This is a genomic window from Actinomycetota bacterium (genome assembly GCA_030650795.1).
GTDB lineage: Bacteria > Actinomycetota > Actinomycetes > S36-B12 > S36-B12 > UBA11398.
Map to the genome: position 1 here is coordinate 1 of JAUSDJ010000028.1, position 57,671 is coordinate 57,671.

55 protein-coding genes and 2 tRNA genes (1 of these 57 running past the window's edge) are annotated in these 57,671 nt (G+C 55.0%); 34 read left to right on the forward strand and 23 right to left on the reverse strand.

The window, feature by feature from the left end; genetic code table 11:
• Positions 1–156 (forward strand): ABC transporter substrate-binding protein (locus tag Q7L55_09015; protein ID MDO8732692.1); only part of this gene is annotated, 156 nt, incomplete at its 5' end.
• Positions 157–175: 19 nt separating this feature from the next.
• On the forward strand, positions 176–1,096 hold the full coding sequence (gene xerD / locus Q7L55_09020; protein ID MDO8732693.1) for a site-specific tyrosine recombinase XerD: 921 nt from the start codon (positions 176–178) through the stop codon (positions 1,094–1,096).
• A 12-nt stretch (positions 1,097–1,108) separates the two neighbouring features.
• Here the strand turns inward: xerD and Q7L55_09025 are convergent, their stop codons facing one another.
• From Q7L55_09025 to Q7L55_09050, 6 genes are all read right to left on the reverse strand, one after another.
• Positions 1,109–2,293 carry an acetyl-CoA C-acyltransferase family protein gene (locus Q7L55_09025; GenBank protein ID MDO8732694.1) on the reverse strand — a complete coding sequence of 395 codons (1,185 nt, stop codon included), beginning with the start codon at positions 2,291–2,293 and terminating at the stop codon, positions 1,109–1,111.
• 143 nt (positions 2,294–2,436) lie between these two features.
• Complete coding sequence (locus Q7L55_09030) at positions 2,437–3,105, reverse strand: RluA family pseudouridine synthase (protein MDO8732695.1); 669 nt, start codon at positions 3,103–3,105, stop codon at positions 2,437–2,439.
• Positions 3,092–3,886 (reverse strand): tRNA (guanosine(46)-N7)-methyltransferase TrmB, encoded by a 795-nt coding sequence (gene trmB, locus Q7L55_09035; protein ID MDO8732696.1) that lies wholly within the window; start codon positions 3,884–3,886, stop codon positions 3,092–3,094. The genes Q7L55_09030 and trmB overlap by 14 nt, the downstream gene beginning before the upstream one ends.
• A gap of 91 nt (positions 3,887–3,977) precedes the next feature.
• Positions 3,978–4,826: a tRNA glutamyl-Q(34) synthetase GluQRS gene (gluQRS, locus tag Q7L55_09040; GenBank protein ID MDO8732697.1), complete on the reverse strand. Its 849-nt coding sequence runs from the start codon at positions 4,824–4,826 to the stop codon at positions 3,978–3,980.
• Between the two features lie 84 nt (positions 4,827–4,910).
• Positions 4,911–6,035, reverse strand: a complete 1,125-nt coding sequence (locus Q7L55_09045) for an FAD-dependent oxidoreductase (GenBank protein ID MDO8732698.1) — start codon at positions 6,033–6,035, stop codon at positions 4,911–4,913.
• Positions 6,036–6,183: 148 nt separating this feature from the next.
• A complete protein-coding gene (locus Q7L55_09050) occupies positions 6,184–7,116 on the reverse strand; it encodes a LysR family transcriptional regulator (protein ID MDO8732699.1) in 933 nt (310 codons plus the stop codon).
• 121 nt (positions 7,117–7,237) lie between these two features.
• On the opposite strand from Q7L55_09050, the gene Q7L55_09055 reads away from it, so the two are divergent.
• The 20 genes from Q7L55_09055 to Q7L55_09150 all read left to right on the forward strand — a co-directional run bounded on the left by Q7L55_09055 (position 7,238) and on the right by Q7L55_09150 (position 23,885).
• Positions 7,238–7,936 carry a pirin family protein gene (locus tag Q7L55_09055; protein ID MDO8732700.1) on the forward strand — a complete coding sequence of 233 codons (699 nt, stop codon included), beginning with the start codon at positions 7,238–7,240 and terminating at the stop codon, positions 7,934–7,936.
• Between the two features lie 78 nt (positions 7,937–8,014).
• The gene (locus tag Q7L55_09060) at positions 8,015–8,425 is read left to right on the forward strand and encodes a DoxX family protein (GenBank protein ID MDO8732701.1); all 411 of its coding nucleotides are present in this window, start codon (positions 8,015–8,017) and stop codon (positions 8,423–8,425) included.
• A gap of 42 nt (positions 8,426–8,467) precedes the next feature.
• Positions 8,468–9,001, forward strand: a complete 534-nt coding sequence (locus Q7L55_09065; GenBank protein ID MDO8732702.1) for a flavodoxin family protein — start codon at positions 8,468–8,470, stop codon at positions 8,999–9,001.
• Positions 8,967–11,573, forward strand: coding sequence for a patatin-like protein (locus Q7L55_09070; protein ID MDO8732703.1), 2,607 nt, complete (start codon positions 8,967–8,969; stop codon positions 11,571–11,573). Before Q7L55_09065 ends, Q7L55_09070 begins: the two co-directional genes overlap by 35 nt.
• Positions 11,574–11,967: 394 nt before the next feature.
• On the forward strand, positions 11,968–13,353 hold the full coding sequence (locus Q7L55_09075; protein ID MDO8732704.1) for an integrase family protein: 1,386 nt from the start codon (positions 11,968–11,970) through the stop codon (positions 13,351–13,353).
• A 42-nt stretch (positions 13,354–13,395) separates the two neighbouring features.
• Positions 13,396–13,719 carry a type II toxin-antitoxin system RelE/ParE family toxin gene (locus Q7L55_09080; protein MDO8732705.1) on the forward strand — a complete coding sequence of 108 codons (324 nt, stop codon included), beginning with the start codon at positions 13,396–13,398 and terminating at the stop codon, positions 13,717–13,719.
• Complete coding sequence (locus tag Q7L55_09085; protein ID MDO8732706.1) at positions 13,716–14,018, forward strand: putative addiction module antidote protein; 303 nt, start codon at positions 13,716–13,718, stop codon at positions 14,016–14,018. The genes Q7L55_09080 and Q7L55_09085 overlap by 4 nt, the downstream gene beginning before the upstream one ends.
• Before the next feature lie 50 nt (positions 14,019–14,068).
• Positions 14,069–14,338 carry an XRE family transcriptional regulator gene (locus tag Q7L55_09090; GenBank protein MDO8732707.1) on the forward strand — a complete coding sequence of 90 codons (270 nt, stop codon included), beginning with the start codon at positions 14,069–14,071 and terminating at the stop codon, positions 14,336–14,338.
• Between the two features lie 86 nt (positions 14,339–14,424).
• Entirely contained in the window at positions 14,425–15,678 is a 1,254-nt protein-coding gene (locus Q7L55_09095) for a hypothetical protein (protein ID MDO8732708.1), read from the forward strand.
• Positions 15,679–15,764: 86 nt separating this feature from the next.
• Positions 15,765–16,091, forward strand: coding sequence for a hypothetical protein (locus tag Q7L55_09100; protein ID MDO8732709.1), 327 nt, complete (start codon positions 15,765–15,767; stop codon positions 16,089–16,091).
• Positions 16,091–16,300, forward strand: coding sequence for a hypothetical protein (locus tag Q7L55_09105; protein MDO8732710.1), 210 nt, complete (start codon positions 16,091–16,093; stop codon positions 16,298–16,300). The genes Q7L55_09100 and Q7L55_09105 overlap by 1 nt, the downstream gene beginning before the upstream one ends.
• A gap of 11 nt (positions 16,301–16,311) precedes the next feature.
• A complete protein-coding gene (locus Q7L55_09110) occupies positions 16,312–17,244 on the forward strand; it encodes a toprim domain-containing protein (GenBank protein MDO8732711.1) in 933 nt (310 codons plus the stop codon).
• Positions 17,237–18,808 (forward strand): DUF3987 domain-containing protein, encoded by a 1,572-nt coding sequence (locus Q7L55_09115; GenBank protein ID MDO8732712.1) that lies wholly within the window; start codon positions 17,237–17,239, stop codon positions 18,806–18,808. Before Q7L55_09110 ends, Q7L55_09115 begins: the two co-directional genes overlap by 8 nt.
• A complete protein-coding gene (locus Q7L55_09120) occupies positions 18,808–19,146 on the forward strand; it encodes a hypothetical protein (GenBank protein MDO8732713.1) in 339 nt (112 codons plus the stop codon). Before Q7L55_09115 ends, Q7L55_09120 begins: the two co-directional genes overlap by 1 nt.
• Before the next feature lie 129 nt (positions 19,147–19,275).
• The gene (locus tag Q7L55_09125) at positions 19,276–19,941 is read left to right on the forward strand and encodes a hypothetical protein (protein MDO8732714.1); all 666 of its coding nucleotides are present in this window, start codon (positions 19,276–19,278) and stop codon (positions 19,939–19,941) included.
• Positions 19,942–19,958: 17 nt separating this feature from the next.
• Entirely contained in the window at positions 19,959–20,198 is a 240-nt protein-coding gene (locus tag Q7L55_09130; protein ID MDO8732715.1) for an HGGxSTG domain-containing protein, read from the forward strand.
• Positions 20,199–20,477: 279 nt separating this feature from the next.
• A complete protein-coding gene (locus Q7L55_09135; GenBank protein ID MDO8732716.1) occupies positions 20,478–20,756 on the forward strand; it encodes a hypothetical protein in 279 nt (92 codons plus the stop codon).
• A gap of 20 nt (positions 20,757–20,776) precedes the next feature.
• Positions 20,777–22,171: a hypothetical protein gene (locus Q7L55_09140; GenBank protein MDO8732717.1), complete on the forward strand. Its 1,395-nt coding sequence runs from the start codon at positions 20,777–20,779 to the stop codon at positions 22,169–22,171.
• Positions 22,172–22,215: 44 nt separating this feature from the next.
• Positions 22,216–22,875: a GIY-YIG nuclease family protein gene (locus Q7L55_09145; protein ID MDO8732718.1), complete on the forward strand. Its 660-nt coding sequence runs from the start codon at positions 22,216–22,218 to the stop codon at positions 22,873–22,875.
• A gap of 380 nt (positions 22,876–23,255) precedes the next feature.
• Positions 23,256–23,885 (forward strand): hypothetical protein, encoded by a 630-nt coding sequence (locus tag Q7L55_09150; GenBank protein MDO8732719.1) that lies wholly within the window; start codon positions 23,256–23,258, stop codon positions 23,883–23,885.
• Here Q7L55_09150 and Q7L55_09155 read toward each other — a convergent pair.
• From Q7L55_09155 to Q7L55_09195, 9 genes are all read right to left on the reverse strand, one after another.
• A complete protein-coding gene (locus tag Q7L55_09155) occupies positions 23,871–26,645 on the reverse strand; it encodes a DEAD/DEAH box helicase family protein (protein MDO8732720.1) in 2,775 nt (924 codons plus the stop codon). The genes Q7L55_09150 and Q7L55_09155 overlap by 15 nt on opposite strands.
• Entirely contained in the window at positions 26,645–28,339 is a 1,695-nt protein-coding gene (locus Q7L55_09160) for a site-specific DNA-methyltransferase (protein MDO8732721.1), read from the reverse strand. The genes Q7L55_09155 and Q7L55_09160 overlap by 1 nt, the downstream gene beginning before the upstream one ends.
• A gap of 10 nt (positions 28,340–28,349) precedes the next feature.
• Positions 28,350–30,143, reverse strand: a complete 1,794-nt coding sequence (locus Q7L55_09165) for an AIPR family protein (GenBank protein MDO8732722.1) — start codon at positions 30,141–30,143, stop codon at positions 28,350–28,352.
• A 5-nt stretch (positions 30,144–30,148) separates the two neighbouring features.
• Positions 30,149–32,458: an AAA family ATPase gene (locus tag Q7L55_09170; GenBank protein MDO8732723.1), complete on the reverse strand. Its 2,310-nt coding sequence runs from the start codon at positions 32,456–32,458 to the stop codon at positions 30,149–30,151.
• A gap of 11 nt (positions 32,459–32,469) precedes the next feature.
• Positions 32,470–32,649, reverse strand: a complete 180-nt coding sequence (locus Q7L55_09175) for a hypothetical protein (GenBank protein ID MDO8732724.1) — start codon at positions 32,647–32,649, stop codon at positions 32,470–32,472.
• A gap of 52 nt (positions 32,650–32,701) precedes the next feature.
• Complete coding sequence (locus Q7L55_09180; protein ID MDO8732725.1) at positions 32,702–35,572, reverse strand: SNF2-related protein; 2,871 nt, start codon at positions 35,570–35,572, stop codon at positions 32,702–32,704.
• Positions 35,573–36,093: 521 nt separating this feature from the next.
• Positions 36,094–36,597, reverse strand: coding sequence for a hypothetical protein (locus Q7L55_09185; GenBank protein ID MDO8732726.1), 504 nt, complete (start codon positions 36,595–36,597; stop codon positions 36,094–36,096).
• A 291-nt stretch (positions 36,598–36,888) separates the two neighbouring features.
• Positions 36,889–36,964: transfer RNA gene (locus Q7L55_09190), tRNA-His, on the reverse strand.
• Positions 36,965–36,985: 21 nt separating this feature from the next.
• Positions 36,986–37,960: an NADPH:quinone oxidoreductase family protein gene (locus tag Q7L55_09195; GenBank protein MDO8732727.1), complete on the reverse strand. Its 975-nt coding sequence runs from the start codon at positions 37,958–37,960 to the stop codon at positions 36,986–36,988.
• A gap of 140 nt (positions 37,961–38,100) precedes the next feature.
• Between Q7L55_09195 and surE the strand changes: the two genes are divergently transcribed.
• The 3 genes from surE (at position 38,101) to Q7L55_09210 (ending at position 40,597) form a co-directional block, all read left to right on the forward strand.
• Positions 38,101–38,865 (forward strand): 5'/3'-nucleotidase SurE, encoded by a 765-nt coding sequence (gene surE / locus Q7L55_09200; protein MDO8732728.1) that lies wholly within the window; start codon positions 38,101–38,103, stop codon positions 38,863–38,865.
• A 2-nt stretch (positions 38,866–38,867) separates the two neighbouring features.
• On the forward strand, positions 38,868–39,623 hold the full coding sequence (locus Q7L55_09205) for a protein-L-isoaspartate(D-aspartate) O-methyltransferase (GenBank protein MDO8732729.1): 756 nt from the start codon (positions 38,868–38,870) through the stop codon (positions 39,621–39,623).
• Positions 39,624–39,775: 152 nt separating this feature from the next.
• Positions 39,776–40,597, forward strand: a complete 822-nt coding sequence (locus Q7L55_09210; GenBank protein MDO8732730.1) for a peptidoglycan DD-metalloendopeptidase family protein — start codon at positions 39,776–39,778, stop codon at positions 40,595–40,597.
• Positions 40,598–40,635: 38 nt separating this feature from the next.
• Here the strand turns inward: Q7L55_09210 and Q7L55_09215 are convergent, their stop codons facing one another.
• The gene (locus Q7L55_09215) at positions 40,636–41,190 is read right to left on the reverse strand and encodes a PAS and helix-turn-helix domain-containing protein (protein MDO8732731.1); all 555 of its coding nucleotides are present in this window, start codon (positions 41,188–41,190) and stop codon (positions 40,636–40,638) included.
• Positions 41,191–41,296: 106 nt separating this feature from the next.
• On the opposite strand from Q7L55_09215, the gene Q7L55_09220 reads away from it, so the two are divergent.
• Positions 41,297–42,028: a CoA transferase subunit A gene (locus Q7L55_09220; protein ID MDO8732732.1), complete on the forward strand. Its 732-nt coding sequence runs from the start codon at positions 41,297–41,299 to the stop codon at positions 42,026–42,028.
• A 2-nt stretch (positions 42,029–42,030) separates the two neighbouring features.
• Positions 42,031–42,669 (forward strand): 3-oxoacid CoA-transferase subunit B, encoded by a 639-nt coding sequence (locus tag Q7L55_09225; protein ID MDO8732733.1) that lies wholly within the window; start codon positions 42,031–42,033, stop codon positions 42,667–42,669.
• A gap of 91 nt (positions 42,670–42,760) precedes the next feature.
• Here the strand turns inward: Q7L55_09225 and Q7L55_09230 are convergent, their stop codons facing one another.
• Positions 42,761–43,567, reverse strand: coding sequence for a GntR family transcriptional regulator (locus Q7L55_09230; protein ID MDO8732734.1), 807 nt, complete (start codon positions 43,565–43,567; stop codon positions 42,761–42,763).
• Between the two features lie 337 nt (positions 43,568–43,904).
• Here Q7L55_09230 and Q7L55_09235 point away from each other — a divergent pair, with 337 nt between their 5' ends.
• The 7 genes from Q7L55_09235 (at position 43,905) to Q7L55_09265 (ending at position 52,553) form a co-directional block, all read left to right on the forward strand.
• Positions 43,905–44,672: an SDR family oxidoreductase gene (locus Q7L55_09235; protein ID MDO8732735.1), complete on the forward strand. Its 768-nt coding sequence runs from the start codon at positions 43,905–43,907 to the stop codon at positions 44,670–44,672.
• 30 nt (positions 44,673–44,702) lie between these two features.
• On the forward strand, positions 44,703–45,461 hold the full coding sequence (locus Q7L55_09240) for an SDR family oxidoreductase (GenBank protein MDO8732736.1): 759 nt from the start codon (positions 44,703–44,705) through the stop codon (positions 45,459–45,461).
• A gap of 5 nt (positions 45,462–45,466) precedes the next feature.
• Positions 45,467–46,357 (forward strand): 3-keto-5-aminohexanoate cleavage protein, encoded by an 891-nt coding sequence (locus tag Q7L55_09245; protein ID MDO8732737.1) that lies wholly within the window; start codon positions 45,467–45,469, stop codon positions 46,355–46,357.
• A 33-nt stretch (positions 46,358–46,390) separates the two neighbouring features.
• A complete protein-coding gene (locus Q7L55_09250) occupies positions 46,391–48,466 on the forward strand; it encodes a hydantoinase/oxoprolinase family protein (GenBank protein MDO8732738.1) in 2,076 nt (691 codons plus the stop codon).
• A 20-nt stretch (positions 48,467–48,486) separates the two neighbouring features.
• Complete coding sequence (locus tag Q7L55_09255; GenBank protein MDO8732739.1) at positions 48,487–50,259, forward strand: hydantoinase B/oxoprolinase family protein; 1,773 nt, start codon at positions 48,487–48,489, stop codon at positions 50,257–50,259.
• 143 nt (positions 50,260–50,402) lie between these two features.
• On the forward strand, positions 50,403–51,383 hold the full coding sequence (locus Q7L55_09260) for a tripartite tricarboxylate transporter substrate binding protein (protein ID MDO8732740.1): 981 nt from the start codon (positions 50,403–50,405) through the stop codon (positions 51,381–51,383).
• Between the two features lie 27 nt (positions 51,384–51,410).
• Positions 51,411–52,553 (forward strand): serine hydrolase domain-containing protein, encoded by a 1,143-nt coding sequence (locus Q7L55_09265; GenBank protein ID MDO8732741.1) that lies wholly within the window; start codon positions 51,411–51,413, stop codon positions 52,551–52,553.
• A gap of 122 nt (positions 52,554–52,675) precedes the next feature.
• Here Q7L55_09265 and Q7L55_09270 read toward each other — a convergent pair whose 3' ends face one another.
• The 6 genes from Q7L55_09270 to Q7L55_09295 form a co-directional block, all read right to left on the reverse strand.
• Positions 52,676–53,392, reverse strand: a complete 717-nt coding sequence (locus Q7L55_09270) for an SDR family NAD(P)-dependent oxidoreductase (GenBank protein MDO8732742.1) — start codon at positions 53,390–53,392, stop codon at positions 52,676–52,678.
• Position 53,393: 1 nt separating this feature from the next.
• Entirely contained in the window at positions 53,394–54,287 is an 894-nt protein-coding gene (gene phhA, locus Q7L55_09275; protein MDO8732743.1) for a phenylalanine 4-monooxygenase, read from the reverse strand.
• A gap of 16 nt (positions 54,288–54,303) precedes the next feature.
• Positions 54,304–55,383, reverse strand: coding sequence for a 4-hydroxyphenylpyruvate dioxygenase (hppD, locus tag Q7L55_09280; GenBank protein MDO8732744.1), 1,080 nt, complete (start codon positions 55,381–55,383; stop codon positions 54,304–54,306).
• Between the two features lie 299 nt (positions 55,384–55,682).
• Positions 55,683–55,756 (reverse strand) — tRNA-Gly (locus Q7L55_09285).
• Positions 55,757–55,847: 91 nt separating this feature from the next.
• Positions 55,848–56,945, reverse strand: coding sequence for an adenosine deaminase (locus tag Q7L55_09290; GenBank protein MDO8732745.1), 1,098 nt, complete (start codon positions 56,943–56,945; stop codon positions 55,848–55,850).
• 2 nt (positions 56,946–56,947) lie between these two features.
• On the reverse strand, positions 56,948–57,671 hold the 3' portion of the coding sequence (locus tag Q7L55_09295; protein MDO8732746.1) for a nucleoside hydrolase. The gene runs 218 nt beyond the window's last position; the window shows 724 of its 942 coding nt (coding positions 219–942); the start codon falls outside the window, past its right edge; the stop codon is at positions 56,948–56,950.

Consider the following 57,671-nt stretch of genomic DNA (forward strand, 5'->3'; position numbering starts at 1 on the left):
CGCAAAGCGCTGGAAGATCCCGCTGTGCGCAAACGCATCGAGGAAACCGGCTCTTTCATCGTTGCCAATACGCCTGAGCAGTTTGCCGAGCAGATCAAAGAGGAGTTTGCCGTCTACAAAAAAGTGGTGGATGTGGCCAAACTCAAACTCGATTAAGCAAATTTAAACAAACCAATTGAGCCTTGAGACGGATGTCCAGCATCCTGCGATTCACCCTCACAACCACATAGACAGCTTCATCGACGCGCTTTGGCTCGAAGATGGCTTGTCCAGGAACACGCTGGAAGCTTACCGGCGTGACCTGGAGCAGTACGCGCAGTGGCTGGGTGAACAAACGCAAGGTCTGGACGATTGCGCAGAATCTGACTTCAACGCCTATTTCTCAGCCAGACACAGCGCCACCAAAGCCACCTCGGCGAATCGGCGGCTGACGGTTTTTAAACGCTACTTTCGCTGGGCGCTGCGCGAGCGGTTCATCACTGCCGACCCCACCCTGAAGCTGCAAGCCGCCAAGCAGGCCCTGCGCGTTCCCAAAACAATGACCGAGGCTCAGGTGGAGACATTGCTGGAAGCTCCCGATACCGACACTTATCTGGGCCTGCGCGACCGCACCATGCTGGAGTTGATGTACGCCAGCGGGCTGCGGGTCAGCGAACTGGTGACCTTGAAGGTTTTCAATGTCAGCATGAACGAGGGTGTGCTGCGCGTATTGGGCAAAGGCAGCAAGGAGCGCCTGGTGCCCTTCGGCGAGGTGGCGCGGCAGTGGATAGAGCGCTATCTAGCCCATGCCAGAGGGCAGATTTTGGCAGGCCGGCAAACGCAGGATTTGTTTGTCACCCACCTGGGTGCAGGCATGACACGGGTGATGTTCTGGATGATCGTGAAAAAGCACGCGCTTGCGGCCCACATCACCACCCCGCTGTCGCCGCACACCCTGCGGCACGCCTTTGCAACGCATCTGCTCAACCATGGCGCAGATTTGCGCGCCGTCCAACTGCTGCTCGGGCATGCCGATATTTCAACCACCACCATTTACACCCATGTGGCACGGGAGCGCTTGAAGAAAATTCACGCCGTGCACCACCCGCGCGGGTGATGCCGCTTGAATTTAGAGGCGCTCAAAAATCGCCGCAATCCCTTGTCCACCCCCAATGCACATGGTCACCAGGGCGTAGCGGCCTTTGATGCGCTGGAGTTCGTACAAGGCTTTGACCGTGATCACCGCGCCGGTCGCACCAATCGGGTGACCCAGCGAAATGCCCGAACCATTCGGGTTGACCTTGGCGGGGTCGAGCCCCAGGTCTTTGGTCACCGCGCAGGCTTGCGCCGCAAAGGCTTCGTTGGCTTCAATCACGTCGAGGTCGTTGACGGTCAGGCCGGCCATTTTCAGGGCCTTTTGGGTCGCGGGCACCGGGCCGATACCCATGTACTTCGGGTCGACACCGGCGTGGGCATAGGCCACCAGGCGTGCCAGCGGCTGCAAACCGCGTGCCTGGGCGACGCTTTTTTCCATCAGCACCACCGCGGCTGCGGCATCGTTGATGCCGGAGGCATTGCCAGCAGTCACGGTGCCGTTTTCCTTGATAAACACAGGCTTCAGCCTGGCCATGTCGGCCATCGTGCAGTTGGAACGAAAATGCTCGTCAGTGGCGTAAGCCACGTCGCCTTTTTTGCTTTTCAGCATGATGGGGGTGATTTGCTCGGTGAAGTAACCGGCCTCGGTGGCGCGCTGGGCGCGGTTATGGCTCTCGACCGCCAGGGCGTCCTGCATCTCGCGGGTGATGCCCCACTTGGCGGCGATGTTTTCAGCCGTCACACCCATGTGGATGGTATGAAAGGGGTCATGCAGTGCGCCGACCACCATATCGATCATTTTGGTATCGCCCATGCGAGCACCCCAGCGGGAGGTGAGTGACGCATACGGACCGCGGCTCATGTTCTCCGCACCGCCGCCAATCGCCACGTCTGCGTCACCCAGCAAAATCGACTGACTGGCCGAAATGATGGCTTGCAGGCCCGAGCCGCAGAGGCGGTTGACGTTAAAGGCGGGCGTGCCCTCGGCACAACCACCGTTGATGGCCGCGACGCGCGACAAGTACATGTCTTTCGGTTCGGTGTTGACGACATGGCCGAACACCACATGGCCGACATCCGCACCGTCCACCTGGGCGCGTTTGAGGGACTCACGCACCACTTGCGCCGCTAACTCGGTGGGTGGGATGTCTTTCAGGCTGCCGCCAAAGGTTCCAATGGCAGTGCGCACACCGCTGACAACTACAACTTCACGGCTCATGACGGTCTCCTAAATATGATGGATGGATGATGGGGAAAGCAGGGCAGAAGCGTAAATTATCCACCTGTTTGCCATCAAACATCTTACAGCGTCCGCGATGTCGCAACAGTGTGTAAATGGTCTTAAATGGCGCCAACATCATCCTAAAACGGCACTTCACTGCTCATGGCCATGGCTTCATGCGTGACTGGATGAATAAAGGTCAGCACGCTGGCATGCAGCAGCAGGCGGTTTGATGTGGCTGCAACGGCTTCGCTCGCATACAGCGCATCGCCCAAAATCGGGTGCCCCAGTGCTTGCAGATGAACGCGGAGTTGGTGTGTCCGGCCCGTCAGGGGCGCGAGTTCCAGGCGCGTCGTGTCAGCGGCGGTGTCGTAACTAAGGACACGGTAGCGGGTTTGGCTGGGTTTGCCGTGTTCCAGATCAATTTGTTGAACAGGGCGGTTGGGCCAGTCGGGTGCGATGGGCAGGTCAATGAGCTGCCATTCTTGTTTCAGCGCTTGCGACGGCGTATCTTGCACACGCCCAGCTACGACGGCCACGTAGCGCTTTTGCACGGCACGGCTGGCAAACGCCATGCCCAGGCTGCGCTGCATGGCCACACTTCGCGCCATCAGCAGCAGACCGGACGTTGCCATGTCCAGCCGATGCACGATCAAGCCCTCAGGGTAGATGCGTTGCACCCGCGCGCTCAGGCAGTCTTGTTTGTCGGCACCTTTGCCGGGGACGGACAGCAAACCGCCGGGTTTGTTCAGCACCAGGAGGGTGCTGTCCTCGAAAACAAGGTCTACAGACAGGTCAGATCCGCTCAAACACCACATCCCACACACCATGGCCGAGCTTGATGCCCCGGTTTTCAAACTTGGTCAGTGGCCGGTAGAACGGTTTGGGCGAGTAGCCAGATAAAGCCGCATCGGCCAATGGGTTTGCCTTGTTTTTAAGCAAGGGCTCTGCGCTAAGCACCTGCAAAATCTGCTCCGCATACGGTTGCCAGTCGGTCGCACAGTGGATGTAACCGCCCACTTTCAGGCGCGTTGCCAGTTTGGCAATCAGGGGCGATTGGATCAAACGCCGTTTGTTGTGCCGTTTTTTATGCCAGGGATCGGGGAAAAAGATGTGCACACCGTCCAGGCTGCCCGGTGGCAGCATGTGGTCAATCACCTCCACGGCATCATGCGAGATGATGCGGATGTTGTTGATGGGCTGATCGGTAGCCTGGCTGTCACCTATGCGTTTGAGCAGCGCACCCACGCCCGGCTGATGCACTTCGCAGGCCAAAAAACGAGTATGGGGCATCAAAGTCGCAATATGCGCCGTCGCCTCACCCATGCCGAAACCGATCTCAAATATGACGGGAGGTGTTGTTTTGCCTGCACCTGAGGTGTCATTTTCAGTGGTAGCCGGCATATTTATTGGCCAGGATGCTGCAAAATCTATAGCTTTTGGCTGAAAGGGGAGAAGATACTGATCCCCCAAATCCACAAACGCCTTGGTCTGCCCCGTGGTGATGCGCCCCGCGCGGCGCACGAAGCTTTTGATGGTCTTGAGAAATTTGGGCGGGGAGGCGCTATCGAGCGCGACATCGGCTGCGATGGATGCAGTGGCGTTTGGCGCGACATCAGTGTGTGTGGGGTGGGGGGTAGATTCAATCACAGGGGATATTGTAGGGAACTGCATGAGCAGCTCAGCGCAGCCGCTGCCAACCAAGTGTCCAAGCCGACAGCGCAGACGCCACGCTGCCAATCTGCGGCGGCAGGCCCAGCACCGCCGCCGCCGCATTCAGCGCTTGCAACGGCTCATCTGTATCCAGTGCCAGCGCGCCATTTTGCTTGGACAGCTTCTCACCGTCTGCAGCCAGAACCAGCGGCGTGTGCAGGTACTGTGGGGTGGGCAGGCCAAGCGCGCGCTGCAGGGCGATTTGCCGCGGGGTGTTGTCAGCCAGGTCTGCACCGCGAACGACGTGGGTGATGTCTTGCAGCGCATCGTCCACCACTACAGCGAGCTGGTAAGCCCACAGGCCGTCAGCGCGCTTGAGGACGAAATCGCCGACCTGGGTATTGACATCTTCTGTCGTTAAAAATCGCCAAGCAGGTGGATTTGAGGTCTCTGACTTATGACGCATGCCATGGCGGCACGTCCCTGGGTAAATCAGTTCGCCATGACGCTCTTTGGGCTGTGGATCGGTTAGTGCAATCGCCTCTGCAATCTCTTTGCGGGAGCAGTTGCAGGGGTAGGCGAGGTGCTCGGCGATGAGCTGATCCAGCGCTTGCTGGTACAGATGACCACGCTGAGACTGGTAGACGGGAGGGGCATCGGGTACCAGCCCCAAACTGTTTAGCTGCTGCAGGATCACGCGGTCAGCGCCGGGGATACAGCGCGGCGTGTCAACGTCTTCAATCCGCACCAACCACCGGCCGCCGTGCGATTTGGCGTCCAGCCAGCTCGCCAGCGCAGCCACCAGCGAGCCCGCATGGAGCGGGCCTGTAGGGGAGGGGGCAAAGCGCCCGATATATGTCGTCGCCCCGCTTGCCACTGCGTGTGCAGCGCTGCTCCCCGAGGGGGCTAATTTCCCTTGAGGCGGCTCAGCGGGAAATTGCGCCCCCACGTGTGCTCCGTTTTAAGCAACGGCTAGTGCCAGCTCCAGCCCGGACACGAAGCCGTCTTCCACGCGATGACCCAGGCACCAGTCGCCGCAGACGCCAATGCCTGCCTTGGCGTCCCACAGGTGCGACTTGCCGACGGGCTTGGTGGTTTGGGCGTAGCGCCAGCGATGCACGTCTACGTGGGCGGGTTCGGCGCGGATGCCGGTGACTTCTGCAAAGGCTTTGAGCAGCTTGGCTTGTACACGCGGGGCATCGTCCTCGAGATGCTCGGTTGACCATGCGGGGTTGGCCTGTACGGTCCAGCGTTCCATCGTGCTGCGGCCTGGTTTGCTCGACTCGCGCGCTAGCCAGGCGATGCGGTGGTGCGAACTGCGCGCTGCGTTCCACTGCGGGCCAATGTGGGTCATGGTGGGCTGTACGGCCTGCGGGAAGGCGACCATCAGCGTCCAGCAGGGGGCGACTTTGACTTTGGCTATGGCCGCAGCCAGTTTTTCAGATTGCTTTGAATTTTGTAGCAAAGCATGCGCTTGCACGCTAGGGATTGCCAGTAAAACAGAATCAAAGCCGGAGTAGACGTGCTGCGAATCGTCTTCGCCCCTGGTGCGCAGTTGCCAGTGTTTGGTGTTCAACACGTCGCGTTCGATGCGGTTGACTTGGGTGGAGAGTTCAATGCTGGAAGCCGCTTGCAGCGGTTCTGCCCAGTGGCGGACCAAAGCATTCATGCCAGGTGCGGCAACAAAATGCGCTTCTCTGGCGGGCAAGCCAGCGGCGGTCACGCGGCCATGCTCGTCCAGCACGCGCACGGTGTTGGCGCTCCAGGCTTTGCATAATCCGGGAGCCGTTTCCAGAGCTCTGGCAAAGCGGGCATCGCGCACGGTGAAATATTGCGAGCCGTGGTCAAAACCGCCAAACGGCGTGCTGCGGGTGCTCATGCGTCCGCCGGCGTTGTGGCTTTTCTCAAAAACCGTCACCCGGTGGCCCGCCTGTACCAAGGTGCGGGCGCAGGCGATGCCGGAAATGCCGGCACCAATGACGGCAAAATGCTTTTGTTTCGGCGGGGAAGTGTTTGCGGGGGAGGGGGACGTTAAGGGCGTTAAAGACGTTGCGGGAGTCTTGTCCAAGCTTCGTTTGCGTTTCATGACCAGTTCTCCTAAAGTTGTCCTGACGGAATGGTGAGCCTACAGTATGCCCCCAGCCAGGGCGCATCTGACAAATAAATGCAAATTGCGAGGTGGGGCTTATACCGATACCCCAATACCACCCAATGCGGTTTGGCTTGAAGAGGCTTTAGTGCTGGTGCAGCAGCGCTGCGCGTGTAGACGTGCTTTCCAGCTGCGCCAGCCACCACTGCAGCGCTCGCCCCTGCTCTGGGGCGCTGATCGCGCGCCAGGCATAGCCCACACGAACCACCCGCTCGGGTCTATTAACAGCTTTAAGTACCAGTCGGCCGGTATCAATGTAGGGACGAGCCATACTTTCCGGCAAAAAACCACCGCCTAATCCGCGCAGATGAGCGTCCAGTTTGGCGCCCATGCTGGCCACGGTAAAAACGTCTTGCCCACCGAGAAGCCCGAAGGTCAGCCCAGCGCCGCGCTGCACCGAGTCGGCCACCGCCACGGCGCGGTGCTGAAGCAGCGTTGCATCGTCCAGTGGTTCAGGCGCGTTGGCGAGTGGATGGTGTGGTGCAACGGCATACACAAAGCATTGCGCCCCGAGTTGCTTGCTTAAAATAGCGGCATTGTTGCTGGACTCAACTGCTACACCCAAGGCCAGATCGGCCTGGCCAGATGTCAAAGCTTCCAGGGTGCCCGAGAGCGCTTCATCTCTGATCTTGACGCGGGTTGGCGGTGCCAAAGCGAAAAAGGCTTCGCACAACTCCATCACTGTGCCTTGCGAGATGATGCTGTCTACGGCAATGGTCAGTTGCGGCTCCCAGCCCGTGGCCACCCGTTTGACGCGGTGGGCGATGGCGTCGATATCCTGCAACAGACGAGCGCCTTCGCGCAGCAGCTCCGCGCCAGCGGGTGTGAGGCGAGCATTGCGCGAACTGCGGTCAAACAGCAGCACGTCCAGTGCATCTTCAATTTGCCGCACACGGTACGTCAAAGCACTGGGTACCAAGCCACTGTGCCTTGCCGCCGCCGCGAAGCTGCCGCTTTGGGCGATGTGCTGCAGCATTTCCAATGCATCAGGGGTCAAAACATCGCGAGGATTTTGCATGGAATATTATTTTTCATTCAAATAAATTGAATGATGCCATCAAAACCATTGCACCGCAAGACACGCACTTCGTCCTACATTACAGCTACAGGACAAACAATCCCAAAACAGGAGGCAGCACATGATCACCTTAAGAAAATCACAAGAACGCGGCTATGCCGACCACGGCTGGCTCAAGAGCTACCATTCGTTCTCGTTCGCTGGTTATTACGATCCAGAGAACATGGGTTTTGCCAATCTGCGCGTGATTAACGAAGACTGGATTGCTGCCGGCAAAGGTTTTGGCACCCACAGTCACCGCAACATGGAAATTGTGACCTACGTGCTGAGCGGCTCGTTGGCGCACAAAGACAGCATGGGCAACATCGAGTCGATTCCACCTGGTGATGTGCAGCGCATGAGCGCAGGCACAGGTGTGCAGCACAGCGAATTCAATCACGCCCCCAACGACACAACGCATTTATTGCAGATCTGGATCGAACCCAATGTGCAGGAAATCACACCCGGTTATGAACAAAAAACCTTTGCTGCGGCCAGCAAACAGGGTAAATTGAAGCTGGTTGCCTCACCCAATGGGGCAGACGGTTCGGTGACGATACATGCCGATGCAGCGCTCTATGCCGGACTGCTGGGGGCCGGCGACACAGCCAGTTTGGCGCTTGCACCGGATCACAAATGTTACGTGCACCTGGTGCGCGGTCAGCTCAGTGTCAACGGCCAGCGGCTGGAGACGGGCGATGCGGCGAAGTTGGTTGGGGAGAGCGCCGTGAGTCTCGCAGACGCGGTGGATGCAGAGGTATTGGTCTTTGATCTGGTCTAACGTAATGGCCAGATTGGTGTGTTGTTGCTGATCAAATGATGGGCAGCGTTTTTTTAATCTAAAAGAAAAGGATTGGTTATGCAAACTCAATTGCAATCTATTTATTCATTGGTGGGTCGTCTGCTTTTGGCAGTGGTATTTTTGCCGGCTGGATTATCCAAAATCTCAGGGTTCGCGGGCACCGTGGGCTATATCACCTCAGTGGGCATGCCCATGCCCACCGTGGCTGCAGCTCTGGCGATTTTGGTCGAAATAGCCGGAGGCTTGGCGCTGATTTTTGGCTTTCAAACCCGAATTGCCGCTTTGGTTTTGGCCGCATTTACATTGGTCGCCAGTTTCTTTTTTCATAAATTCTGGGCTCTGCCAGAAGCGCAGCAAATGATGCAACAACTGATGTTTTTCAAAAATATCGGAATCGTTGGCGGTCTTCTGACTCTGGCGGCCTGGGGCGCAGGTGCCTGGAGTCTGGATGCCAGGCGAAGCAAATAAGTAAGTAAGCACATATTTTCAACTGACACTATAGGAATTAACATGTCAAAAACAGTCGTGGTTTATCACTCGGGTTATGGCCATACACAGCGCTTGGCGCAATTTGTGGCTGAAGGCGCAGGTGCGCAACTGATCGCTATTGACGCAGAAGGCAATTTGACCGACGCGCAATGGGCCGATGTCGATGCGGCAGATGCCATCATCATGGGTTCTCCGACCTACATGGGTATGGTCTCCTGGCAGTTCAAGAAATTTGCCGATGTCACCTCCAAGCGTTGGTTTACGAGCGCCTGGAAAGACAAAGTCGCAGGTGGTTTCACCATTTCTGCCAGCCCCAGCGGCGACAAACTGTCCTCCATTCAATACTTCATCACTTTGGCGATGCAGCAAGGCATGATCTGGGTCGGTCAGCCATCATTGAATGACGGCACCATCAACCGCATTGGCTCCAACTCCGGCTTGATGGCTCAAGTAGGCCCTACCAGCCCTGCGGAAGACATCCCTCAAGGCGATCTGGATACCGCAAAAGCCTATGGCAAGCGTGTATCAGAAGTGGCGACCAGGTTGCACGGTTGATCCGCCAGACGTAAAACAGCCACCTTCGGGTGGCTTTTTTTATGTTTTCACGCTGATTTTCAGCATGAAGGATAAAATGATCACCGACTCTCCGGTGGAGCGGAGGGGGGAGTTTGCCATGAAAGAAAAAGAACTTCGGCTAGCGATCGTGTTCTTCGGAGGCGTCTCACTCGCCATCTACCAGCATGGCATCAACCGGGAAATCCTGAACCTGATCCGGGCATCGAAGCTCTATCACCGGAACCGGCAGGGCGAAGGCAGCGCTGTCCCTTCATTTCACAGCCGCTATCCGGACGAACCAGAGCGATCGACCGGAGACGTCTACCTCCAGTGTCTTGAGGCCATCGGGCAGTATCTGTCCCTGCGGGTCATTGTGGACGTCATCTCGGGATCGTCAGCAGGCGGCATCAACGGCATCGTGCTCGCCAGAGCCCTGGCACATGATCTTAGTCTTGCGCCGCTGACCAATATGTGGCTGGCGCAAGCCGACATACTCAAGCTGCTTGCGCCCGAGGCCCGGGCGCGGCTCTGGAGTAAATGGATTTTCTGGCCTTTCGTGCGGCCCATGCTGGCACGGCTCAGTCGTGAGGGTCTGCTCATCGGCAAGGTCGATGCCGAAATGCAGGAACGGGTTTCGGTGTTCCTTCGCTCGCGCTGGTTCAAGCCGCCCCTTGATGGCCGTGTTTTCACCACCCTCGTTCTGGATGGCCTGGAATCCATGGAAAAACCGGTTGCCTCCAGCGGATCCCTGCTGCCGGAAGACACCAGACTGGATCTGCTGGTCACGGTGACCGATTTCAGAGGTCTTGATCGATCGATCACCATTCACGATCCGCGGTTGATACATGAAAACGAGCATCGTCACCTGCTGCATTTCAGCCACGAGCACCGCAGAACAGGCTATCACCAAAGCGACTTCGATCTCGACAGTTTGCCCTCGCTTGCTTTCGCCGCCCGTGCATCAGCCTCCTATCCGGGTGCTTTCCCGCCGGCCCAGATACGCGAAATGGACGATCTGCTGGCATCCCTGCACCGGCCCTGGCCAACACGCCCACGTTTTTTTACGGGGAATTTCGGCGGATATCGTGAACAAGGCAAGAAACCGGAGGACGCGGTGCTGGTCGATGGCAGCATCCTCGACAACAAGCCGATCAGGGCGACCATCGAGGCCATCCGCACGCACAGCGCTTTTCGCGAGGTGGATCGTCGTCTCGTTTACATCGACCCCCATTCCCAGATGGATAAACCGGCTGCCAGCAGTGGTGTGCCGGGGTTTTTCGCGACCTTGCGCGGAGCGCTCTCTGACTTGCCGCGCAATGACCCCCTCTACAATGAACTGGCGGAACTTAGCCGCGAGAACAAGCAGACCGGGCGGCTGAAGGAAGCCATTGACAATTCCAGACCACAGGTTGAGGAAATGATTGTGAGCGCCACGGGGGGGCTCATCCGCGACAGCAACAATTTCACGATCAACGATGTGCGGCGTTGGCGCCTGAACTCGACGCGCCTCTTGTCCGGCACAGCGATCGTCTACAACGCCTGGATGCGCTCTCTGGTGCTGGAGGCGCTGGATTTCGTGGTCGGTCTGATCAACCGCGCCTGCCGCTTTGCCAAGGATTCCGAACCGGCGCACCGGGTTCAGGAAGCGGTCGAACAATGGGCCAGGAACCAGACGATACTCACCAGTTCCTATCTTATGCCGGACGACGTGCGCGAAAACGCCGACCTGCCCACGTTCGCCATGATGGTCCTCAACTTCGGAGTCGTCTATAAAAAGAGACGGCTGCACTTCGTGCTCAGCGAGCTCAATAATTTATATGGAAACCTTCCCGTAGAAGACTTCTGTTCAACCCAACCAGCAGATCTGGATCTGCTCAAGATCAAAATCCACAAACTCATAGACGAACTGTCCATTTACGACGATGGTGGTTTCCTGAGCGATCAGGTGATTGCCACGTGTCGTACGCTGTTCCAGGCGGATGTGGGACGAATGCAGGCCGACGGCGCTGCAAGCCCCAGCGATGCCGATATCTCCAGTCTGGTCCAGCGACTCGGCATTGAATGCGATCTGGCCCGCAGCATCGACGATGCGGACGCGGTGCTGTCATCGTCGCTGGTGCTCAATCTTGGGTCACGCTGTCGCAGCGCCATTCTCACTGCCTATCTGGGCTATTTCTATTGGGACATCCTGGTGCGTCCTGCGTCCGGCACCCTGACCCTGGATGCCGGACCCATCGTGGAGATCATGATCGATCGCATCAGTCCGGACGATGCAGTCAGTCTGACCTCGCAAGAAGCGACGAGGGTACTGCTGGGCGGAACCTTTGGCGGCTTTGGCGGCTTTCTCAGCCGCGCGACGCGCGAGAACGACTATCTGTGGGGACGCCTGCATGCCATCGATCGACTTTTCGATATTCTCGCCAGTACGGTGCCGGCGAGTGCGCGGGACGCCATCGATTTTCATGCCTTGAAAAAAACTGCATTTGAACGGGTGATCGAGGAGGAAGGCGGGCGGCTCAGCCTGATTCCCGACCTTGTGGCACGGCTGCGCGACGCGATTGCCGCCCTCTGAGCCAGAAAAGCCCGGGGCTCGATTTAAAGAATGCGTTTACATTCGCCGTTACGTTATATCGCACAGGCTATAAAAAAAGCCTGCTATAAATTAAATGGCAGGCTTCTCAATACTCATATGGGGTGGCTGATGGGGCTCGAACCCACGACAACAGGAATCACAATCCTGACTTTTTACTATTTCCCTTCGTTGATTAATGCCCTACAATCAATATAAATCAACAACTTAAAGATAAGCGCTGGACGTTATTACAGTATGAGTGTTGATTGATATTCGCCTAAATATGGGGATTTTGGCTACATGGTGGCTACATGGATTTTAAGGTTCTTCATTGGGAAGACTACTTGAAAACATGTACCGGTGGCTACATGGAGCGGCAATTAAGGGGTTAATGATGGCAAGACCAAAGAAAACCGATGCGCCCGACTTGGGCGAGGCGCAAGACCTGACCGCCGGATTAATCGAGCGCCTGACCTGCCCGGCTGGCAAGCTGCAAACCTTCATGCGTGATGCCAAAGCGCCCGGCCTGCGCGTGCGTGTAACCCCAGCCAGTGCCAAAAACCCCGATGGCATTAAGGCGTTTGTGTTTGAAGCCAAGCTCAACCGCCAGACCATCCGCCGCACCATTGGGGACGTGAGAGCGTGGACGATTGAAGCCGCCCGCACCGAGGCCAACCGCCTGCGCGTGAGCCTGGACGCTGGCGCCGACCCCCGCGAGGTGGAGCGCGACCGGCAAGCCGCCGCCGTCGAAAAGAAAGCCGCTGCTGTTGCCAAGGTGGAAGCCGACAAGGTGGCTGCCCTTACCGTGGGCGAAGTATGGGCTGCCTATATTGAAGAACGCCGCCCACATTGGGGCGACCTGCATTACCGCGACCATATCGACAAGGCCAAAGCTGGGGGCTTGCCGTCTGGCCGGCGTGGGGGTGGCAAGCAATTGACCAAGCCGGGGCCGCTGGCCGCATTGATGCCGCTGGCGCTCAAAGACCTGGACCAAGCCACTATCGAGGCGTGGGCTGCGAAAGAAGGCAAAACCCGCGCATCATCGGCCCGCCTGGCATGGCGTCTGCTGACGGTGTTTCTGACATGGTGCGGTGAACAATCCGAATATGCCGCCCTGCTACCTGCAAAGAACCCAGCCAAGACCAAGAAGGCCCGCGAGTCATTGGGGAAGGCTGGGACTAAATCGGACGTGCTCCAGCGTGAGCAATTGGCCGCTTGGTTCGCCGCTGTGCAACAGATACAAAACCCGGTCATTGCCGCTTGCCTGCAATTTATGCTGCTGACAGGCGCAAGGCCGGGTGAAGTGCTGGCGCTGCGCTGGGAGGACATCAACACCCAATGGAAGGGAATCAATATCCGTGACAAAGTGGAGGGCACCCGTGAAATACCTGCAACCCCGTATATGTTGCACTTGCTAACCGCCTTGCCAAGACGCAATGAATGGGTGTTTTCAAGCCCCACCAGTGGCACGGGCTGCCTAACTGAGCCCAATAACCCGCATACGCGCGCCTGCAAAGCCGCTGGGTTGGAAGGGTTGACCTTGCACGGTCTGCGCCGTTCGTTTGCCAGTTTGACCGAGTGGCTGGAAACCCCCACTGGCGTGGTGGCACAGATACAGGGACATAAACCCAGCGCGACCGCTGAGAAACATTACAAGGTACGGCCGTTGGAGCTTCTACGCGTTCACCATGAAAAGATTGAAGCTTGGATATTGGAGCAAGCCGGTGTGACGTTTGTTGCAGACAAAACAATCGGAAAGTTACGCGCAGTAGTGGCTTGAATAACGAAATAAAACACAGACAGTACTTTTTAAGATACCATTATGGAGATTGTTGAATATAACGACCCGGCAGGCAAAGTGCCTTTTCGCGATTGGCTTGAGAGCTTGAGCGACCGGCAAGGCAGGGCAAAAATCAGGGCACGGCTAGAGCGCGTTGCAGCGGGTAACTTGGGGGACTGCAGAGCGCTTAGGGCTGGGGTGATGGAATTGAAAGTTGATTTTGGGTCGGGCTACAGGGTGTATTTAAGCCGCCAAGGGGCAGTGATGGTTTTATTACTTTGCGGTAGCGATAAGAGCGACCAAGACCGCGCAATCAACCAAGCCATCGACTATTTGAACGACTGGAAACTACGAGGTAAACCATGAACGCGCCAAGACATACAAGTTACGATGAAACGCTTTTGACAGCGTTAAAAGACCCATTAGAAGCGGCCGCATACATTGAAGCGGTTATCGAAATGCAAGACCCCGCCGCATTGGTCATTGCACTCAGAAAAGTTGCCCAAGCGCACGGCATGGCCGAAGTAGCGCGTCGTGCGTCAGTGGGTGATAAAACGCTTTTTCGTGCTTTGAGTGAAAACGGAAACCCTACCTTAGACACTGTGCATAAAGTGCTGCATGCCGTGGGCTTGCGACTTAGCGTGGTGCCTGAACTAGCTCATTAAGACGATGACCAGCATGTTTAACCCCCCGCAACCCGGCCTAAGCCGCCAGCATGAAGGCCCGGTCAGCTTTGATGATGGAATTGAGCGCGGCCATCCAGGAGCGTGATATGACCCAAGGCGCAGCCGCAGCCCTGTTTGGCGTGACACAGCCCCGCATATCTGACCTGATGCGCGGCAAGTTGAACCTGTTTTCGCTCGACACCTTGATCGACATGGCCGCCACGGCGGGCATGGCACCTATGGTCAAGGTCACCAAGCTTAAGGCGCCAGTCAGAAGGCGGACGTTGTCACGCAAATTGGATGCAGCCTATCAGTTTTGACTTAGCTAGGCTTAGCGGCTGAAAAGCGGGATGCCTTCACTCGTCTGCTGGGGCTTCTAATGAAATGACACCATGAAAGGGGTGGTATGAACGTCATTGTTTGGATTGAAGGCCGGGAGGCTATACCTCTTCGTGCGATTCCGTTCGTTACCACCTGGGAAGCAATGAGTCCGGATTGCTTAGCCCAGGCATTGGCAAGGGTTGAGGAGTTTTATCAATCTCTCGGGTTTCAAGCCTTTCGCAATCAAAGTAGACCCCCTAAGGCTATCGATAGTGCATGTTGGGTGGAAAACGTATGCGCCACGCTCAAGGTGTTAACTGACTCAATCAGTTCGGCAGAAATTTCGCAGAAATCTGGATTTCAAGAACGGATACGCGATTTGTCGAAGCAACTCCCCGCTGGTGTGTTTGTCAGAAAAAATGATTTTATTTCGCTGCACGACAAGTGCTATGGCTTTTATCGACGAGCTTTTACGGAAAGTGAGGTCGAGAGCATGACGGCGAAAGAACTTGGAAAAGAAGGAATTTTAAATTTTTCCCCGTCAATTTCAGACCTAGAGACACAACGTGCATTCATGGATGGTTTTGATGCATACAAGCCGTTAATTGACGTTGTCTTTGTGGACGAAGAGCACGAACAGACTGAGCTTGAAAAGTATCGGATGCTGTGGCGCGGAGTGCGATTTCACGAGGGTAAGGTGAGAGCAGATATTGAATCGCTTGAACTAAGCAGGGCTGCGACCGCTTCTGAGATGAATGAACGGAACAAAATGTTACCCGAACTGCGCGCCGAACTCGCGCAAATAATCAGACGCAAGGACATGCTTGCCTCGGGCGTGGACTCTAGCGTAAATCACGCTGCCGAGCAAAGATACATCATTGAGAAAATGAGCGAACGGCGTCCTGTGGATAATGCATTTGATGCGACTCAGCGAGCTGATGAAATTAGAGAAGCAAACGAGAAAATTGATGCACTTTTTGCGTCGAATACTCCCAACTCCCCGACTGTACAGAATGGGAACGCATTCGGTGGCGTGGAGCTATTGCCAGAGAACGAGCCAAGACGAAACACCGCTACCGTCCCAGAACTCAGCATGACAAAAGCGGCAATGATTGCCCAGCATAAGCACGAATGGCCAACTATTGTAGGCGATATGAGCAATGCCGTAGATAACAAGCTTGCTTCTGCCAAAGCTGGGAAAAGGCGTTGGAAAGAGGCTGATGCGATTGCGTGGGCGAAGGCTAATAACAAACTGATTTCCAATGCAAATCCTGCTGATTCGTTGCCACAAATAATGCATAACATGAGTACTTTACCCACTACTCGGCATAAACTGTAGGTCTAGTTCTCGTGACTTTCTCGTGACTTTGTCATGACTTACTCCTGAATTTCTCGGCTGCGCAGATGTGAACAGAATGAGTTTCCATGCATCGCAATTCCGCGGTGTTGCATCGCAAGCAAGCGGTGCTACTTGGAGCCCATTTCATGAAGACCGCAACCCAGACAAGCATCCAAGCGATGCGCGAGGCAACCGCCCCGCAACAGTTCATCGCGCCATATCCGCCACTTGAGAATGTCACCAAGCCTAATCTGACGACCGCAGAACTGGCTTTTTATTCCAACATGGCCGCGCAAACATGGAGGGTAAAAGCCTGTTACGAGACTTTTCCCGAGGGTCTGCGTCCTCTGCGAGTTTGTGGCAAATTGGCATGGCCTACTGCTGGCGCCAAGAAGTTGCTGGGGGTCGCGTAATGAAGCCCTACATTTATGCGCTGGCATTGGGCTTACTGCCTTATGCCTTCTCTACACATTTGGCAGTTCAGTTGGTTCAGCGTTTCGAGAGCCAAATTAGAAACGCCCAGCTCCACAAAAAAGAAGTACTGAACGATCAAGATGGCGTTAACTTTGCCGCGTCCTCTGGCAATCGTGGATCAGGTGCCGCCTCCTTGGATAACGTCTAAGGAGAGGCATCTTGATTCAATTCAACTCATTGACCGATTTCCTGGGAGCCATTCATCAAGCGCTTGGTTATTCGCCAAAAACCTTGGAACCTGGCAAGTTTCATCGCTTTGGTCCACACAAATCCGGCTGGGCAAAGTTGTTTGATGACTATGTCGGCGGCGTGTTTGGCTGTTTCCGTCAAGGCATCAGCAGTCATTGGACGGCGAAAATGCCGGCATCCCCTGCAGTACGTTTCGACTTGCAGCAACTTGTTCAACAAGCTCAGCAGGAACGCCTGGTCGAGCAGCGTTCACAGTGGGCGAAAAATGCACTTCGTAACGCCGAGTTGTGGGCCTGCTCGCAACGGGTGCAGTCGGGCGATCCAGTTGATCGTTACCTGGTAGCGCGTGAACTGGGCGACTGGGCAATCCCATCTTGCATCAGGCTACATCCGGGCCTGGCGTACTGGGAATGCGACGATGAAGGCGAATTCCACCATCTAGGCTCTTACCCCACTATGCTTGCAAAGCTGGTCGGTCGTGACGGCCAATTGCTTGCCATTCACCGAACATATCTGGGCGACGGCTGCAAAGCTGATGTTCCAACACCCAAAAAGCTGACCCCGGCAGCGGGTTTGCTGACTGGCGCATGCATTCCGCTGGCTGCGCACCGTGGTGGCGTCCTGGGCATTGCCGAGGGCATAGAAACCGCCGCCGCTGCTTCGCTGGGTTCTGGTTTGCCTGTGGTGGCCGCGTACTGCGCAAACGCTTTGAGCGGGTTCTACTGGCCGCGCGGTATCGAGCGCGTCGTTATTTTTGCCGACAACGACTCAACGGGCCAGCAGGCCGCCGCCGTCCTGGCGCAACGGGCCATCAAAGCCGGACTTACAACAAAAACATTAACGCCATCCAAACCCGACAGCGACTGGGCAGACGTTTATCAGGGGGGCAAAAGCCATGAATAACGATTTTCAAGTTCTGAAGGAAGCCGCTGAAGATGAATTGCCAGACAACCACCGCAATGCGCCGCGTCCTGATCATGCCTGCCTTTACGGGCTTGTCGGCAATGTAGCGCGTGCTGGTGGCGATGCGACCGAAGCTAATCCTTACGCAATCGCTGCAAACTTCATGGCTTTTATGAGCTGCGCTGTAGGGCGCGGACCTTATATGACCGTGGGCAACACCTGGCACCATGCGCGCCTGTTCATGCTACACATTGGCCGCTCTGGCCGTGGCCGCAAAGGGGATGCCACAACACTTATAAGCCGAATCGAGCGGGCACTGAAAGCGCTCAGCAAAGACACCACGCCTCAAGTGCACCGTGGTGGCTTATCAAGCCGTGAAGGCCTGGTGTACCTGATTCATGACGGCTACAAAGATGGCCAAACCGAAGTTGAAGCCATCCTGGACAAACGCCTGCTGGTGATCGAATCCGAGTTTGCCAACGTCCTGCAACAAGGCAAGCGCGATGGCAACACCTTGTCGGCAGCGCTACGCGACTGCTGGGACGGCGTGAGCATGAAGCCCGCCACGAAAAGCAGCCGCCTTTGGGCAACTGATCCGCATATCGCCATGATCGGCGCAGTGACACCTTCGGAACTGCTGTCCCTAATGGCTTCGCGGGACCTCACGAACGGCTTTGCCAACCGCTTCATGATGTTCTGGGCCGAGCGTACAAAGCTGCTGGCCTTCCCATGCACTACGCGTCAGGAGGAAGTTGACGCCCTGGCTGTACGCGTACATGAAGTCCTGACGTTCTGCAAGGCCGAGCGCTGGGCAGAAAAAGACCATATGCGCGTGGAGTTGTCGCCAGAGGCCATCAAACGTTACGAAAAGCTCTATCACGGCGAATTGAACGACAACTCAGCGGGCGAGCGTATCACCGCCCTGATCGAGCGCCGCGCCCCCATGCTGCTACGTATAGCGATGTTGTTCGCGCTGTGCGACTTGACCACCACCGTGGAAGTTCATCACGTCAATGCTGCGCTGGCCTGGGTTCGCTACAGCGTGGACAGTATCAAGTTCATTTTTGGCAACGCAGCCGACGAGGTGGCCATGGAAGAAACCAACGACACGGCGCAAAAGATCATCAGCTACCTGACTGATACAAAGAAGGCGACTCGCAAAGACTTAACGGCAAGCTGCTTTCAAGGGCACACATCAAAAATCCGGATTGACGCTGCACTTGATGAGCTTCTTTCGAGTAACCCGCCCCGCATCAAAGTTGAATCAATACCGCGTCCGAAAGGTTCACCGGGCAGCGCGACAAAGATTTATCGTTTGACTGGTGCGAACTCTGCGAACTCTGCGAATAGTGAGTATCCACGCGGGTTAGCGGACGTTATTTCAGAAAGCGAACTCTGCGAACCTTGCGAACTCAGCCCGACAACCATAGCAACAGTTCGCACAGTTAGCACAGTTCGTAAACCTGAAAATCAGGCGCAAACCCTTGTGAATGCTGATAGTTCGCACAGTTCGCACAGTTCGCAAGCCGAAATCGACAGTATTGAAGATCAAGTGTGGATTTAATGGCTACAGTTCAAACCATCATTGAAAGTCTGCACAAGGCTGGAGTGACGGTCACCCCAGAGGCGGATGGTCGCTTATTAGTCAAACCGGCCAGTCATCTGACTGATGAGCTGCGCTCACTCGTTCGACAGCACAAGGTTGAATTGCTCAGCTGGCTCACATCAGAGCCAGAAAACGCTCCGGAGCCAATTGCTGATCCAGCAGCCTGGCGCGAACTGGCCACTGCCTACCACGTCCATCACTTTAGTTGTCATGTTTGTATCGCCGCAGGTCGGAGTAGTCGCTTTGGCTTGCGTTGCGGTGTGGGTGCCGCACTTTGGTACGCCTACAACCAATAAAGCACTCTCGCCTAACTACCAAGCATGCCATGAACGTAACCCACACCCAAAACTCAGAATGCCAGGCCAAGCATACGTTGACGGCTGGCTCCAACTTGCTACTTGAGCAATCAGAATAAGGGAAAATTGATGAACAAGACCATGAAAGAGGTTACCAAGTTGCAGCAAGAGGCGCTCCTGGATAAGAAAATTGTCGCAATGCAGGAGGCTTCGGACGATCCCATGGCCCTTATAGATAGTCAAATCGCTGCGCAGTTCAGTGATGTCGCAGCCCAGCAAGCGACTGAACTTTGCACTGTACCGAGCATCCGGGCCGGGGAGGTGATCCCGAGCGAATCAGAACGAACCGATGGGAAAGGTGGCTTTGCGATACGCAACACCCTGGCCAGTCCGGATGTTGCAGCCATCCAGGCCAGTATGGACCGCACCGATTTGCTCACCCAGGGCGGCATTGATGTATTGGCGCTGGGCGTTGATGCGGCCCAGTCCGCCAACTGTGCAAATAGTCTGGAAAAAATGCTGGTCCATCAAATGGCATTGACACACCAGACGGCTTTCAAAGTCATTGATCAGGCCATGCAAAAGCGTGACAGTGTGGAAATGGCACGTCTTCTCAATTCCGGTGCGCGCATGATGACCGTCTATCAGCAAGGGATGCAGACCTTGCATCGCATCAAAACCGGTGGCAATCAAACGGTCACGGTCCAGCATGTCACCGTCAATGGCGGCCAGACGGTGGTGGCAGGCTCTCTGCAGTCCGGGGGGATGCCTTCGTTGCCGGGGGTGAAAAAGTGAAACACGGGAACAACCCCATGCAACTGGCCGAAGCACCGCGTTGCGGGGCGAAAACACGCTCAGGAGCACCTTGTGAAGCCCCAGCTGTCCATGGAAAACTGCGATGCCGGATGCATGGTGGCAACAGCCCTGGCGCACCCAAGGGCAACAAGAATGCCTACAAACATGGCTTGTATGCTGCTGGAAGTGTGGAGCTGAAAAAGGAACTTAATTCAGCCATGAGGAGACTGAAGCTTCTTATGACTCTGTTTGATTAGTTGATGAAAAATTGCAGGGAACTTGTTTGGCTATCTGTGCTTGTCTGGGACTTCCGCATCGACAGTCCGTCCATTGAGATGAATTAGCCGGGTGTTCGTAGTCACGAATCAGGCCAAAGTTGAAATTGGATGCTGAAATTTCCCGAAAAAATATACTGATTTCCCGAAAATATTGGCATACTTCCCAAAACCGCTACTTTTTATGACTCAATCGGGTGTTGTCGCGTGATCCGGTATTCAGCAAAATTAGATCCATGTTCAGCAACAAGGAGATCAGCAATGAATACGATGACAAAGCATGCAGTTACCCGTTGCCAGCAACGCGGTGTTCCTCAATTGATCATTGACTGGCTAGAGAGCTACGGCGCCAGGTCGCATGACAAGCATGGAGCAGAACTTCTCTGGTTTGATAAGTGCAGTCGAAAACAATTGCAGCGAGATGTAGGATCGCAGATCGTAGATCGGATGGGAGACTTGCTTGATGCCTATATGGTTCTTGCAGACAATGGAAATATCGTGACAGTGGGATGGCGCACCAAACGCGTCACTCGCCACTGATCTGCCTGGAAGGAACGATCATGACAAATCAAGAATCCGGCTCAAAGAGCTCAGGCGAGGCAAGGGCGAGAGACTTGGCCCAACAAGCTATTCACAAGGCACAATTAGCCCATAAATGGAAGTCTGCAAGTGGCCGGGACGCCTGGAGCGAGATACACCGGGCTGCGTATGGCGATGGCAAAGGTGGACACTCCAGGAAGTTGACGCATGATGAAGCTGCTGTGATAGCCAGCCGTCTGCACAGTCGGTTAGTGGACGACCAGCCACAATTGAAAGCCTTGGGTGTGAGCAAGACCGAGCTGTGTAGAAAAGCATTTGGGGATACTGACTCGAAGGAGCTGTATCGCCTCACATTACCGCCTGGCACGAATTCTCACAAACGATCCCTCCGTTTGGATGCGGACAAGTACATTCGGTTAATTGAAACGCTGGCCTATTATTTGGGCAGCAGCGCAAGTGTTATTGGCGAACCGCTCTTGGCTGGGACGCGCTTGACTCCACTTAGTCGAACCGAGAATGAATTTTCAGAGTTGGATGCAATTCATGTAGCTTTACAGCATATTGTTGATGATCTTGATCGTGAGTTTGGATTGTTTGAGACCTATCGTCAGACAGCCAAACTCAAGTGCAAGGGTGTAGTAGAAGGTGATAAATGTTGCTGGCCACTTTATACACCGTATGCGATGGATGAACAAGAATTAAATTATGAAAAACAGGATGACTATTCAAAAGAATATGCAATCGCCACTGATCTGAACCAGGCCTTCATCCGGCGGAACCATTTTTATCGCACACATATGTATAGTTGGTTTCTCTATGGTTTTGAGACAGGGGCGTTGCAAAATGACGACTTTTTCTATGTGCCGCATGCACCCCTCGGACATTTGCTTTTATGGGACTTGCCTGATCCCAAATTGAATCGCGCAGCTTATTTTCAGGCTGTTGACGAGCAAGTATTCAAACTCAAAAATGCAAATACCGACTCCCTTCCAATACCAAAAGACGAGTGGAATCCTGAAAAGAAAAACCCATTTGGCCAGACTATGCAGCGCGGTGCTCCAAATGAATTTCTCCAGGATCACTTCTGGCTCATAGCTTATCCGCACCCAGAAGGCAAGCGCTTGGTTCCAACCTTGTACCAACCAGGAGGAGAAGGAGGGGCATACCTTCTGCCACTCGATTTAGAAGGGTTGGAAATGCTGGCAGATGTAGTTTGGGTTTCTCCTACAAGCCATTGCAACGCATTACAGCGGATCCAACAACTTCTGGCGGATCAGGATGCGAATGGCCAAAATTCAATTGAACGTGGGATGCGTCGTACATCTGTCTGGCTAGCCGAAAACCCGATTCTCAAGAAAGAAGCAGAGCGTCAAGAGGTCAGCCGCCGGGTGGATGGACTAGCCCGTCGGCGGTAGGCCATCAAGCAGCAACTTGTTTCATACTCAACCGGAGTACAACCATGGCCCAAAGCAACTTTTTCCGTCTAAGCTACGACACATCCAAACAACTCGATGAATGGTCTCAAGCGCGTCGTTTACCAGATCACTCACATGAACTGGCCGCCAAAGTCAGAGTCGGTAACTGCGTTCTGGCGGCGAGATACAACGCCGCATTTGGAATTGGCGAAGTGCGCGCAGTCGGACTTGTAGTCAAGCTGGGCCAGGCAATGGAAATAGATTGGCGCAGCGCCCGATTTGATCTGCATCCGAGCACTCAGGGCCAGAGATTCTGGCAGCAGAATCACTTTAACTTCGATGCCGGTGTTGCCGGTCGATATGAACTTGAGCGTCGCTGCGTCGAACTGTTCCCAGACCTACTGGTTGGAAAAAGTTCAGGCACTCAGTTGATACAGCCTCAGAGAGCAGGCCATATCTATGTCATCAAATCACCGCATGGATACAAAATTGGCAAATCAAAACGGCTCCACGATCGGACACGCCTTTTTGGCGTCAAGCTCCCTTTTCCGATCGAAGTTCTGATGACTGGCTGGTTCGATGATTATTCGGCTGCAGAGCTTCGTTTGCATCGGCGCTTTGCTCACAAGCGCCTTGAAGGCGAATGGTTTGATCTGAGCGCATCTGACTTGGCTGCTTTACAAGTCGAACTTGGAAGCAAGTGATGTGGAAAGTAAGCGGGCCGGCCGACAAAACCCATCCTCATCGCAATTGTGGGCTCTGAGAGCAAACCAGAAATTTCTTTGGTCTAAGTTGGACGCAACTTTATTCAAGGATTGACTAGAAAAGGAATCATCATGATTGTGCAACTAATTAAGGCACTTCTCCTGCTGCTAGCGCTTGTATTCATCATAAGGGTTGATGACAGACTCAAAAGAACAAACGTAGACATGCCTCAACCACCACCAGAAAATCTGTCCCGATCGAACTCTGCGGGGGTGCCGGCGGTGCCCGGACCAGGACCAGGACCAGGACCAGCACGTTAGTCTCCGGCGGAGGACGCCCATTTATTGGGCTGAATGCATAATTTTTATGGAGGTTAGCGATGACAATACAGAATCGAGTGGATCCGTGGGGGTGTCTGCGTGCCGTCAATGCACGCGGCTCCCTGCTTGGTAATCGCGGCATGCTTCACAACGACCAGCAACAGATTGTTCGCGATTGGCAACGTAAACCATGGGTTACCTGTGCGCTAGAGTTTCAAGGGCGTAAGCGCGAAGTATTCGGTCGAACCACCTACTCCGAGTTGTTTTTCCTTGATGAAGCAACCGCCTTTGCAGCAGGGCATCGACCCTGTGCATCCTGTAGACGCGAGAGATATGATGAGTTCAAAGCCAGTTGGCTGACCGCTAATGACAAACGATTTTCGGTATCGAATCCATCAATTAGCGAAATCGATAAAGTGCTTCATGGCGAGCGCATTGATCCAAACGGTGCGAAAGTCACTTTTCTAGCGCCGCTGTCCAGTCTGCCGTTGGGTACAGTGGTGGATATTAACCGTGAGGCGTTTCTTGTCTGGCACCAGGGGCTCAAGCGTTGGTCCTTTGCAGGCTATTCAGACCTTCAGATGCAACCCGCATTGTCAACTTTGGTACGAGTTCTGACGCCTGAATCCGTTGTTCGCACCTTTTCGGATGGCTTCCTTCCAGTGGTTCATTCATCAGCCAACGGATGACTTGTCGAATTGTGAGAGTTTAGAAGCTGATTTAATCACAAAACGAGAAAAATCATGAAATCGCTTTGACTCCACTACTTCGTCATGGGGTATGAGAACGTATTTCCACGCCTTTGTTCCGACTTCAATTGCGTGTGCCGATGCGTGCTTGCACCAACGAGCTGCAGAAGCGGCTTTGGCCTGAACCTCTTGAGTATTGACGTCCGTGCGCGCCTTGGTTTCAACCATGTAGATGGTCGTATCTGTCTCGGCGACAAAGTCAGGGATGTACTCCGGCTGCTCCGTGCCCAGCTTGTAATAGATTTGGAACTGTCCCTTGGCGGGTTTGAACCACTTCAAGGCATCACGCTCCAGGATGATGGAAAAGCGGCGCTCGGTGTCAGAGTCAAATTTCTGCAGCGGATACAGGCACCGCGAAAAACCGCCGAATAGCATCTGCTTGATACGCCCGGTCTCGGTAAGCGTTTCACGGAAATGGTGCGCCGTCTGTCCTGCCGTGGCTGTGTAGTTGCAGGGCTTCAGTTCGGTAAAGCCTCGACTAACCTGTACTTCGTACTCGGTCGCTTCTTCCCAAAAGTGCGCCATCATCTGCGCGTGAATCTCGCGGGCGATCAGGCGGCGATCCCGATCCAGCACGCTGCGCGCTTCAATCTCGGACAGATACCCCAGCAGATGCTGAACCATTTGCCCCGCTAGTTCGTACAGCAGATCGGCATGGGTGAAGTAGTCGATGTCATCAAAGTCCACCAGTGCGTGGACGATGTAGTCCTCTGGCCGTTGCTCTTTAAGGCCAACCTCGGATGCCAGCGTGTCCTGCTCGTTGGTGTGCAGGTTGTGAATGATGATCTCGCGCTCGCCCGGCTGCAGGTGCAACTGGGCCACATCGAGCTTGAACGGATGAAAGCCCGTGGTGACTTCGCCGGTCGGCACCACGGCGATGCGGGGAATGTCGATGGTCTGCTGAACGACAATCTCCGTCGTTTTTGCCACCACGGCTGACAGATCAAGCTTCGGTTGCCCGTCATCGACGCTCGCCAACAAGTTGCCTTGTATCGGCTTCAAGCGCTCGGTGACTTCGGCCAGGATGGCTGATTGAACCTCGGGGGTGAGCAGTGCGCTGCTGGTAGGAACTAGATCACGTCTGACTTCGTACTTTCCAATTACTTCCATCACGACGCGAGCCGCCTGCCGTTCCGCGTCTGTGGTGAAGACAGGGGCAGATGCCGGGGCCGTCGGAGCCGTACCGGCGTTCGTCGGAGCATCGGCCACGACGGGCGCATCGGTCAGGCCCAGCCGCGTCATTGCGCCCGAACCAACTTGCACGCTGACCTTTTTGTCGTCAGCGCTTGGCGCATCGAGGATGACTTGCTTCAGACGAATGGGCGAGTCGCCACGGTTCGCCTCGTCGATGATCTCCTGAAACTTGTCGTGTGCGACGATGTTCAGGCGATCCACAGCTGCCACACCTGTTCGTTTTCCATAAGGTAGACGCAGACCACGACCGATAGACTGCTCGATCAGCGTGCGGGCGTTGGCGGCACGCAGCGGCACGATGGTGTAGAGGTTGGTCACGTCCCAGCCTTCCTTGAGCATATTGACGTGGATCACGATCTCGGTTGGTTCGTCCACGCTTTCTACGGCCAGCAGGCGCGTGATCATCTCTTCCTCTTCCACGCCAGTGCGGCTGGAGTCGACCTGAATCACCTTGCCTTGATAACGTCCTTCGTAGAAGGCTTCTGATTCCAGAAGCGCCAAAAGTTGCCCAGCGTGGGTGGTATCACGCGCAATCACCAGCATGAAGGGCTTCACCACCTTGACACCGTTCTCTCGGGCATAGGTCAGCAATTCGACCTTGGTGGTCTCGTGCAGGCGCACTCCATCCTCCAGCTTGACCTTTTCAATCTCCTCTGGCGTGTGTGCCTTGGCGTCGAAGTTACGCTGGGTAACGGCGGCAGGCTCTTTGACAAAACCATCTTCCATTGCCCGTGCCAACGGATAGTCCATCACCACGTTCTTGAACGGCACCGGCCCACGCGTCGATTCAACGAAGGGCGTTGCGGTGACCTCCAGCCCGAACAGGGGTTTCAAATCGTTGATAGAGCGCACCCCAGCGCTGGCACGGTACCGGTGCGATTCGTCCATCAACAACACGAGATCTGACAGGTTTGCCAGATGATTGAAGTAGCTGTCTCCCAGCACTTCTTTCATCCGCTTAATGCGCGGTTCCTTGCCGCCCCGCACCTCGGAGTTGATCTTGGAAATATTGAAAATATTGATGCGCACGTCGTGGGCGAAGCCCATCGATTGGTCTTGAACGACTGCACCAGTCTGGTCATAGTTGTCGCCTGTGATGATCAGCGGGGACTGCTGCGCAAACTCGGCTATGCCCTTGAATACGTACTTCGGCGTGTTGCGCGTGAAGTCAGCGATCAACTTGTTGTAGATCGTCAGGTTGGGTGCCAGCACGAAGAAATTGTTGATGCCGTGTGCTAGATGCAGGTAGGCGATAAACGCCCCCATCAACCGGGTTTTGCCGACGCCAGTGGCAAGCGCAAAGCACAACGACGGAAATTCCCGCTCGAAGTCTTCCAGAGCGGGGAACTCGGCCTTAAGCGTTGACAGGATGGCCGAGACATCACGCTCGTGTCCCAGCAACTCAGGTGCGGCTTCGAGCGCGTGCACCAGTTTCACGAGAGATTCCGCCTGGGGCGGACGAAGAGACAATCGACCGGTGACAGCATTCAGGACGCGTGCATTCATTATTCATTCTCCCCAAACAGTCCGCCCTGTCCGGGTGCGACTTTCTTGTTTTTCGATGACTTGCTATTCGCCGCAGCAATGGGATCTGACTTCTCAATCTTGGCCATCGGCAAATTGGCCACGTTCAGGCTGTAGTCGTCGTGGCCCCATTCGCACCGGGACAACACCATCTTGGGGATTTTCTTCAGCGTCAAATTCGGCCAGCGTTCTGATGCCTTGGCTGCGGTCACACCATGAAACGCTGCACAACACACCAAAAGGCTTTGGTCGCTGCCTACCTCATCCGAGAGAGCCTGCAATTGTTCGGCTGCGAGGTTCTGTGTGGTGACGTAGATGAAGTCGCGCTCGCTCGAATGCCCGTGTCGCCACCATTGGACTTCGGACGGGGCATAGGTGAATCCTTCGAGCTTACAAAGGGCCTCTGCTAGATGCGCAGCGTTGTACTCTGGATTTACCACCGAATTCCCCCAACGATCATTTACGACCAGTGAAGGTGCGAGTCTGTAGTATTGAAATCCTCCTCCGCCTTGCCAATTCACCGCATTGCTGACACCACCCTGATCCTCTCCGTCAATGATTTTCCTAAGGCGCGGAACAATATATGTGTCGCAATGGTTCCCGAGTTCCACCATGATCCAGCGACGCCCCATCTTGTGGGCAACCGCCCCAGTTGTTCCAGAACCAGCGAACGAATCGAGAACGATGTCTCCAGGATTCGTCGCGATAGTAATTACTTGACTGAGAAGCCTCTCCGGCTTTGGCGTATCAAATGGAATTTCGCCAGGAAACAAAGCTTGAATTTCTCTCTTGGCTTCTTGTGAGTGCCCGACTTCTGTATGCGACCACCATGTCCGTGGGACTAACCCCTCCTGAACCTCACTGAGGAAAAGTTTAACTGCTGGATTGTTGTCGCCCTTTTCTCCAAACAGGATTCGCCCCTCGTTTACCATTTTCCAAAATTGATCCTCCAGCATCCGCCAATGGCTACCCTTAGGAGGGCTTACCTTCCTCCCTGATGGCGTCGTTATGGTGTACATCAGCCCATCGTGCCGCTCCCCTGCGGCAAAAATGGGTCCTAAACGCCAAGGGCCTCGGGAATCATTGTCTGGATTCTTGTATTTGCTTGCGCTTTCCTCGCCTCGAGGAAGAAGATTGCGTACTTTCTTCCAATCCTGCCCCATAGGTGAATAAAGGAGGATGTAGTTGTGTGCGGGAGAAATCGCGGCTGCATTACTTCTACCGTAGAAGTTTTCCCAAACCATTGAGGCGACAAATGCGTTACGACCAAATACTTCGTCACACAGCACCTTTAGGTAATGTCCCTCGTTGTCATCAATCGCAATCCAAAGTGAGCCGTCAGGTGCCAAAAGTCGGCGAATAATTTCCAAGCGGTCTCGTATCAAACCCAACCAAATCGAATGCTCGACACCATCGTCGTAGTGCTCAAATGCACTTCCTGTGTTGTACGGTGGATCAATGAATACACATTTCACCTTACCCGTGAGCTCCTGCTCCAAGGCTTTGAGCGCCAACAGGTTATCCCCGAAAATAAGTCGGTTATCGAAGATGTCGTTGTTCGATACTCGATGCTTTGCGTGGTGGGACTTCTCCGGATCTGCGAGCAAAATGCGGGGCTCTAGCTTGGGCCGCTTCTCCTTGCCAATCCAAGTGAGTTCTAGTTTTTGTTTGTTCATGGCATTGCTCTCATAGTTGCTGCGCGCGGCTCGCCAGATAATCAATCAAGCGCTTTCTTGGGTAGGCATCCGCTGCGCTGTGAATATTTCGTAGCGGCGCTACCGCTGGGTCGGCGGCCAGCACGTAGTGTTTTTCCATCAAGTCGGCGAGGTAGGACGCAACGTGTCCCTGGTTGCGGAAGTAGGCCAACGGCCCCTCAAACTTCAGGTGATCCTTGGCAAGGTCAAATGCCTCTTGTCGGAGCTGATCCAGCGGCTGACTGATCAACGCAGGGATCGTGGCGGCATCGATTACCGCCGCCGCACCAATGCGATTCCGCAGCCGCTTCATCATTGCGGCCGTGATGACATGGGTGCCGTGGCGGTAGATCAATCGCTCCTGGCTCTTCGCCGATGCTTTTTGTTCGTTGTCCAGCACCATAGATCGGATCGCGCGATAGCTCAGGACGGCGTTGATCAGCGTCGCGCCAGTCAGTTCCGGCGAGAACAATGTCTGATATTCAGCGGACTCCGGATTTGCCAGTCGTGCTGGTTCACTTTTCAGCCAAACCGGATAGCGCGGGTCGTTCTGCAGCAGCGCCAATGCACGCAAGGCCTCGTCGAGCGTAATTGCCTTGATTCCTTTCGTGGCTGCGATTTCAGGTCGATAGTGATACTCAAAATCAAAGTGCGCGACCTCTTGGCGCAGTCGCTCCTGGTTCTCGTCTAAGGATGCGAAGTTCGCGGTCTGGACTGGGTTCTGGTGGTTACGGGCCTTGGTGACTTGTTTTCCAAACAGGCCTTCTGCCGGTGCCTTGATCAGTGTGAGCATGACCCGGGCATCGTCAATGCTCTTGCCCGGATGCTGGCGCACAAACTCGGCGGCAGAGGCCACTGTCTGTGCGCCATTGATGATTGACAGGCCGCGCAGCTTGAGTTTTTTGACGCCGTTTTTGCTCGCCTTCGGCTCAATCAGATCGCAGACAGCCGTGACGCCGTTATTGAGGTAGAAAAAGTCTTTGGGTTTATCGTTCAATGTCGCCATAATGGCTTTATTGACATCAGACTTGGTGCTACCGAGGAAGTAGCGGATATTGCGCTCGTAAAGCGCTTTGCCGTGGGTTCGATGCAGCGCCACCAAATCAGACAAACGAACCACACCGTAGTAAGTGATACGGGGAGTCTCAATTTTCTCGTGCTTGTGAAGCGCAATTTCTGCATTCACCGGTTTATAAGCCTGCTCTGCCAGCAGATCGCGAGTGATTTCTACTGCTGAGTAGATCTGTACCGACTGGACCAAGCGTTCCTCGTCGAGGTCTTCATCGTCGATCAAGGCTTGAAGTGCGTCGTTGGCAGTTTTGGAGATTCCATCGCCGGTGTAAAGCACAACCAAATGGATGTGGCTACACGCATCTAGGGCGCGCTCGATTTCTGCTCGTCGATTCTGAACGTTGACGTTGAAGGCCGCGAAGTCCTGTTTCAGCAGAAGTCGCACGCCTTCACAAAATGGAAGTGCATCCTCTTGTTTGAACTGTTCCGATTCCTTTAGCTTGGTTTGCAACAGGTAGAGCGATTCCGACTTCTCGTCGTAGTAGATAGCGTCGATACCTTTATCCTGAAAGTCATCCACGACGGATGCAGCGGCAGCTTGCGGAGTGATGTCGAGCAGCTTGTGCAATGCGAAGGCGCTGAAGGCCCGCGATAGCTGCTTAGCTGTTTGGTCGGTTGCACTTCCTGTTCCAAGAAGAGGAGGAAGGAATGGTACAAAACGATCTTTCAGCACCTGCTTCAAGATGATCAAGTAGTGGGATTGAATTGCGGGCATGGCGTTCAACTCGGCTTCTTCAATGGGTGCAATCTACGGGTTTCACCTGTGGTCGCCCAGTAACTACCAGACTTTCCATTTCTGGGCCAACCAATTTCATGGTCGATCAGCGCATCAGTAAGTGCCAACACTTCAGTTCCGAATGCAACTGCATCGCTGTCCAGAAGTTCATACGACAAGGCATTAAAGTGGCAGCCAGCCACATTTCTTATCTGCGCAATCTGAGCAATTTTGGTTATGTGCGGTTCCAGAAGCATCACGTCAAAAGTGACCACACCCATACCATCCTCAATACGATGCTCAACACGCAAAGCTTTTTTCAACTTCCCATCAATGGCGGGCAGAAGGTCCCCTAGTGTGTAACTATTCCCTGCTCGCCTTGGGACATTGCACTCATATAGCTGGGTCAAAAAGTCCAACACGGCCTCCAAGACCACACCTGCTTTAGCACAGATTGCTTGATGATCTGGCGATGGCTCGACTAGCAGCCTTCGCAGGCGTTCCGCTTCGGGAACACTTCGACTATGCGTGATGCCTTTGCTAAATGACCAGCGAGTGAGTTCAAGAAACTGACATTGTCCATTCTTCAGCCAGCCCCAGCGATATTTATGCCGCCAAGGTCCGTAATGTGTGGTAACCAAGCAATGCCGGAACTTTGCTGTCACGTCGTAGATCATTTCGATGACGCGATCTACATGGGGCTCATCCACACTGCCGAGCACATCATCCAGGACAAGAATTTTGCTTTCTGGAGAATCCCGCTCAGCCAAAGCAAGAAAAACACAAAGGCCAAGCGTGTCCAAATGAGAGTCACTGAAGTACGCTTGGGGCGGTGTGTCTAGCTTCCCACCAAACTCCGTTGTAATTTCCAAAGACGCTCGTTTTGCTGAATCGAGCGCCAAACCAATTTTGTTCACCCCTTCGCCAGGGTGCACTGCTTCGTATAGCTCACCCACTCTAGTCGATAGGCCCGCGAGAATCGTATCGGTGAACTTCTTACGCTCACCTTCAACCAGTTCCAATATCTTCTTAAGGTGAGGCAAGAGGGCATCGAATTCCTTTGCATTTCGCTCATTCAGCTCCAGCACTTTCAATGACTCACTCAATGTGGCAATGAACCTTCTGTCCTCGACTATGGCCTCACTCGCATTCGACCATGCATCCCTACTAGGTTGATGCGTGATCTGCCAATCCGACCATTTCCCAGTGTCGGCAGGCAACGGAAATGCCGGCATAGTTATATCAGGAGGTATGTCGTTTCTACAGCAGTAAACTTGGAGTGCCTGTGTATCCTTTTGTACAGACTCTTTGGCATCATCGAGGCGTTGCTGATTCTGTAGAACTGAGGCTTTTTTCTCCGCGACTGTCCTCTTAACCTGCTCCATTTGGCGGTATAACCCCTGTGACTCGATTCGCATGTCAATCTTCTCCACAAGCCCCTCTACGTTTTCGCTGCTACCGCAGAGCGGACAAGCATCCTGGATCGGATGCTGGCGGAAGTGTGCCTGTGCGGCCTTTAGCAGATCCAATAACTCCATGTAGTCTCGTGCAACTGTTTCTTGAAACGACGACAGGCTTTCTTGGGCACTCACAAGCTCAGTTTCACTGTTTTGTAATTGTGCGTCCAGTCCTGCAATTTTTTGAGGGTGTGCCAAAAGTGCATCCCACAAGGTGATCAGTTGATCCAATATGCGCTTACGTTCAGCTAAGGGATTGCGATCTTGCAGCACCTCTTGCTTCGCCCAGCTAAGCGCATCCGCACCTTTGACAGGCGCTCTAGACTCTTGCCAAAAACGCTGGATCTCTGATCGATTCTCGCCTACGCGCGCTACAGCAATCTCGTTTTCTCTGGCTTTGTCGCTAATAAGCTTGCGAAGTGCTGCTTCGGAATCCTCTATGCCAGACACATCAACAAAGCGGCTGATCTCTTTATAGCGATCAGCAGGCTTGGCTTCAATGAGACCAAGAATCTGTGCCCTCCGTAGCACAGCCACCAGAGGGCGGAGTGAGGGATTACTCACAACCACGTCAGCCTTGTTTAGGGAGACGCAACAGTCACCACCGGAGGTCGCCAAGGTTACCTTAACATCTGCAAACGTCTTCCCAAGTGTGGGCCAATACTTTCGGGTAACTCCCAGGCCTCTCGTATCGAGAGAGCCTACTTTGCCGTTGCCTAGCAAATCAAAGGCATCACATACCGTAGACTTCCCGGTTCCATTCTCACCATAAATGAGGATGAGCTTTTTGTTCTTCTCAAAAGGAAGCTCGAATTGGGTAACAGCGCCTCTGAGGCTTTCGATCAGAAGACTAGACATTGACGGAATGGTCATTTTGCCATCTCGCTCTTGTCTAAGGACTTCTGAGCCGCAATGAACCAATCCTCGGATTTCATTCTGCCAGACACTAGCTGGTCCTTGTATCGTTTTGAGTCTTCAGGCAGAAAGAGCCCCTCCTTCACCAACAAAGGAAGGACAGCTTCTGCCAACTGCTCGGAAGGCGATTTCATTTATATCTCCTTATGTAATTGTCTGCTAGTAATATGTTGAATAATGAAGTCTTCAAACGAGCTCCCATTCGATAGTGAAGAGCGTTTGTTCCTCAACATGCTGCTGCAGCTGAACTTCAAGCTGGGTAATAAGGTCGTTGCGCTGTGCTTCGACTTCGTCTTGACGGGTGAACAGTTCGCGCCGGAGCTTGCTACGCTTTGTTTCAAGCTCCCGCTGGCGCTTTTGGTGGGACAGCTTTTCTTCGAGGGTGGGTGAGATCGCCGCTGTGCGCCGTACTTCTTTGATCTCAAAGTCGATGCCCATGATTTCCTGTTCCAAGCCCAACTTCAGGTCGTCGGCCCAAGCATCAAGTTTTTCAACTTCCTGCTCAAAGTAGCCGAGATTGCGTTGGTTGATCGCGCGCAGGACTTGCACCTTTCGGCTTGCCATTTCCGCAGCGAGGGTGCCATCAGTCGCCCAATTCAGGTCAACCGCTTTCTGATGTGCGGGCAAGCGCAGTAATTTTTCCGGATCATCCTCTGCCAGTGCAACGCCTTGGGCGGTGGTGGCGGCGACGATTAGGTGCTGTTCCTGCTGGCCCAGTGCATCAACGGAAATCAGGCTGACGGTGAGCCATCCGGTTTGTCCCCGATGTGCTTTGAGCGTGCTGACCTGCGTGCCGTAGCCGTCGTAATCGAAAACGAGCCTGCTACCGGGCAGTTGTCGACTTATTGCTTGTTGGGTAACCCATGCGGCGAGCGGGTGGCCGATGCGATAGAGATGGGAGTCGCCGCTGCGGCGGGGCAGTTCGTAGCGCCCGAGAGCAATCCCCTCAAGGTCTGCGCTAGGCGAATGCAGCAACCTGAATCCGTCGGCATCGAAGTCGGCGTGATCGCCAAGCTCTGCCTTGGTCAAATCCATCAACATTCGCTCGTAACGGTTCCGGGCTTTACTGCTATCGTCGGCACGAATCCGAAGTTTGTCCTGCACTTCTTCGTCGAAATTCTCCAGCAGAAGCTGGCGGGTCTTGACCATGGCCTCATTGATCTCACCGGACAGGTCGAGCTGCAATTGCTCGAAACTGCTCTTGATGGCATCCGGGTCGCGACAGTTTTGGTAGATGTCAGCGATGCGCCGCTCGAAGTCGACGCCGGAGCCGATTGCGCCCAGCACTTCATCACTGGCACCAAAAACGCCTTCAAAGAGCTGGAATTTCTGGGCCAGCAATTCGTAGACGCGCGCATCAGCTTCATTGCTGCGGTCGACAAAGTTGACTACCACCACATCGAACTTCTGTCCGTATCGATGGCAGCGACCAATGCGCTGCTCAATCCGCTGCGGATTCCAGGGCAGATCGTAGTTAATGACCAAGGAACAGAACTGTAGGTTGATGCCCTCCGCGCCCGCCTCGGTCGCGATCATGACGGTGCCGCGTTCCTGGAAATGTTCGACCAAGGCAGCACGCGTATCGGCCGTTTTGGAGCCAGAGATTTTGTCGGTTCCCTTGTGTCGCACCAGCCAATCCTTGTAGACCGCCTGAGCTCGAGTATCACTGTTGGTGCCATTGAAGAGGACGATGCCCTCGCCGTAGTGCGTGTCAGCCAGCAGCGACAGCAGGTACTCTTGCGTGCGCCGGGACTCGGTGAAAATGATCGCTTTCTTGGGCGCGCCCAATCGTTCCAGTTCAGCAAATGCGCGCTCCAGGGCTGTCAGAAGTGCTTTGCCCTTGGCGTTGTCGCGGATGTTGGTTGCCAGTGATTTAAAGTGCCGAAGCTCCTCAATTTCCTGAGCCACAGCATCGCGCTCATTCCTCGCCGACGGTTCGTTGCCAGACACCTGGTCATTCCACTCATCGGCGGTTTCATCGAGCGATTCATAGTCCTCGTCCAACGCTTCGGCGAGGTCGGGAATGTTCGTGGTGTCGTCGAGCACCCCTTGCAGGCGCTTGGCCATCGTTTCCAATGCGCCAGCGATTGCGTGTGTTGACGAGGCGAGCAACTTCCACAACACCAACGAGATCAGTTGACGCTGCCCATCCGGCAACGCTTTTAGATTCGGGCGACGCAGATAATCTGCAACGAGGGCAGACAGTTCGCGCTCCTTGGTCGATGGTGTAAATTCTTCAACGATGGCGCGGCGTGCCGTGTAGGGAACGTACTGCTGCACTTGCCGACGCAAGGTGCGCTTGCAGATTGGCGCAATACGGGAGCGCAGTGCGGCAAAGGCCTGCTCCTTGTTTGGCTGGGTGAATTGCGCACGAAAGCTGTCGAGATCACCGAACACACGGTCATCGATCATGCTCACCAACCCGTAGAGTTCAAGCAAGGAGTTCTGCAGCGGCGTTGCCGTCAGGAGCACCTTTGAATGAACGTGCGCAAGGGCTTCCTTGATCGTTTTGGCGATGACGTTGCTTGTCTTGTAAACGTTGCGCAGCCGGTGCGCTTCGTCGAGCACGACCAGATCCCAGTTGATGTCCTTAATGTCGGCAGCCTTGGCCTTTGCGAACTGGTACGAGCAGATGATAGGCCCGGACGGCATCAAGAAGGGGTTCTGGTTTTCCTGCTTACGGATCGTGTTGTAGTTTTTGGCCTCAAGAATCAGGCTCTGCAGATTGAATTTGTCCTGCAGTTCTTGGTGCCATTGCTTGCGCAAGTTAGCTGGAACGATGATCAGTAGGCGGCGACGGCGCTCGGCCCAACGCTGTGAAATGACAAGACCCGCTTCAATCGTCTTTCCGAGTCCAACCTCGTCGGCTAGGATCACACCGCGAGATAGTGGGTTCGTACAGGCGAACAATGCTGCTTCGACCTGATGCGGATTGAGGTCAACTTGCGAATCTACCAAAGTGGATGCTAGAGATTCTACTGTGTCGCTTGGAGCACGACGGGTCAGTTGCCACGCATAATATTGGCTTTGGTATGGCGTAAGCAGCTGCTGTGTCACTAACGAATTTCCCCTTTGTAGATGTTCAGATGTGTGAACGTACTATCGCTTGTTCTTTGCGGCATATATTCACGTTGCCTCACTTCTCTATCGACAAATACCCGTTTATTTTTTCGCCTTAAGGCTATACTTGTTTCGCTGATTGGCTTGCTTGATATTACCCTAAGAAAAACCTCTGTAGATCTCCACGAAAAGGCTTACCGTTGGGCAGAGCGACGAAAGCTGGAGACTCAACCGAAGACTGGAGCTGCACAATGGGGGGAAATTCGAGTACTGGTGTAGGAATTACTGTCAGACATGCCACGTATCCGTGATGCAGCTCCGGTATGGCAACGACAAAAACTTCGTGTTCGTCACCCATCCGACAGGCGGACTTTCGACAAAGCAGCTTCGTGTTGCTTTGGCTGTGTCTTCGGAAACGAACGTGAGCGCGAATCACGCAATATGTAGATGATGATGTTGTTACGCGCTTACGCGAGTACTCTGCGCGAGGAAGCAGCTTAGTGCACGCACCATTGGCGTTAGCCGGTGTACTTTCGCACGGTGAGTTTCGGGGGCTGGAAGAAAACAGTGTCTTTGGTAGGTGAACACGGCTTTGCGGTCTCTGGACGCCAATCGGGGCTTCCTGTGCGCCTTGCTCGCTCCATTCTCATCACTAACCAGTACTGCAAGGCAAGGTGGTGCTTGACATGGGTGGGGCAATGCCCAAAAAAATGACGAAGACTAACAAGCAACTCCTCGGGACAGGACTTTACGCGTAGCTCCCTTTGACCCATAGGCAACAACACCCCTTCATGGCAACATTGCTCCAGAGCCAGCCACAATCTCTTGTCCCATATGTATTCCTCCCATTCAGCAAACGACTCGAGAAAGTTCGGGTCGGTGAACGCCTGGACCCTGAACAATTCCAATTCATCAGCCAGTTCGGCGCATGCCGCCGTGTCGAAGTCACTGTCATCGTATTCAAAACGCTCAAGTTCATCCCACCAGGCATCTTTAATGGTTGGGTTGTCATTGAATTTCATGTTGAAAGTGTTTTTGGCTGAACTTAATCGTCGAAATTTAGGAGATCTGGCGCTTTCATGCGCTGCTCTGATAAGAAAGACGAAAAACGTGCACTGGCGTTTGCAAATCAGTTTACCCCTACTGGAGCCTACTCGTTTTCACTCTCAATGAGTGGAATCCAATATTCGGAATCTGGCAAAAAGACGCAAAAATGGTACAAAACACTGTACTGGCGGCTACATGGTGGCTACATGAGTCCAAAGCAAAAAAAGCCTGCTATAAAATACGTAGCAGGCTTTCGTTTATTCATATGGGGTGGCTGATGGGGCTCGAACCCACGACAACAGGAATCACAATCCTGGACTCTACCAACTGAGCTACAGCCACCGCAAGCCTTGGATTATAGCCTTAATTCACCAAAACCAGCTTGCCTTTGACTGCGCGTGAGTTCATGTGGGCATAGGCGGACTTGAGTTCAGACATGGGCATGGTGCTGTCGATCACGGGTTTGATCGTGCCTTTGGCATACCAGGAGGCCAACTCGCCCATCATGGCCGCATTGGCTTGGGGTTCACGTTTGGCGAAATCGCCCCAAAATACGCCAACGACCGATGCACCTTTGAGAAGCATTAAATTAAAGGGTAAAGCCGGAATCGGCCCCGCTGCAAAGCCAACCACCAGATAACGGCCACGCCAGGCAATCGAGCGGAACGCAGGCTCGGTGTAGTCGCCACCAACGGGGTCATAAATGACATCGGGGCCTTTGCCGTCCGTCAAGGTTTTGAGGGTGGCGCGCAGGTCTTGGGTGGTGTAGTTGATGGTGGCGTCAGCACCAATGGAGGTGCATAAGGCGCATTTTTCATCAGTAGACGCTGCCGCAATGACTTTGGCTCCGCAAGCTTTCGCGATTTGAATGGCTGCCGTACCCACGCCACCTGCTGCCCCCAAAACGAGGACTGTTTCGCCCGCTTTGAGCTGCGCACGGTCTACCAAAGCGTGGTGCGAGGTGGCATAAATCATGATGAATGCGGCTGCATCCACATACGAAAAACCATCGGGCAGCGGCATGCACAACGCAGCGGGGGCGAGGGTATGTGTACCAAAACCGCCAGTGCCACTTAAACAAGCGACATTTTGCCCCACTTTCAAGTGTTTTACGTCAGTCCCTACAGCTTGCACCACACCTGCATATTCTGAGCCAGGTACAAAAGCCAGGGGTGGTTTGATTTGGTATTTGTTTTGAACAATCAAGACGTCCGGAAAATTCAAACTGGCGGCTTTGATCTGAATAAGTACTTCACCCGCCGCAGGGCTGGGCGTGGGGAGTTCTTTCCACGTCAAAGCGTCAATACCGGTAGGGGTTTCACAGAGCCAAGCGTGCATAAAGGTGTCCTGCTAAATTAAAAGTGCAAAAGTGAATATGGGTACGGTAAACCGAATAAGATCAACGTCGATAATAGGCTGTGCTTTGACCATTTTCTGTCTCGCCAGCGACCTACAATGATGCAGTAAATTTAATTCGCATGAAAATTTTAATTTGCAACGATGATGGTTATCAAGCACCAGGTTTGGTCGCTTTGTATGAAGCACTTAGAACTGTGGCTGATGTGGAGGTGGTGGCGCCTGAAATTAACAACAGCGCCAAGTCGAATGCACTGACACTCCATGCCCCTTTGTATGTGGAGCACGCGGTCAATGGCTTCAGATTTGTTAACGGAACCCCCGCTGATTGTGTGCATATCGCCCTGAAAGGCTTGTTGGGGTACCAGCCTGATCTGGTCGTATCGGGTATCAATAATGGTGCCAATATGGGTGACGACACCATTTATTCGGGCACCGTAGGCGCGGCCATGGAGGGCTATTTGTTTGGCATTCCGGCAATCGCGTTTTCGCAAGTTCAAAAAGGCTGGCAGCACATTGACGCGGCAGCCTTGAAAGCGCGTGATATTGTTGCGCAGTTGCTCAAACAACTTGAAGCAGCAGGGCCTCTGGCGCAACCCTGGCTGTTGAATGTAAATATTCCTAATTTGCCGTACGATCAAATCAAGCCCACCCAGGTTTGCCGATTGGGTCGGCGGCATGCGTCTGAAAAAGTCATCACCCAGACGAGCCCGCATGGACGAACCATGTACTGGATCGCAGGCTCGGGGCCAGCCAAAGACGATTCACAAGGGACGGACTTTTTTGCAACGGCACATGGCCATGTCGCTGTTACACCTTTGAAAACCGACTTGACGGAGCACGCTGCCATCAGCGGATGGACGCGTTCACTTGCCATACCCGCCTAAAGATGAAGCACAAACCCTCTTTTCCTGCGAAATTTGATTTATCCCCAAGAAAAGGTATTGGTTCTGGTTCTGAAGTTTCGAAGCGTGTTGTGACCATCACCCATGGCATGGGTCTGGATTCGAGTGCCGTACGAGCGAATATGGTGAAAAAGTTAGAGCGGCAAGGTATTCAGGACACACGGGTGTTAGCCGCATTAAATGCCACGCATAGACACCATTTTGTAGATACAGCACTGGCCAATCAGGCCTATGAGGACACCAGTTTGCCCATCGGTTGGGGGCAAACGATTTCCAAACCGAATGTCGTGGCGAGAATGATTGAGTTACTATTTAAGGGCAAGGACGCGCCACTGGGCCGCGTGCTTGAAATCGGCACAGGTTGTGGCTATCAGGCGGCCGTCTTGAGCCATTTGGCGCAGGAGGTTTACAGCATAGAACGCTTGCGTGGCCTGTATGAAAAAGCTCAGAATAATGTCAGGCAGTTTCGTTTCAAAAATGTACATCTACTATTTGGTGATGGCATGCTGGGTTTTGCCAAAGGTGCACCTTACACGGGCATCATCGCCGCTGCGGGGGGTGACGCCATCCCGCAGGCCTGGATAGATCAATTGGCGGTGGGTGGTCGCATCGTGGCGCCAGTAGCGAATATTGCGCGGAGTGAGCAATCTTTGGTGGTCATTGATAAAACGACTTCAGGTATCAAACGCTCTGTTTTAGAGCTTGTGCAGTTTGTGCCTCTAAAATCGGGCTTGGGTTAAATCTTACAGCTTACGAATGCTTTTGACGCGAAAGTGTCATTCCAGAGCGAGTAGGTGAGTTGTAACAGCAAAGAATGATGAGAATGATGAGGATCATGATGAACAGATCAAACAGCGTAGTACGCAAGTTATATCAATTACCCAAGTTGGGAATGGCGCTTCTCCTGGCCATGACATTGCTCGAACTCACGGGCTGCTCGTCTCGGATGTCCCGCGCGCCGGTAGAGGATCGCAACGACGGCAAAATGGGTGTTCAGTCGCCTGCGAACGCCATAGATAGCAAACCCCTGCCAAGTCTGTCCGGCGCTAGCAATGCCGGTAAACCGGGTTACTACACCATCAAACCGGGCGACACGATCATGCAGGTGGGCCGTAGCACGGGCCAAAACTGGCGTGACATTGTGCGCTGGAATAATTTGGAGAGCCCCAATCAAATTGAAGTGGGTCAGGTGTTGCGGGTTGCGCCGCCTGAAAGTACGGTGGGTATCGCGGTGCCTAGTCCGGTGTCGTCAGGCTCAAGTGCCGTGACCACAACAAAACCCCCACCGGTGGTGGCGGTGCCTGCAGCACCAATTGCATCCCCAACCCCAACCATTGCGCCAGAAGATGATATTGCCTGGATTTGGCCCAGCAATGGTGCCTTGATCGCAGGTTTTGACGAGGTAAAAAACAAGGGCTTGAAAATCGCAGGCAAGCTCGGGGATCCAGTTGTTGCATCCGCTGATGGTCGTGTGGTGTACGCAGGTTCTGGCTTGCGTGGCTATGGCAATCTGGTCATCCTTAAACACAATGAAACCTACCTCACGGCCTACGCGCACAATCAGACGTTATTGGTGAAAGAAGATCAAATGGTCAAAAAAGGACAAAGAATCGCTGACATGGGGAGTAGCGATGCCGACAGGGTCATGCTCCATTTTGAGGTGCGACGTCAAGGTAAACCGGTTGACCCGGCAAAATATTTGCCAGTTCGCTAAAACAGTCGCATTTGATATTTGCGGGCAGTTGAAAATAGTTAGCCCCTCATGAGCTTATGCACCAAATCCGCCGTTGTAGATGCCATGTATTTGCGCATCAGGCGAGCTCGGTAAATCTCGACCGTGCGAGGGCTGATGGTGAGTGCCCTGCCGATCTCCTTGCTGGTCAGTCCGTCCAGCAGGTGGGCTGCAACCTCGCGTTCTCGTGCAGTCAGTTCGGATTTGACGGGACGTTCTGAACTCAAATCTTCAAAAGTCCAAATACCCGTCTCGTGTGGCGCATCGCGATTCAGAGCTCGGCCTGTCACGTGACACCAAAAGGTTTCGCCTTTAAAGCGGCCATCCACGCGCTTCATGATGCGGTTGTCTGAATAGGTCCCGCTACGGTTCAGAATGGGCGTGATGCGTATACCCGTTCGCTCAAATTCATCTGCACTGGGGTAAATTATCTGGAATGATTGCCCCACCAGGCGTTCGCGTGAGGTGCCAAACATCTCGCAAACATGCTGGTTGCAGTCCACCATGGTGCGGTTGCGTGAGAGGATCAGGCCAACCGGGGCCAAGTCAAAAGCGAGGCGGTAGTCTATGTCCATGACGGTTTGGTGATAGATGAGGTTCAAGGGTTGTACTCTACGAAAAACTACGTATGCGGTTAAGTAGTATCGTATAGCAATTCATTTACAGAAGGAGATTGCATCAGTGAATAAGCTCTATCCCAGCGCCGCAGCAGCGCTCAAAGGTATCGTCAAAGACGGGCAACTCATGGCCGTCGGTGGTTTTGGTTTATGCGGCATTCCCGAGGCGCTGATTGATGCGCTACGTGACAGCGGTGTCAAAGACCTCAGCGTGATCTCCAACAACGCCGGTGTTGATGGCTTTGGTTTGGGTAAATTGCTTGAAACCAGACAAATCAAAAAAATGATTTCTAGTTATGTAGGTGAAAACAAGGAGTTTGAACGTCAGTACTTGGCGGGTGAACTGGCACTGGACTTCACCCCGCAGGGCACCTTGGCCGAAAAGCTGCGCGCTGGCGGCGCGGGCATCCCTGCATTTTTCACCAAAACCGGCGTCGGCACGCTGGTCGCCGAAGGCAAAGAACTGCGTGAATTTGAAGTGGATGGTGTCCAGGAGACATTCGTCATGGAACTCGCACTCAACCCGGATGTGTCACTTGTCAAAGCCCATGTAGCAGACAAATCAGGTAATTTGCGTTTCAATCTGACCGCTCGCAATTTCAACCCGGCTGCGGCCATGGCTGGCAAAATTTGTGTGGTTGAGGTTGAAAAAATTGTCGAAGTGGGCGAACTCGCACCCGACGATATTCATCTGCCCGGAATTTATGTGCACCGCATCGTGCTGAACGCGACACCGGAGAAACGCATCGAAAAAAGAACCATTACGGAAACGAACACCGAAAAGGCAGGGAGCTAATCATGGCATGGACACAAGATCAAATGGCTGCGCGCGCTGCGCAGGAGTTGCAAGACGGGTTTTATGTCAATCTGGGCATTGGTATCCCCACGTTGGTAGCTAACTTTGTACCCAAGAATATTGAAGTTTGGTTGCAATCAGAAAACGGCATGCTGGGGATTGGCCCGTTTCCTACCGACGACGCGGTCGATGCTGATCTGATCAACGCCGGCAAGCAAACCGTCACCACCATCAAAGGTTCGTCTATTTTTGGCAGCCATGAGAGTTTTGCCATGATTCGCGGCGGCAAAATCAACCTCAGTATTTTGGGTGCGATGCAGGTCAGTGAAAAGGGTGATTTGGCCAACTGGATGATTCCAGGCAAGATGGTCAAAGGCATGGGTGGTGCGATGGACTTGGTCGCAGGCGTCAAGCGCGTCATCATTTTGATGGAGCACGTGGCCAAGAAGAAAGACGGCACCGAAGACCTGAAAATTTTACCAAACTGCACCTTGCCGTTAACGGGCGTGGGTGTGGTCGACCGCATCATCACTGATTTGGCGGTGATGGACGTGACGCCGCAAGGTTTGAAGGTGGTTGAAATGGCGCCAGGGGTGACGCTGGACTTATTGCAGTCTAAAACTGGCGTCAAGTTAATTTAACGCAGGCTTTGAACGATCGCGGCAACGGCACCTCTCGGTCCTGCGCCTGATGTTCTCTTTCTTCAAACGATCAAGCTCAGTCAGTTTGGCTTTATTGCACTTGGTCGTTGGCTTTGCTTGGGCGCGAAATAGCGGGCAGTTCCTGCAAGTAATTTGCAAGGGTTCCAGGGTGGAGTAAATCTGCCCGAACCGCCTGGCTAGCCTTGACTGAATCGTGTTCCTGGAATGCCTTGATGATGTTCACGTGATGGGATAATCCCTCCGGATCAAATTGGGCTTCCGCATTCTGGGCCTCGGTCAGATTGAATGCGACGACCGGTGCCATTCTTAACCATAAGGCTTCTATCAGCGAGAGCAGGGGTTCATTGTCAGCCAGTCGGTAGATCAAAAAGTGGAACTCCATGTTGAGCGATACGTAACGCGCAAATTGACGATCAGCAAGCGCCGTCGTCATCGCTTGTTCCAGTGCAATCAATTGGTCAATGTGATGCTTGGATATGTGCTCGGCAGCCTGCGCGGCAGCACTGCTTTCCAGCTCGACCCGCAACTCCAGAATCTGCTTGACCACAGACCGGGGTAGAACCGGGATCCGCGCCGAGCGATTGGGCAAGGCTTCGAACGCACCTTCTGCCGTGAGCCTTTTGAGAGCCTCACGAATTGGCATTTCGCTGGTACCCAACATATCGGAGAGCTTGCTCAGTGTCACGCTGGTGCCAGGGTAAAACGCACCGCCCAGGACCGCCATTTTGAGCGCCTGATATGCACGATTTTGTGTCGTATCCGTTTTGAACTCTGATTTGAGGGGGGCAAGCGATAAGGTTGGAAGCTTGTCTTTCGTTTTTTTCAACAGGGTCCGATCAGCAGGATTTCCACTGGTACTGGTCAGGCTGGTTTTCATATTTTGGTATGTTCTTTCGTGTGTTACACAAGGGGCAGCGAGATGACTTTTATGCCATAGCTGATCAATTACCCGCGATGCCGCGTCGCAGGTCACTGAATAAGGTATTCGAACCTGACGCTGTAACTGGCTACCTGAGTTTCGCTTAATTGAAATTTTATTTGATCTTCCTTTAATTTTGTGATCAAATCCGTTTAATTAGTTTTTATGATCACAAAAACTAATAATGATCATAAATTATGATTTATCCGTTTTGTTGTGCCGTGTTCTCTTTGTGGTTCCGGAGGCGTTGCGATCCGGATTCTGTGGAAAATCTTCTTGAATTGAAAGTTGAGCCATGAAACTAGTAAAAAAAGTGGTAATTGTGAGTGGCGGGTCGCAGGGCATAGGGGAGGCCATCGCACGACTCTATGCTCAGGAAGGCGCGCACGTCGCCGTGCTGAGTTCATCCAGCCTTGAAAAGGCGCAGGGCGTGGTGGATGGCATCATGGCGGCTGGAGGCGTAGCACGCCCTTATGTCTGCGATGTCCGCAATTCGGCGCAAGTTGCCGCACTGGTGGTCGATGTGGAGCGCGACCTGGGTCCCGTTGACATCCTGCTGAATGCGGCCGGTGTTTTTTACCCGACACCGGCCGGTGCGACGCCCGAAGAAGATTTCGACCGAATGGTGGATATCAATCTGAAAGGCACCTGGAACTGCATCGGTGCAGTCGTTCCCGGTATGAAGGCGCGCAAGCGCGGCAAAATCGTGTGCATGGCCTCGGTGGCCTCGGTCTATGGCGTTGCGACCTATGCCGTGTACTGCGCCACCAAGGCCGCTGTCGTGCAGATGGTGCGTGCGCTGGCGCTGGAGCTTGCCCCGCTCGGCATCCAGATCAATGCGATTTCCCCCGGCAACACCGCCAGCCCCATGAACGCTACGCTGCGCAGCAATCCGTCGGCCATGCAAGCGATGACGGCCATCACGCCCAGCGGACGTGCGTTTTCCAGCGTGGACGACATTGCTGCGGTCGCGCTCTTTCTTGCCAGCGACGACAGCCGTGCAATGCACGGTAGCTGCCTGCTGGCGGACGAAGGCATCTCGGCTGGTTCAGCCGCCCACTGATGATGATCTGCATAACAGGAAAGCAAGCCCATGACTGAGAACGTGCTCATCACCGGAGGGGCCGACAGCGTGGGCCGGGTCATCGCCGAAGCGTTTGCCGCACGCGGCGACAAGGTTCATATTTGCGACGTGAACAGTGAAGCATTGGAGCGCACGCTGGCGGCCAATCCGTCTATCAAGGGGACGCTCGCAAGCGTGGATGACCCCCTGGCGGTCAAGCGGGTCATAGCTGATTGCTCATGGATGGGGGACGTAACTGTGCTGGTCAATAACGTCGGTATTGGCGGGCCCCGCGCAAACATTGAGGATATCGACGTGTCGCTCTGGCAAAAAACGATGGCAGTCAATGTAGGCGGAATGTTTTACTGCATGCAGCAGGTCATACCGGGAATGAAGGCACTCAGGCACGGGTCGATCATCAATTTTTCGACCGGTTCGACCCGCACCCGATTGCCCACGCGAACAGCCTATGTGGCCTCGAAGTTTGCCGTTGAAGGGCTGACGTTGAATGCGGCCCGTGAACTCGGCCCGTTCAACATCCGCTGCAATGCCATTTTGCCCGGGGCGATCAACAACGCGCGCATGCGAAAAATCATCAGTGACAGGGCGGATGAGCTGAAGCAGCCGATCAATGAGGTGACGCGTGATGTCCTGAAATACATCTCGATGAGGACCATGGTGGAGTTGTCGGAGATCGCCGACATGGTTCTCTTCCTGGCGTCGGATGCAGCAAAAAAAGTGACGGGGGAACTTATCTCCGTCAGTGGCAACGTTGAATGGGAGGAGTGACAGTCATGAATAAAGTAGTTCTTACATGTGCGGTGAGCGGTAACGCGCCTTTTAATCCGAATCATCCAAATTTTCCTGTTACACCTGCTGAAATTGCGAATAACTGCATCGAGGCTGCCAGGGCTGGTGCGTCCGTTGTGCATATTCATGTTCGGGATTCCGAGACCAGGCTCGGGTCGCGCGACCCGGTCTTGTTTCGCGAAGTCGTCGACCGAATCCGCGCCAGCGGGGTGGACATTGTCATCAACCTGACCTGTGGGCACGGAGCTTTCTTTCAGCCGGATCCTGAGGACGAGTCGCGCGGCCTGCCCGGCAGCGACATGTTGCCTGCCGCCGAGCGTATGGTGCATCTGGCCGATTGCCTGCCTGAAATCGCTTCCCTCGACATCACGACCTGTAATCAGGAGGAAGGCCCGCTGGAGTTCGTTTATCTGAACACAACCCGCACTTTGCGCCTGATGGCGAAAGGATTCCAGAGCCTGGGGGTCAAGCCAGAGCTGGAAGTCTTCAGTGCCGGCGATATTTTGTTTGGCAACCAACTGGTGCAGGAGGGGGTGATCACAGGAGCACCCCTGTACCAGATGGTGCTTGGCGTGAAATGGGCTGCTCCTGCCAGTGTGGAAACCATCCTTTATCAAAAAGGCTTGCTGCCCCCGGGAGCACACTGGGCGGCATTCGGGATTGGCCGTAACCAGATGCCAATGGTGGCGCAGGCTGCTTTGCTGGGTGGCAACGTGCGCGTTGGCCTGGAAGACAACCTCTACCTTTCAAGGGGCGTTTTCGCCACCAACGCGCAATTGGTGGAGCGTGCCGTCAGCATCATTGAAAACATTGGAATGAGCGTGGCCACACCCTCAGAGGCGCGTGTTCAGCTCGGACTCACCGTGCGCTCTTGATCTTTGAGCAATCAGCAGTAAAAGGAATAAGCAATGCGTCTTGCAGTTGACACGGGCGGAACTTTCACCGATCTCATCATTGAGGACGATGCGGCTGAATTGCATATGTTCAAGGCATCAACCACACCCAGTGACCCGATACGCGGGGTGATTGACGCATTAACAGTGGCCAGCAATAAGTTTGGCATCACGCTACGCGAACTGCTGGGCCGAAGCAGTGTGTTCATCTACGGTACCACACATGCGCTGAATGCCGTGGTCACGGGAAACACGGCACGCACCGCATTTCTAACCACGGCCGGTCATCCCGATGTGCTGACTCTGCGCGAAGGCGGGCGTGGGGATGCGTTCAATTTCACAGTCGCATCTCCTGATCCATATATTCCCCGCTCGCTCACCTGGGAAGTCGGTGGTCGTATCCTGGCTGATGGATGCGAACTGGTGCCGCTCGATGAGCAAGGCTTGCTACGTACCATCGACGCTATGCGGTCTCGAAAAGTGGAGGCGGTAGCAGTCAGCCTGCTCTGGTCCATCGTTAATCCTGCACACGAATTGAGAATTGGCGAACTGCTGACTGAGCACCTGCCCGGGGTTCCGTTCACTTTGTCGCATCGGTTGAATCCGGCGTTGCGCGAATACCGCCGTGCATCATCGGCTTGCATAGACGCTTCGCTTAAGCCGATGATGACTGCGTATATGGAAACCTTGTCACAGCGAATCGCCGATGCTGGTTTTGCCGGTCGTACCTTGGTTGTGACTTCGCAAGGCGGGGTCATGGATGCCAGGGAGGCTGCGGCTGCACCCATCTATCTGGTGAACTCCGGGCCTTCGATGGCACCGGTATCTGGACGGTATTTTGCTGAAGTCGATGAGCAAACCGATACAGCTATTATTGCCGATACCGGCGGCACGACGTATGACGTCAGCCTGGTCCGGCGCGGCGCGATTCCGTGGACGAGGGAGTCCTGGATCGGCCAGCCCTACATCGGGCATATGACCGGCTTCGCCTCGGTGGACGTGACGAGCGTGGGCGCCGGCGGTGGGTCTATCGCCTGGGTGGACGGTGGCGGCATGCTGCGTGTCGGACCGCAAAGCGCCGGCTCGCAGCCGGGTCCGGCATGCTACGGCAGGGGTGGCCTGCAGCCTACCGTGACCGACGCCTCGGTGGTACTGGGGCATCTGGATCCGGAATTTTTTCTTGGCGGGACCATGAAGCTGGACTTCGCTGCAGCCCAGATCGCTATCGAACAATACGTAGCCGTTCCCCTCTCATTGTCGGTGGAGGATGCTGCTTTGGCCATCATCCAGCTGGCAACCGAAAACATGGTCCAGGCCATCCTGGATATTTCTGTCAATCAGGGGATTGATCCGAGCAGCGCAATTCTGATTGGTGGCGGGGGAGCTGCAGGTTTGAACTCAGTCCTTATTGCCCGTCGTCTGCAATCGCCGAGCTTGCTTATTCCCCAGGTAGGCGCAGCACTCTCGGCTGCTGGTGCAGTAATTTCCGATTTGTCGATGCGTTTTCAGACCATGCTGTACACCCGTAGCGGTGACTTTCAATACGACGCGGTGAACGAGAAACTGGCAGAACTGGAGCAGCGCTGCCTGGCTTTTGTAGAAAGTCAGGGCAGCAGTTCAAGTCACCACAGTATTGAGTTCTGGGCCGAGGCGCGTTATGCCGAGCAAGTTTGGGAAATCAATGTGGCGCTCCCTAAAAAACGTATCGAAGGGGTCAGGGATCTGGCGGCCATGATCGAGGCATTTCACCTTACCCACGAAGAGTTGTTCGCGATCCGTGACGAGAATTCCGAGATGGAAGTGATTGGCTGGGGGGCAAGCGTTGCTTGCCGCGTTCGAGACGCTGCACACGGCTTGCAATTAAAAGACAACGCCATCCTCGCAGCGCCTCCGGCATCACGCAATGCCTATTTCAGCGGGCACGGTTATGTCGACGCTGCGGTCCATCGTTTTGAATCCCTTGCGGTGGGCAGACAAATACCGGGACCGGCACTCATTGAGTCGGCATTCACCACTGTGGTCATCAACCCAGGGGCAGTCGCACAAAGACGGGTTTCCGGCAGCCTCTCAATTGTGCCTGGCACAGATTGAATTCTTAAAGGAAGTGGGACATGTCAAGTTCATCGGATTCATCAAAAAACACTGACGGTGTCAGGCTTGCGTTGCTATCTAACCGCTTTAACGGCATCGCCCGAAAGATGTCGAACACCTTGTTGCGCTCATCGCGCTCAGGCGTCATCAATATGGCGCGAGACTTTTCATGCTGCATTGTTACGCGCGACAACGCATTGCTGGCAACGGCAGAAAGCTTGCCGATCCATGTGCTTTCAGGACCCGATTTAATGGCTGCCGCCATGCAGAAGTTTCATCCTGAGCTCAAGCCAGGCGATGCCTTCCTGCATAACTCCCCCTATCACGGCTGCTCGCATCCGGCCGATCACACCATTCTGGTGCCGGTCATGGACAAGGACGGCATCCACCGCTACACCGTCCTGGCCAAGGCGCATCAGGCGGATTGCGGCAATTCGCAGCCGACCACCTACATGGGGATGGCCAGGGATGTGTACGAGGAAGGCGCGCTCATCTTCCCGGCGGTGAAGGTTCAGCAGGACTACAAGGATATCAACGACATCATTCGCATGTGCCAGATGCGCATACGCGTTCCGGAGCAGTGGTACGGCGATTATCTGGCAATGGTTGGCGCTGCACGCATTGGCGAGCGCGAACTGCTGGCACTTGGCGAAGAACTTGGCTGGGACAACCTGCAGGCTTACGAACAGGAGTATTTCGATTACAGCGAACAGCGGATGATTGCAGCCATCCGGAACATACCTTCGGGGATGGCCACAAAAACCAGCATTCATGATTCGCTGCCGAATATGCAGGAGCCAGGGATTCCTATCCGGGTGGACGTTACCATACTCGCAGAAGACAGCATGATCGAGATTGACCTGCGCCATAACCCGGACTGCTTGCCGCTAGGGCTCAACCTCTCCGAGTCCTGCGCCCGCACTTCAGCCATGATTGGCGTGTTCAACAGCATTGACCATAGCGTGCCAAAGAATGCAGGCAGCTTTCGCCGGCTGGTCATTCATTTGAGGGAAAACTGCATCGCGGGCATCCCCGTTCACCCTACATCGTGCTCGGCAGCCACCACCAATATTGCAGATCGCGTGGGCAATGCCGTTCAGAGTGCCATCGCCGGGATTGCAGAGGGTATTGGCCTGGCTGAATGCGGAGGCGTCATTCCGGCCGGAGGCGGTGTGGTTTCCGGTATTAATCCGGTCACTGGCAAGCCCTTTGTAAATCAGGTAATCATTGGCGTATCAGGCGGTGCCGGCGCACCCACGGCGGATGCCTGGCAACTGATCGGCCATGTCGGCAATGCCGGAAAAATGTTCATCGACAGCATCGAGCTTGATGAGTTGCGGCAGCCCATTTACATCCATCAGCGCCGTTTCCTTCGGGATACTGAAGGCGCCGGAAAGCATGTCGGCGCATCGAGTCTTTACGCAGAGTTTGGTCCTGTTAGCGGAGCGACCATCAACGTTGCCTATGGCTGCGATGGATTCACGAATGGTGCAAAAGGAGTCCGTGGAGGATGGTCCGGCGCGACAGCATCCCAGGGCATGCGCCGTGCTGACGGACAGATCGAATCCTTGCCGGCATGGGGTCAGGTGACCCTGAATGAGGCGGAGCGTGTTTTCTCGGCATCTTGCGGTGGTGGTGGGTACGGCCTGCCACAAACGCGTGATGCGGCGAAAGTAGCCAGCGACGTGGCGGAAGGCTGGATCAGTCCTGAACGGGCGCGTACGGTCTACCGTGTTTCGCTGCATGAAGATGGAACACTGGACATGGAACAGACCCTTCTGCTGCGCGGATAACCACATATTTACGTTTGACCAGCAAGATGCGGAAAGATCACTCGTTTTCGATACAACACAACAGGATCAACTGCGGATCGCTTAGCTCCTGACTTTCAATATTCTGATTCACGCTGTTTAAAAACCAAACCGGAGAATTTCAAATGATCCTCTTTCGCCGTATGTTCATTGTTTCCCTTGGCTTGCTGGCACTGACCGGTCCGATGCAAACCGCCTCAGCACAAACCTGGCCGTCACGACCGGTGCGAATCATCGTCCCCTTTGGTGCGGGAGGTACAACCGATATTTTTGCGCGACTCGTGGCACTTCATCTACAAACAGCCCTGTCCCAGCCGGTGACTGTTGACAACAAGCCCGGCGGTAACTTTGCCATTGGCACAGAGGCTGCGGCCAAATCACCAGCGGATGGTTACACCCTTGTGATGATTACAAGTTCCCATGCCTTGATTGAGGCGCTTGGGGTCAATCGACAGAAGTACCAGTTGATGCGTGATCTTGTTCCCGTAGCGGCGTTAAGCAGCGCCCAGAGCGTGTTGGTGGTTCATCCGTCGATCCCAGTCAAGTCAGTGAAGGAATTGATTTCACTGGTCAAGTCAAAACCGAACACGTTGAACTACGGCTCCACTGGCAATGGCAGCATGCTGCATGTGGAGGCCAAGTTGTTCGAATCGATGACCGGCACCGAGATGAGCCATATTCCCTACAAGGTGGGCAGCAACGCGCGCGTTGACCTGTTGACCGGCCGGCTACAACTCATGTTCGATACGGTGGATGGTGCTGCGCCTTATGTGCGTAGCGGGAAACTGCGTGCCCTGGGAACAACGGGCCTCAATCGTTCTGTCGCATTGCCCGAGGTACCGACCATTGCCGAGTCCGGCGTACCGGGCTACGAAGCCCAGGCCGTGATCGGCATCATGGTGCCCACCGGCACACCCCGCCAAGTGGTCGACCTGCTCAACTCCGAGATCAACAAGATCATCACACGTCCGGAAGTGCGCGAAGCATGGGCGAAAGTGGACAGCCAGGTTATGCCGATGACTCCCGAGGAATTCGGTAAGACGCTGAATGCCGAGATTGTCAAGTGGTCCGGCGTTGTCAAAAGCGCCAATGTAACAATGGACTAAATTATGTACCTCCAGGGATAGGCAGAAATGACTGATAAATTGAACAACATACCTGTTGATGGCTATTGCGACCCTGTATTTTCAGCCGTGAGGAATGCTCTCGAATGCAATATGGCGGCTGGCGACGAAGTGGGCTGCGCAGTTTGTGTGATGGTTGATGGCGAGACGGTGGTGGATCTCTGGGCGGGCTATCGCGATAAGGAACGCAAGGATCCCTGGAGACGGGACACCGTCACCGACATGAAATCGGTCGGAAAATCGATTTTTGCGCTGAGCGTGTTGCGTCTGGTCAGCCAGGGGCGGATGCAACTCGATGCAGCTGTCGCCAGCTACTGGCCTGAGTTTGCACAAGCCGGCAAGGACAAAATCAGTGTTCGCATGCTTTTGGGCCACCTTGCCGGATTGCCATACCCTGATGCGGCACCCTTGGGATCACTCTACGAGCCTGGGGTGGTTGCCGCAGCGCTTGCTGCGCAAAAGCCTGAATGGGAGCCCGGAACACAACCCTGTTATCACTCGTTTTCATTTCCACCCTTGTGCTCCGAACTTGTTCGTCAGGTGACGGGGCAGAGTGTTCAAACCTATCATCGGGATCAGATCGCCACGCCTCTCGGGGCCGAATACTGGCTAGGCTTGGAGGACCATCAGCATGTCTTGTGTGCGCAGTACATAGAAACGCCGGGTACACCCAGCCTTGAGGGAATGAAACGCAACGCAGCCTCACCGCTGTATCGTGCCTGGCGTCCGTTGCCGCGTGACGAGGATTACAACTCCACCTTCTGGCGCCGCTATGCAGGCCACGGCAATGCGCGTGGAATGGCCCGTATTTACGCTGCGCTTGCTTGTGGTGGTTCTCTGAACGGTCATGAGGTGCTGGCGCCAGAAGTCCTGGCCGAGGCAACTCGCGGCGGATGGGAGGCCATGGATTTCATGACAAAACGGCCATTCAGCATGGGACTTGGATTTATGCTCGCGGGTCCGGCATTCAAGATCGGTCGCGGCAAGCGTAACTTCGGTCATCCAGGAATGGGCGGCGCCATTGCCTTTGCGGACCCCGACCGGCGCATGAGCTTCAGCTATTCGCCCAACCGGATGGCTTCCATCGCTGACACCGGCCCTTGGGCAACTGCATTGATTGATGCAACCTATACCTCGCTGGCGTCAAGTTAATTTAACGCCGACTCTGAGCGATCACGGCAAGGGCCTTGCGGTCCTGCGCCACTCAACTCAACTCAACTCAACTCAACTCAACTCAACTCAACTCAACTCAACTCAACTCAACTCAACTCAACTCAACTCAAACCCGTCACCGGCAAGCTGATACCGTGAACGGCTTGTGCCGCGTCCGAGGCAAGAAAGCTGATCACACTGGCCAGATCCCTGGGTGCAACCCAGCGCTTGGGATCGGCATCCGGCATGGCGGCGCGGTTCTCGGGGGTGTCAATGATGGTTGGCAGCACGCAATTGACGTTGATGTGTTGCTCGCGCAATTCGGCGGCCATCGCTTCGGTCAGGCGGATGACGCTGCTCTTGGCGGCGCAGTAGGCCCCCATCTGTGCCATGCCCCGTTGCGCGGCAAAGGCCCCGACATTGACGATCTTGCCGCCGCCGCTTTGCAGCATGTGCGGCACCACGGCGCGAACCATGTTCAGCAGCGTGCGGGTGTTGATATCCTGCAGGAAGTCCCAGGTGCTGTCCGCTGTCTCGTGCACCGCCTCGCCCATGCGAAAGCCACCGGCCAGGTTGCACAGCACATCAATGCGGCCAAAGCGCTCGATCGCAGCTTGCACGGCGTCCTGGACCTGCTCCTGCTCCAGCAGGTTGGCGGGAGCAAACAGGCGCTGCCCGTTCTCTGTGCCATAGCTCTGTTCGAGGCTCTCGCGTCGCAGGTCGACCAGCACCAGATTGGCGCCGTCTGCCGCGAAAGCATTGACCACGGCGCGGCCCAGATTGCCGGCTGCGCCGGTTACCAGGACAGTTCGTATGACCGTTTGGTTGCTGGTTCTCATGTTATTTTCTCCCGCGCTTGTCAGCATGATAGCGACCTGTGCCGCGGGCAATCAGCACGTCGTCGGAGAGGAGCTGGCCCGGCTCGTAGTCCGGCTTGCCCTGAATCCGATTGTAGATCGGGGCGAAGTCGATCCTGGCCAGGTCAAGCAGCTCATTGAGATCGTTGAGGACGAAGTAGGTTTCCTGAAAGTCGTCGATGCGGTAGTTGGTTTGCATGACGCGTTCGAGCTTGAACATGACGCGATTGGGTGATGGGTCGTCAAGGGCAAAAACACTTTCCGTATAGGACGACGCAATTCCTGCGCCGTAGATGCGCAAGCCATCCTTCTGTTTCACGAGGCCGAACTCGACGGTGTACCAGTAAACGCGGGCCAATTTATCCAGTACGCCCAGCTTTTGAGCGCGCAATCCACCGACGCCGTAGGCCTGGATGTAATCGGCGATGGCCGGGTTCATCAGCATCGGGACATGACCGAAGACATCGTGAAAGACATCAGGTTCCTCAAGATAATCGAGTTCATGCGGTTTGCGAATGAAGTGTCCGGCGGGAAAGCGCCGATGGGCGAGGTGTTCGAAAAACACCTCGTCCGGCACCAGCCCCGGCACCGCGACGACTTGCCAGCCGGTGCGTTTCATCAGGACATCGCTTAAGCGCCGGAAGTCCGGAATCTCGTCTGCGCCGATCGGCAGGTCACGCATCCCCTGCACAAACTCGTCGCAGGCGCGTCCTGGCAGCAGCTTGGTCTGGCGTTCGAAAAGCGTCTTCCAGGTGGTGTGCTCTTGCGCACTGTAGTTGTCCCAGCCTTGGTCGATGGTCCAGTCTGGCCGTTCGGGTGGGCTGGCATCGCCCGCTGCAAGGCCATGCTTCACGATCTCGTTCAATGGACGTTCCATGATGACTTCCCCGCCGTCAAGCCTTCACGTCGAGCACGCCGCGGCGCACCTGGTCGCGCTCCAGCGACTCGAACAACGCCTTGAAATTGCCTTCGCCAAAGCCCTCGTCGCCCTTGCGCTGGATGAATTCGAAGAACACCGGGCCGAGTTGCGGCTGCGAGAAAATCTGCAGCAACAGGCGCGGCGTGCCACCTTCCGTGCTGCCATCGAGCAAAATGCCGCGCGTCTGCAATTCAGCCACCGGCTGACCGTGGCCGGGCAGACGGCCGTCCAGCATCTCGTAGTAGCTCTCGCTTGGTGCCGTCATCAGCGGCACGCCCGCCAGCGCCAGCTTGTCCACCGTCGCCAACAGGTCGTCGCAGATCAGCGCAATGTGCTGGATGCCTTCGCCGTTGAACTTCAGCAGGAATTCTTCGATCTGGCCGCCGCCCTGCTTCGATTCCTCGTTCAGCGGAATGCGGATCTTGCCGTCGGGTGCGGTCATGGCGCGCGAGGTCAGCCCGGTGTATTCGCCCTGGATGTCGAAATAGCGGATTTTACGGAAATTGAACAGCCGCTCGTAGAACGCGCCCCAGAAGGCCATGCGGCCACGGTAGACATTGTGGGTCAGGTGGTCGATGAGTTTGAGGCCATGGCCCAGCGGGTGACGATCCACACCATCGATGAAGTCAAAGTCAATGTCGTAGATCGATTTGCCCTCCTCAAAACGGTCGATCAAATACAGCGGTGCACCGCCAATGCCTTTGATGGCGGGTAAATTCAGCTCCATCGGGCCAGGATGCAGTTCAATCGGCTGCGCACCTAACTCGATGGCACGTCTATAAGCATGGTGCGAGTCTTTGACACGAAACGCCATGCCGCAGGCGCAGGGGCCGTGTTCGGCGGCAAAGTAGCCGGCGACGCTTTTGGGTTCGCGGTTGATGATGAAGTTGATGTCACCCTGGCGGTACAGCACCACATCTTTGGAGCGGTGCCTGGCCACCAGGGTGAAGCCCATGCGCTCAAAAATGGGCTCCAGCAGGCCTGCAGTAGGTGAGGCGAACTCCACGAATTCAAAGCCCATCAGGCCCATCGGGTTGTCGAATAAATCAGCCATGGTGTGTCCTGTAGTGATGTAAGTCGACGCAATTATCCTGAGACTCGCGCGCAGTTTTAATGCAAATTATTGCGCTAAAACTGGTTATTAGCATGATTCAAGCGCAATTCCCTGGGGTACTTGCACAGCAAACCGGCAATGAGACAGGCGATACCCACGGATCGGATGCAAAGCACCGTTGCCGCCGGGTTAAACGAAGAAAGGGGCCAGGAAGGTGTGAAATTCGTGCCAAATATGGCTATAGCCGGCACGTTTATTGCCTATATAGCTATTAAAATAGTAGCATATGGATGCCGGGGTGGAGCGGGTGAAGGGAATCGAACCCTCGTATCGAGCTTGGGAAGCTAGCGTTCTACCATTGAACTACACCCGCAAAGAAGATAACTGCGGCTATTTTACTTGAGGATGTCGCCCATGCAAAGTTACTTCATCTCCAGATACTCGTCCATGCCATGGCGTGAAACCTAAACCTGGTGCAGGCGCCGCAGATGGTCGAACGCGGCCGTGAAGTCAGTGCGCCAGGCGCGGCGCGTGCTGTCGTCGATCCAGGCGGCCGTCAGGCCGTGCAGCATACAGTCGCGCAGTTCGTCCAGCGAGAAGCCAAAGTCACGGTGCATCATCAGCCAGGCCTGGGTCGGCGTGACATGGTGCAGCGTCGGGTCGTCGGTGTTGGGGTGCAGCGCCAGACCCAGCTGGTGCATCCGGCGAATCGGGTGGTCGAGCGCCCAGCGCTGCGGGGCCAGCGTGCGCAGGTAATACGAATTGGTCGGCACCACGGTGAACACCAGATCCCGCGCCACACATTCGCGTGCAAATTCAGGCGCGTCCACGATGGTGTAGCCATGGTCGATCCGGTCCACATGCAGTTGCTCCACGGCGGTTTTTACATTGGTCCAGGGCATGCCGAATTCGCCGGCATGGGCGGTGGTCCTGAACCCGGCGCGCCGCGCGGCCGCATAGGCCTCGGTAAACAACTCGGGCGGACGGTCCACTTCGCGGTAGTCGATGCCCATGCCCGGCACTTCGTCGCAGCGGTGGGCGCTCATCCACTGCACCATCTCCAGCGCGTCGCGTGGCGAGGCCTCGCGGTCAATCGAGGGCAGCAGCCGACCGATGATGCCGGCATCACGCCGGGCGTCCGCGATAGCGCGTACCATCGCGGTCTGCGCCTGCAGGTAGGACATGCCGGACTCGCGCACCGTGCCGGTCGGGTTCCAGAAAAACTCGGCGTAGCGCACCTGGTGACTGGCCGCGTCCCGCAGGTATTCATAGGTGATGCGGTGCAGGTCGTCAGGCGTTTTAAGCAGATAGGCATCGAGCGAACGCAGCACGCGCAGCACACCCACCGGTTTCTCGCCACGGGTATAGAAGGCGGTGATCTCCTCATCCGTCAAAGGCGCTTTTTCGCGCCGCGCCAGATCGCGGAAAGTCTCTTGCCGCACGGTGCCCAGCAGGTGGCAATGCAGCTCGACCTTCGGGATGGCATGCAAAAATTGCTGCACCGCTGCGGATGGATTGACGTCCGATTCAGCGGCTCTGGGTGATGGGTGGGTGTCCGTCATCATCACCCCTTCCGATGGGCGGCACGGTGCAAGGCATCAAGCACGACCTGGCGCAACCGCGATTCGTCAGCCGTGCTGGCCACCTGCGCATTGGCGACGGCGCGGCGCGGCACACGCCACTCCACCACGGTCATGCCGCGTGTGTGTCGTCCCTCCAGCTCGGCCACCACATGGGCCGGCCGGAACACCATGCCCGCGGGCGTCACCAAGGCCGCTGCCGCCGTAGGGTCATACAGGGCCATCGGTGCGCTGCCATCCGGGCTGGCAATCCGGATGTAACCCAGCAGCAAATCGGCCAGCAGCGCGCCGCGCGCCGTGCCGGTCTCGCGCAGGGCCTGTGCATCGGCGGCATGCACGCGCACCTGGCGGCAGGCATCAAGTCCGACCATCTGCAGTGGCATCCCGCCGTCCAGCATCGTTTGAATAGCCTCGGGGTCCACCGCCGCGTTGAACTCCGCCGCCGCCGTATGGTTGCCCGGCCCGGCGCTGCCGCCCATCCACACCAGCTGGCCCACCCGCGCTGCCAATTCGGGGCGGGTCAGCAGCACGGTGGCCAGGTTGGTCAGGGGGCCGAGGGCCAGCACGGTGACTGGCTGGCTGGCGTGTTCCAGGTAGCGGACGAGCGCCGCCACCGCATCGTCGGACGCCAGCGCCGCGCGTTGAAGCGGCAGGCTGCCCCCGGCCGATTTCATGGCATCCTGTCCCAGGATATTTTGCGCCGTGACC

Excerpts from the sequence above, each read along its gene's own strand:
- Q7L55_09245 (MDO8732737.1), top strand. The coding sequence starts at position 45,467 with ATGAATAAAGTAGTTCTTACATGTGCGGTGAGCGGTAACGCGCCTTTT.
- Q7L55_09115 (MDO8732712.1), top strand. The coding sequence starts at position 17,237 with ATGAATAACGATTTTCAAGTTCTGAAGGAAGCCGCTGAAGATGAATTG.
- Q7L55_09155 (MDO8732720.1), bottom strand. The coding sequence starts at position 26,645 with ATGAATGCACGCGTCCTGAATGCTGTCACCGGTCGATTGTCTCTTCGT.
- Q7L55_09135 (MDO8732716.1), top strand. The coding sequence starts at position 20,478 with ATGAATACGATGACAAAGCATGCAGTTACCCGTTGCCAGCAACGCGGT.
- Q7L55_09095 (MDO8732708.1), top strand. The coding sequence starts at position 14,425 with ATGAACGTCATTGTTTGGATTGAAGGCCGGGAGGCTATACCTCTTCGT.
- Q7L55_09215 (MDO8732731.1), bottom strand. The coding sequence starts at position 41,190 with ATGGACATAGACTACCGCCTCGCTTTTGACTTGGCCCCGGTTGGCCTG.
- Q7L55_09025 (MDO8732694.1), bottom strand. The coding sequence starts at position 2,293 with ATGAGCCGTGAAGTTGTAGTTGTCAGCGGTGTGCGCACTGCCATTGGA.
- Q7L55_09230 (MDO8732734.1), bottom strand. The coding sequence starts at position 43,567 with ATGAAAACCAGCCTGACCAGTACCAGTGGAAATCCTGCTGATCGGACC.
- Q7L55_09165 (MDO8732722.1), bottom strand. The coding sequence starts at position 30,143 with ATGCCCGCAATTCAATCCCACTACTTGATCATCTTGAAGCAGGTGCTG.
- Q7L55_09150 (MDO8732719.1), top strand. The coding sequence starts at position 23,256 with ATGACAATACAGAATCGAGTGGATCCGTGGGGGTGTCTGCGTGCCGTC.
- Q7L55_09250 (MDO8732738.1), top strand. The coding sequence starts at position 46,391 with ATGCGTCTTGCAGTTGACACGGGCGGAACTTTCACCGATCTCATCATT.
- Q7L55_09125 (MDO8732714.1), top strand. The coding sequence starts at position 19,276 with ATGAACAAGACCATGAAAGAGGTTACCAAGTTGCAGCAAGAGGCGCTC.
- Q7L55_09090 (MDO8732707.1), top strand. The coding sequence starts at position 14,069 with ATGAAGGCCCGGTCAGCTTTGATGATGGAATTGAGCGCGGCCATCCAG.
- Q7L55_09075 (MDO8732704.1), top strand. The coding sequence starts at position 11,968 with ATGGCAAGACCAAAGAAAACCGATGCGCCCGACTTGGGCGAGGCGCAA.
- Q7L55_09175 (MDO8732724.1), bottom strand. The coding sequence starts at position 32,649 with ATGAAATCGCCTTCCGAGCAGTTGGCAGAAGCTGTCCTTCCTTTGTTG.
- Q7L55_09290 (MDO8732745.1), bottom strand. The coding sequence starts at position 56,945 with ATGACGGACACCCACCCATCACCCAGAGCCGCTGAATCGGACGTCAAT.
- Q7L55_09195 (MDO8732727.1), bottom strand. The coding sequence starts at position 37,960 with ATGCACGCTTGGCTCTGTGAAACCCCTACCGGTATTGACGCTTTGACG.
- Q7L55_09205 (MDO8732729.1), top strand. The coding sequence starts at position 38,868 with ATGAAGCACAAACCCTCTTTTCCTGCGAAATTTGATTTATCCCCAAGA.
- Q7L55_09060 (MDO8732701.1), top strand. The coding sequence starts at position 8,015 with ATGCAAACTCAATTGCAATCTATTTATTCATTGGTGGGTCGTCTGCTT.
- Q7L55_09100 (MDO8732709.1), top strand. The coding sequence starts at position 15,765 with ATGCATCGCAATTCCGCGGTGTTGCATCGCAAGCAAGCGGTGCTACTT.
- Q7L55_09130 (MDO8732715.1), top strand. The coding sequence starts at position 19,959 with ATGCAACTGGCCGAAGCACCGCGTTGCGGGGCGAAAACACGCTCAGGA.
- Q7L55_09055 (MDO8732700.1), top strand. The coding sequence starts at position 7,238 with ATGATCACCTTAAGAAAATCACAAGAACGCGGCTATGCCGACCACGGC.
- Q7L55_09080 (MDO8732705.1), top strand. The coding sequence starts at position 13,396 with ATGGAGATTGTTGAATATAACGACCCGGCAGGCAAAGTGCCTTTTCGC.
- Q7L55_09050 (MDO8732699.1), bottom strand. The coding sequence starts at position 7,116 with ATGCAAAATCCTCGCGATGTTTTGACCCCTGATGCATTGGAAATGCTG.
- Q7L55_09235 (MDO8732735.1), top strand. The coding sequence starts at position 43,905 with ATGAAACTAGTAAAAAAAGTGGTAATTGTGAGTGGCGGGTCGCAGGGC.
- Q7L55_09145 (MDO8732718.1), top strand. The coding sequence starts at position 22,216 with ATGGCCCAAAGCAACTTTTTCCGTCTAAGCTACGACACATCCAAACAA.
- Q7L55_09160 (MDO8732721.1), bottom strand. The coding sequence starts at position 28,339 with ATGAACAAACAAAAACTAGAACTCACTTGGATTGGCAAGGAGAAGCGG.
- Q7L55_09260 (MDO8732740.1), top strand. The coding sequence starts at position 50,403 with ATGATCCTCTTTCGCCGTATGTTCATTGTTTCCCTTGGCTTGCTGGCA.
- Q7L55_09185 (MDO8732726.1), bottom strand. The coding sequence starts at position 36,597 with ATGAAATTCAATGACAACCCAACCATTAAAGATGCCTGGTGGGATGAA.
- hppD (MDO8732744.1), bottom strand. The coding sequence starts at position 55,383 with ATGGCTGATTTATTCGACAACCCGATGGGCCTGATGGGCTTTGAATTC.
- Q7L55_09105 (MDO8732710.1), top strand. The coding sequence starts at position 16,091 with ATGAAGCCCTACATTTATGCGCTGGCATTGGGCTTACTGCCTTATGCC.
- Q7L55_09225 (MDO8732733.1), top strand. The coding sequence starts at position 42,031 with ATGGCATGGACACAAGATCAAATGGCTGCGCGCGCTGCGCAGGAGTTG.
- Q7L55_09255 (MDO8732739.1), top strand. The coding sequence starts at position 48,487 with ATGTCAAGTTCATCGGATTCATCAAAAAACACTGACGGTGTCAGGCTT.
- Q7L55_09170 (MDO8732723.1), bottom strand. The coding sequence starts at position 32,458 with ATGTCTAGTCTTCTGATCGAAAGCCTCAGAGGCGCTGTTACCCAATTC.
- Q7L55_09240 (MDO8732736.1), top strand. The coding sequence starts at position 44,703 with ATGACTGAGAACGTGCTCATCACCGGAGGGGCCGACAGCGTGGGCCGG.
- Q7L55_09265 (MDO8732741.1), top strand. The coding sequence starts at position 51,411 with ATGACTGATAAATTGAACAACATACCTGTTGATGGCTATTGCGACCCT.
- Q7L55_09270 (MDO8732742.1), bottom strand. The coding sequence starts at position 53,392 with ATGAGAACCAGCAACCAAACGGTCATACGAACTGTCCTGGTAACCGGC.
- surE (MDO8732728.1), top strand. The coding sequence starts at position 38,101 with ATGAAAATTTTAATTTGCAACGATGATGGTTATCAAGCACCAGGTTTG.
- Q7L55_09140 (MDO8732717.1), top strand. The coding sequence starts at position 20,777 with ATGACAAATCAAGAATCCGGCTCAAAGAGCTCAGGCGAGGCAAGGGCG.
- Q7L55_09085 (MDO8732706.1), top strand. The coding sequence starts at position 13,716 with ATGAACGCGCCAAGACATACAAGTTACGATGAAACGCTTTTGACAGCG.
- Q7L55_09065 (MDO8732702.1), top strand. The coding sequence starts at position 8,468 with ATGTCAAAAACAGTCGTGGTTTATCACTCGGGTTATGGCCATACACAG.
- phhA (MDO8732743.1), bottom strand. The coding sequence starts at position 54,287 with ATGGAACGTCCATTGAACGAGATCGTGAAGCATGGCCTTGCAGCGGGC.
- Q7L55_09210 (MDO8732730.1), top strand. The coding sequence starts at position 39,776 with ATGGCGCTTCTCCTGGCCATGACATTGCTCGAACTCACGGGCTGCTCG.
- Q7L55_09045 (MDO8732698.1), bottom strand. The coding sequence starts at position 6,035 with ATGAAACGCAAACGAAGCTTGGACAAGACTCCCGCAACGTCTTTAACG.
- Q7L55_09120 (MDO8732713.1), top strand. The coding sequence starts at position 18,808 with ATGGCTACAGTTCAAACCATCATTGAAAGTCTGCACAAGGCTGGAGTG.